Annotated in this window: 58 protein-coding genes (2 of these 58 running past the window's edge); 25 read left to right on the top strand and 33 right to left on the bottom strand. The window is 57.7% G+C overall.

Features of this window, described 5'->3' with window-relative positions; genetic code table 11:
* Positions 1 to 362, bottom strand: partial view of a TetR/AcrR family transcriptional regulator gene (locus tag GOW56_RS08025; protein ID WP_171205537.1) — the 5' portion only. The gene continues 241 nt to the left of window position 1, outside the view; only the first 362 of its 603 coding nucleotides appear in the window; its start codon is at positions 360 to 362; its stop codon lies off the left edge, out of view.
* A gap of 141 nt (positions 363 to 503) precedes the next feature.
* On the opposite strand from GOW56_RS08025, the gene GOW56_RS08020 reads away from it, so the two are divergent.
* The 7 genes from GOW56_RS08020 (at position 504) to GOW56_RS07990 (ending at position 9349) form a co-directional block, all read left to right on the top strand.
* Entirely contained in the window at positions 504 to 968 is a 465-nt protein-coding gene (locus GOW56_RS08020) for a (2Fe-2S)-binding protein (RefSeq protein WP_152458467.1), read from the top strand.
* A gap of 3 nt (positions 969 to 971) precedes the next feature.
* Positions 972 to 3158 carry a xanthine dehydrogenase family protein molybdopterin-binding subunit gene (locus GOW56_RS08015; RefSeq protein ID WP_171205536.1) on the top strand — a complete coding sequence of 729 codons (2187 nt, stop codon included), beginning with the start codon at positions 972 to 974 and terminating at the stop codon, positions 3156 to 3158.
* A gap of 133 nt (positions 3159 to 3291) precedes the next feature.
* On the top strand, positions 3292 to 4611 hold the full coding sequence (locus tag GOW56_RS08010; RefSeq protein ID WP_171205535.1) for a glutamine synthetase family protein: 1320 nt from the start codon (positions 3292 to 3294) through the stop codon (positions 4609 to 4611).
* Between the two features lie 58 nt (positions 4612 to 4669).
* A complete protein-coding gene (locus GOW56_RS08005) occupies positions 4670 to 5350 on the top strand; it encodes a type 1 glutamine amidotransferase (RefSeq protein WP_171205534.1) in 681 nt (226 codons plus the stop codon).
* Positions 5350 to 6708, top strand: coding sequence for a glutamine synthetase family protein (locus tag GOW56_RS08000; RefSeq protein ID WP_152458471.1), 1359 nt, complete (start codon positions 5350 to 5352; stop codon positions 6706 to 6708). The genes GOW56_RS08005 and GOW56_RS08000 overlap by 1 nt, the downstream gene beginning before the upstream one ends.
* A gap of 8 nt (positions 6709 to 6716) precedes the next feature.
* Positions 6717 to 8021, top strand: coding sequence for an FAD-binding oxidoreductase (locus tag GOW56_RS07995; RefSeq protein WP_171205533.1), 1305 nt, complete (start codon positions 6717 to 6719; stop codon positions 8019 to 8021).
* Positions 8022 to 8134: 113 nt separating this feature from the next.
* A complete protein-coding gene (locus GOW56_RS07990) occupies positions 8135 to 9349 on the top strand; it encodes a DegT/DnrJ/EryC1/StrS aminotransferase family protein (protein WP_171205532.1) in 1215 nt (404 codons plus the stop codon).
* Between the two features lie 64 nt (positions 9350 to 9413).
* Here the strand turns inward: GOW56_RS07990 and phaR are convergent, their stop codons facing one another.
* From phaR to GOW56_RS07975, 3 genes are all read right to left on the bottom strand, one after another.
* The gene (phaR, locus tag GOW56_RS07985; protein ID WP_171115229.1) at positions 9414 to 9965 is read right to left on the bottom strand and encodes a polyhydroxyalkanoate synthesis repressor PhaR; all 552 of its coding nucleotides are present in this window, start codon (positions 9963 to 9965) and stop codon (positions 9414 to 9416) included.
* A 135-nt stretch (positions 9966 to 10100) separates the two neighbouring features.
* On the bottom strand, positions 10101 to 10547 hold the full coding sequence (locus GOW56_RS07980) for a phasin family protein (RefSeq protein WP_152458475.1): 447 nt from the start codon (positions 10545 to 10547) through the stop codon (positions 10101 to 10103).
* 130 nt (positions 10548 to 10677) lie between these two features.
* A complete protein-coding gene (locus GOW56_RS07975; protein ID WP_171205531.1) occupies positions 10678 to 12480 on the bottom strand; it encodes an alpha/beta hydrolase in 1803 nt (600 codons plus the stop codon).
* A 111-nt stretch (positions 12481 to 12591) separates the two neighbouring features.
* On the opposite strand from GOW56_RS07975, the gene phaZ reads away from it, so the two are divergent.
* Together phaZ and GOW56_RS07965 are read left to right on the top strand one after the other, a co-directional pair.
* Positions 12592 to 13863: a polyhydroxyalkanoate depolymerase gene (phaZ, locus tag GOW56_RS07970; RefSeq protein WP_171115225.1), complete on the top strand. Its 1272-nt coding sequence runs from the start codon at positions 12592 to 12594 to the stop codon at positions 13861 to 13863.
* Complete coding sequence (locus GOW56_RS07965) at positions 13863 to 14456, top strand: DUF6151 family protein (RefSeq protein ID WP_253283427.1); 594 nt, start codon at positions 13863 to 13865, stop codon at positions 14454 to 14456. Before phaZ ends, GOW56_RS07965 begins: the two co-directional genes overlap by 1 nt.
* On the opposite strand, the gene GOW56_RS07960 is transcribed toward GOW56_RS07965, so the two are convergent.
* The 4 genes from GOW56_RS07960 to GOW56_RS07945 form a co-directional block, all read right to left on the bottom strand.
* On the bottom strand, positions 14453 to 15163 hold the full coding sequence (locus GOW56_RS07960; protein WP_171205530.1) for an alpha/beta fold hydrolase: 711 nt from the start codon (positions 15161 to 15163) through the stop codon (positions 14453 to 14455). The genes GOW56_RS07965 and GOW56_RS07960 overlap by 4 nt on opposite strands.
* An 84-nt stretch (positions 15164 to 15247) precedes the next feature.
* Entirely contained in the window at positions 15248 to 15862 is a 615-nt protein-coding gene (locus GOW56_RS07955; protein ID WP_171116493.1) for a hypothetical protein, read from the bottom strand.
* 49 nt (positions 15863 to 15911) lie between these two features.
* A complete protein-coding gene (locus tag GOW56_RS07950; RefSeq protein WP_171205529.1) occupies positions 15912 to 16904 on the bottom strand; it encodes a carboxylesterase in 993 nt (330 codons plus the stop codon).
* Entirely contained in the window at positions 16904 to 17653 is a 750-nt protein-coding gene (locus GOW56_RS07945) for an alpha/beta fold hydrolase (protein WP_171205556.1), read from the bottom strand. Before GOW56_RS07945 ends, GOW56_RS07950 begins: the two co-directional genes overlap by 1 nt.
* A gap of 193 nt (positions 17654 to 17846) precedes the next feature.
* Between GOW56_RS07945 and thrS the strand changes: the two genes are divergently transcribed.
* The 5 genes from thrS to GOW56_RS07920 all read left to right on the top strand — a co-directional run bounded on the left by thrS (position 17847) and on the right by GOW56_RS07920 (position 22544).
* Positions 17847 to 19805 (top strand): threonine--tRNA ligase, encoded by a 1959-nt coding sequence (gene thrS / locus GOW56_RS07940; RefSeq protein WP_171205528.1) that lies wholly within the window; start codon positions 17847 to 17849, stop codon positions 19803 to 19805.
* Between the two features lie 221 nt (positions 19806 to 20026).
* Positions 20027 to 20329, top strand: coding sequence for a DUF2282 domain-containing protein (locus GOW56_RS07935; protein WP_170343841.1), 303 nt, complete (start codon positions 20027 to 20029; stop codon positions 20327 to 20329).
* Positions 20330 to 20401: 72 nt separating this feature from the next.
* Positions 20402 to 21259: a DUF692 family multinuclear iron-containing protein gene (locus GOW56_RS07930; RefSeq protein WP_171205527.1), complete on the top strand. Its 858-nt coding sequence runs from the start codon at positions 20402 to 20404 to the stop codon at positions 21257 to 21259.
* The gene (locus tag GOW56_RS07925) at positions 21256 to 22017 is read left to right on the top strand and encodes a DNA-binding domain-containing protein (RefSeq protein ID WP_171205526.1); all 762 of its coding nucleotides are present in this window, start codon (positions 21256 to 21258) and stop codon (positions 22015 to 22017) included. The genes GOW56_RS07930 and GOW56_RS07925 overlap by 4 nt, the downstream gene beginning before the upstream one ends.
* Positions 22014 to 22544: a DoxX family protein gene (locus GOW56_RS07920; protein ID WP_171205525.1), complete on the top strand. Its 531-nt coding sequence runs from the start codon at positions 22014 to 22016 to the stop codon at positions 22542 to 22544. The genes GOW56_RS07925 and GOW56_RS07920 overlap by 4 nt, the downstream gene beginning before the upstream one ends.
* Position 22545: 1 nt before the next feature.
* On the opposite strand, the gene GOW56_RS07915 is transcribed toward GOW56_RS07920, so the two are convergent.
* Both GOW56_RS07915 and GOW56_RS07910 read right to left on the bottom strand, forming a co-directional pair.
* On the bottom strand, positions 22546 to 22914 hold the full coding sequence (locus tag GOW56_RS07915; RefSeq protein ID WP_171205524.1) for a hypothetical protein: 369 nt from the start codon (positions 22912 to 22914) through the stop codon (positions 22546 to 22548).
* Between the two features lie 40 nt (positions 22915 to 22954).
* A complete protein-coding gene (locus GOW56_RS07910) occupies positions 22955 to 23272 on the bottom strand; it encodes an ArsC/Spx/MgsR family protein (protein WP_171205523.1) in 318 nt (105 codons plus the stop codon).
* Between the two features lie 214 nt (positions 23273 to 23486).
* Between GOW56_RS07910 and GOW56_RS07905 the strand changes: the two genes are divergently transcribed.
* Positions 23487 to 23693 carry a cold-shock protein gene (locus tag GOW56_RS07905; RefSeq protein ID WP_152458488.1) on the top strand — a complete coding sequence of 69 codons (207 nt, stop codon included), beginning with the start codon at positions 23487 to 23489 and terminating at the stop codon, positions 23691 to 23693.
* A 363-nt stretch (positions 23694 to 24056) separates the two neighbouring features.
* On the opposite strand, the gene thyX is transcribed toward GOW56_RS07905, so the two are convergent.
* Positions 24057 to 24965, bottom strand: a complete 909-nt coding sequence (thyX, locus tag GOW56_RS07900; RefSeq protein WP_171205522.1) for an FAD-dependent thymidylate synthase — start codon at positions 24963 to 24965, stop codon at positions 24057 to 24059.
* Between the two features lie 175 nt (positions 24966 to 25140).
* On the opposite strand from thyX, the gene GOW56_RS07895 reads away from it, so the two are divergent.
* Positions 25141 to 25569 carry a VOC family protein gene (locus GOW56_RS07895; RefSeq protein WP_171167477.1) on the top strand — a complete coding sequence of 143 codons (429 nt, stop codon included), beginning with the start codon at positions 25141 to 25143 and terminating at the stop codon, positions 25567 to 25569.
* Positions 25566 to 26267: a DUF1194 domain-containing protein gene (locus GOW56_RS07890; protein WP_171205521.1), complete on the top strand. Its 702-nt coding sequence runs from the start codon at positions 25566 to 25568 to the stop codon at positions 26265 to 26267. Before GOW56_RS07895 ends, GOW56_RS07890 begins: the two co-directional genes overlap by 4 nt.
* 117 nt (positions 26268 to 26384) lie before the next feature.
* On the opposite strand, the gene GOW56_RS07885 is transcribed toward GOW56_RS07890, so the two are convergent.
* The 3 genes from GOW56_RS07885 to GOW56_RS07875 form a co-directional block, all read right to left on the bottom strand.
* Entirely contained in the window at positions 26385 to 26882 is a 498-nt protein-coding gene (locus tag GOW56_RS07885) for a MarR family winged helix-turn-helix transcriptional regulator (RefSeq protein ID WP_371807722.1), read from the bottom strand.
* A 77-nt stretch (positions 26883 to 26959) separates the two neighbouring features.
* On the bottom strand, positions 26960 to 27184 hold the full coding sequence (locus GOW56_RS07880) for a succinate dehydrogenase assembly factor 2 (RefSeq protein WP_170344713.1): 225 nt from the start codon (positions 27182 to 27184) through the stop codon (positions 26960 to 26962).
* A gap of 29 nt (positions 27185 to 27213) precedes the next feature.
* The gene (locus tag GOW56_RS07875; protein ID WP_171115209.1) at positions 27214 to 27606 is read right to left on the bottom strand and encodes a helix-turn-helix domain-containing protein; all 393 of its coding nucleotides are present in this window, start codon (positions 27604 to 27606) and stop codon (positions 27214 to 27216) included.
* Between the two features lie 92 nt (positions 27607 to 27698).
* Here GOW56_RS07875 and GOW56_RS07870 point away from each other — a divergent pair, with 92 nt between their 5' ends.
* Positions 27699 to 28901, top strand: coding sequence for a pyridoxal phosphate-dependent aminotransferase (locus tag GOW56_RS07870; protein ID WP_171205520.1), 1203 nt, complete (start codon positions 27699 to 27701; stop codon positions 28899 to 28901).
* 2 nt (positions 28902 to 28903) lie between these two features.
* Positions 28904 to 29305, top strand: a complete 402-nt coding sequence (locus tag GOW56_RS07865; protein ID WP_170343830.1) for a hypothetical protein — start codon at positions 28904 to 28906, stop codon at positions 29303 to 29305.
* Here the strand turns inward: GOW56_RS07865 and GOW56_RS07860 are convergent.
* From GOW56_RS07860 to GOW56_RS07840, 5 genes are all read right to left on the bottom strand, one after another.
* Positions 29302 to 30660 carry an MATE family efflux transporter gene (locus GOW56_RS07860; protein WP_371807885.1) on the bottom strand — a complete coding sequence of 453 codons (1359 nt, stop codon included), beginning with the start codon at positions 30658 to 30660 and terminating at the stop codon, positions 29302 to 29304. The two genes, GOW56_RS07865 and GOW56_RS07860, sit on opposite strands and share 4 nt — an antisense overlap.
* Before the next feature lie 119 nt (positions 30661 to 30779).
* The gene (gene ppk2 / locus GOW56_RS07855) at positions 30780 to 31703 is read right to left on the bottom strand and encodes a polyphosphate kinase 2 (RefSeq protein WP_171205518.1); all 924 of its coding nucleotides are present in this window, start codon (positions 31701 to 31703) and stop codon (positions 30780 to 30782) included.
* 263 nt (positions 31704 to 31966) lie between these two features.
* Positions 31967 to 32575 (bottom strand): carboxymuconolactone decarboxylase family protein, encoded by a 609-nt coding sequence (locus GOW56_RS07850; RefSeq protein WP_171205517.1) that lies wholly within the window; start codon positions 32573 to 32575, stop codon positions 31967 to 31969.
* A gap of 222 nt (positions 32576 to 32797) precedes the next feature.
* Positions 32798 to 33769, bottom strand: coding sequence for a LysR family transcriptional regulator (locus GOW56_RS07845; protein WP_152458498.1), 972 nt, complete (start codon positions 33767 to 33769; stop codon positions 32798 to 32800).
* 90 nt (positions 33770 to 33859) lie between these two features.
* On the bottom strand, positions 33860 to 36295 hold the full coding sequence (locus GOW56_RS07840; protein WP_171205516.1) for an FAD-dependent oxidoreductase: 2436 nt from the start codon (positions 36293 to 36295) through the stop codon (positions 33860 to 33862).
* Positions 36296 to 36476: 181 nt separating this feature from the next.
* On the opposite strand from GOW56_RS07840, the gene GOW56_RS07835 reads away from it, so the two are divergent.
* Positions 36477 to 37997, top strand: a complete 1521-nt coding sequence (locus GOW56_RS07835; RefSeq protein WP_171205515.1) for a trimethylamine methyltransferase family protein — start codon at positions 36477 to 36479, stop codon at positions 37995 to 37997.
* A gap of 73 nt (positions 37998 to 38070) precedes the next feature.
* Positions 38071 to 39039, top strand: coding sequence for an agmatinase (locus tag GOW56_RS07830; protein ID WP_171205514.1), 969 nt, complete (start codon positions 38071 to 38073; stop codon positions 39037 to 39039).
* Here the strand turns inward: GOW56_RS07830 and GOW56_RS07825 are convergent.
* The 4 genes from GOW56_RS07825 to GOW56_RS07810 all read right to left on the bottom strand — a co-directional run bounded on the left by GOW56_RS07825 (position 39036) and on the right by GOW56_RS07810 (position 43719).
* Complete coding sequence (locus tag GOW56_RS07825; protein ID WP_171115190.1) at positions 39036 to 40016, bottom strand: arginase family protein; 981 nt, start codon at positions 40014 to 40016, stop codon at positions 39036 to 39038. The genes GOW56_RS07830 and GOW56_RS07825 overlap by 4 nt on opposite strands.
* Positions 40017 to 40070: 54 nt before the next feature.
* Complete coding sequence (locus GOW56_RS07820; protein WP_152458503.1) at positions 40071 to 41660, bottom strand: proline/glycine betaine ABC transporter permease; 1590 nt, start codon at positions 41658 to 41660, stop codon at positions 40071 to 40073.
* Positions 41653 to 42690, bottom strand: coding sequence for a glycine betaine/L-proline ABC transporter ATP-binding protein (locus GOW56_RS07815; protein ID WP_171167455.1), 1038 nt, complete (start codon positions 42688 to 42690; stop codon positions 41653 to 41655). Before GOW56_RS07815 ends, GOW56_RS07820 begins: the two co-directional genes overlap by 8 nt.
* 78 nt (positions 42691 to 42768) lie before the next feature.
* The gene (locus GOW56_RS07810; protein WP_152458505.1) at positions 42769 to 43719 is read right to left on the bottom strand and encodes a glycine betaine ABC transporter substrate-binding protein; all 951 of its coding nucleotides are present in this window, start codon (positions 43717 to 43719) and stop codon (positions 42769 to 42771) included.
* A gap of 602 nt (positions 43720 to 44321) precedes the next feature.
* On the opposite strand from GOW56_RS07810, the gene GOW56_RS07805 reads away from it, so the two are divergent.
* The 4 genes from GOW56_RS07805 to GOW56_RS07790 are packed head-to-tail and all read left to right on the top strand — an operon-like array spanning position 44322 to position 47314.
* Positions 44322 to 44990, top strand: coding sequence for a cupin domain-containing protein (locus GOW56_RS07805; protein ID WP_171115184.1), 669 nt, complete (start codon positions 44322 to 44324; stop codon positions 44988 to 44990).
* A 3-nt stretch (positions 44991 to 44993) separates the two neighbouring features.
* Entirely contained in the window at positions 44994 to 45677 is a 684-nt protein-coding gene (locus tag GOW56_RS07800; RefSeq protein ID WP_171205513.1) for an SDR family NAD(P)-dependent oxidoreductase, read from the top strand.
* A gap of 3 nt (positions 45678 to 45680) precedes the next feature.
* Positions 45681 to 46757 (top strand): NAD(P)/FAD-dependent oxidoreductase, encoded by a 1077-nt coding sequence (locus tag GOW56_RS07795; RefSeq protein ID WP_171205512.1) that lies wholly within the window; start codon positions 45681 to 45683, stop codon positions 46755 to 46757.
* Positions 46748 to 47314 carry a TetR/AcrR family transcriptional regulator gene (locus tag GOW56_RS07790; protein WP_152458509.1) on the top strand — a complete coding sequence of 189 codons (567 nt, stop codon included), beginning with the start codon at positions 46748 to 46750 and terminating at the stop codon, positions 47312 to 47314. Before GOW56_RS07795 ends, GOW56_RS07790 begins: the two co-directional genes overlap by 10 nt.
* Positions 47315 to 47426: 112 nt before the next feature.
* On the opposite strand, the gene GOW56_RS07785 is transcribed toward GOW56_RS07790, so the two are convergent.
* The 10 genes from GOW56_RS07785 to GOW56_RS07740 form a co-directional block, all read right to left on the bottom strand.
* Positions 47427 to 48581, bottom strand: a complete 1155-nt coding sequence (locus tag GOW56_RS07785) for a Gfo/Idh/MocA family protein (protein WP_171115177.1) — start codon at positions 48579 to 48581, stop codon at positions 47427 to 47429.
* Positions 48581 to 49636: a sugar phosphate isomerase/epimerase gene (locus GOW56_RS07780; protein WP_171205511.1), complete on the bottom strand. Its 1056-nt coding sequence runs from the start codon at positions 49634 to 49636 to the stop codon at positions 48581 to 48583. The genes GOW56_RS07785 and GOW56_RS07780 overlap by 1 nt, the downstream gene beginning before the upstream one ends.
* Positions 49637 to 49663: 27 nt before the next feature.
* Positions 49664 to 50692 (bottom strand): LacI family DNA-binding transcriptional regulator, encoded by a 1029-nt coding sequence (locus tag GOW56_RS07775; protein WP_371807884.1) that lies wholly within the window; start codon positions 50690 to 50692, stop codon positions 49664 to 49666.
* Between the two features lie 37 nt (positions 50693 to 50729).
* Positions 50730 to 52352: a dihydroxyacetone kinase subunit DhaK gene (locus tag GOW56_RS07770; protein WP_171205509.1), complete on the bottom strand. Its 1623-nt coding sequence runs from the start codon at positions 52350 to 52352 to the stop codon at positions 50730 to 50732.
* Positions 52353 to 52363: 11 nt separating this feature from the next.
* A complete protein-coding gene (locus GOW56_RS07765) occupies positions 52364 to 53356 on the bottom strand; it encodes an ABC transporter ATP-binding protein (RefSeq protein WP_171205508.1) in 993 nt (330 codons plus the stop codon).
* On the bottom strand, positions 53349 to 54446 hold the full coding sequence (locus GOW56_RS07760) for an ABC transporter ATP-binding protein (RefSeq protein WP_152458515.1): 1098 nt from the start codon (positions 54444 to 54446) through the stop codon (positions 53349 to 53351). Before GOW56_RS07760 ends, GOW56_RS07765 begins: the two co-directional genes overlap by 8 nt.
* A gap of 2 nt (positions 54447 to 54448) precedes the next feature.
* The gene (locus GOW56_RS07755; RefSeq protein ID WP_058274732.1) at positions 54449 to 54637 is read right to left on the bottom strand and encodes a hypothetical protein; all 189 of its coding nucleotides are present in this window, start codon (positions 54635 to 54637) and stop codon (positions 54449 to 54451) included.
* Positions 54634 to 55572 (bottom strand): carbohydrate ABC transporter permease, encoded by a 939-nt coding sequence (locus GOW56_RS07750; protein WP_171115165.1) that lies wholly within the window; start codon positions 55570 to 55572, stop codon positions 54634 to 54636. The genes GOW56_RS07755 and GOW56_RS07750 overlap by 4 nt, the downstream gene beginning before the upstream one ends.
* On the bottom strand, positions 55569 to 56516 hold the full coding sequence (locus GOW56_RS07745; RefSeq protein ID WP_171115163.1) for a carbohydrate ABC transporter permease: 948 nt from the start codon (positions 56514 to 56516) through the stop codon (positions 55569 to 55571). The genes GOW56_RS07750 and GOW56_RS07745 overlap by 4 nt, the downstream gene beginning before the upstream one ends.
* Before the next feature lie 80 nt (positions 56517 to 56596).
* Positions 56597 to 56929, bottom strand: partial view of an ABC transporter substrate-binding protein gene (locus GOW56_RS07740; RefSeq protein WP_171205555.1) — the 3' end only. 987 nt of this gene lie beyond the right edge of the window; 333 of the gene's 1320 nt are visible here — the last part of the coding sequence; its start codon lies beyond the right edge, outside the window — the gene reads right to left on this strand; it ends in the stop codon at positions 56597 to 56599.

Here is a 56929-nt window from a genome sequence, read left to right as displayed (position 1 = left end):
GCAAGCGTCGGGTTGCGCAAGGTTTCGCTGATCACCATCCGGGCCATTGCGATAACATCGGGCCGCATCAGAATGCGCCCTTCGGCCCAGGCCAGTTCAGTCAGTTGCGTACGAATATCGCGACCTTTTTCATACCGAATTTCCAACACTTCAGCAAAGCGGCCGGACAATTCGACCACGATGGAGCGGAACAGGTTTTCTTTACTTTCAAAGTACTTGTACAACGTACGCTTGGACACTTCGGCCCTTGCTGAAATGCGATCCATACTGGCCGCGGCAAAGCCCTTTTCCTGGAACTCGGCCACGGCAGCTTCGATGATCTGTGCGCGCTTGGACGCATTCTGTGCGCTGCATTCGTTCATGTCAGAGCTATAGACCTATTGACGTGCCCCGGTCAAATACTAGGTAAACGCAGGAGTTTACAAGGGCGAAATTATATGCCATGAGTAAACCCGCGAGTTTACCAATTGCGGAAACCAGCACCAACAGGAGACCCCCTCATCATGGCTCTTAAATTGAACCTGAACGGCACGACCCACGAGGTTGATGCCGAACCCGGAACGCCTCTTCTCTGGGTGATCCGAGACGAACTGAAACTGACCGGCACAAAATTCGGCTGCGGCGTGGCATCCTGCGGGGCCTGCACCGTGCACGTGAATGGTGAGCCCGTCCGTTCCTGTCAGACATTCATTGAAGACGTCGAAGACGCCGAAGTCACGACCATCGAAGCTGTCGGTGACGACAAGATCGGCGCCGCCGTACAACAGGCCTGGGTCGAACTGGATGTCGTCCAGTGCGGCTATTGCCAGTCGGGTCAGGTGATGTCGGCTGTCGGGCTGTTGTCCGAGAACCCGAAACCGTCAGTCCAGGAGATTGACGAGTACATGTCCGGCAATGCCTGCCGCTGCGCCACCTATCAACGCATTCGCGCCGGCATCCAGCGCGCGTCTGAAATTCTGGAGGCCTGATCCATGACCATCAACACTTCTCGCCGTGGGTTTCTGAAAAACGCCGCCGCTGCCGGTGCCGTCCTTCTGGTCGGCACCCGTCCGGACGGTGCGCTGGCCGCGGCCTCATCCGAGACCGCGCAGTTCAATCCATTTGTGAAGATCGATGCCGATGGCACCGTGACCGCCATCGTCAAACATTTTGAGAAAGGTCAGGGCCCGGCGACCGGACTGCCGACGCTGATTGCCGAAGAAATCGGCCTGACCATGGACCAGATCGAATACGAGTTCGCCCCCTCGGATCCGAATGTCTACAACAACCTGCTGTTCGGCCCATTCCAGGGCACCGGCGGTTCGACCGCGATGGCGAATTCGTGGCTGCAATACCGTCAGGCCGGTGCTGCCGCGCGCGAAATGCTGATCAACGCCGCCGCGCAAAGCTGGGGCGTGGATGCATCCGGCATCACCATCGAAGACGGCATCGTGAAGGCAGGCGACAAGTCGGCTCCGATCGCTGAATTCGTGTCCGCTGCGTCGCAACTGGACGCTCCGGCAGAGCCACGCCTGAAGGACCCATCCGAATTCCGTCTGATCGGAAATGAAACGGTGCGCCGCAAGGATACGGCCATCAAAAGCAACGGCCAGGCGATGTTTGCCATGGACGTTCACCTACCCAACCAGATGATCGCCATGATCAAACGCCCCGAAGCAAAGGGCGGCATCGCGCTGGGCTTTGATGACAGCGCATCGAAAGAGGTCAAAGGCTATATCAGCGCCGCGGTTCTGCCCAATCAGGCGGGCGTCGCGGTGTACGCCGAGAACACCTGGGCCGCGATTCAGGCACGCGATGCGCTTGAGGTCGAGTGGGACATGTCCGGCGCGGAAACCCGCAACTCGGACCAGATCAAGGCCGAGATCATGGCCGCGCTGGAGGCGGAGCCCACGTATAACGTCAACAAGGCGGATTTTGCCGCTGTGGCAGCCGCCATCGACGGCGCGGACAAGGTCGTTGAAAAAACGTTCTACTTCCCACTGCTGGCCCATGCCCCGATGGAACCGTTGAACTGCACCATCGAGCAGACCGCAGACGGAGACATCGTTCTGCATGACGGGGCACAAATGCCGACGGGTCCTCATATGGCCTACCAGCAGATCTTTGGCCTGCCGGCCGAGAAGATCCACATCAAAACCATGCTAGCAGGCGGGTCGTTCGGGCGCCGCGCCACCCCGGATGCGGATTATCAGGTCGAGGCCGCCCTGGCCTTTGTCGTCACTGACCGCTCGCGCCCGGTGAAACTGGTCTGGACGCGCGAAGACGACATTCGCAGCGGATATTACCGACCGGCCTTTGGCCACAAGGTCCGCGTGGGTCTGGACGCCGAAGGCAACATCGTCGGGTGGCAGCACCAGATTGCCGGCCAATCCGTGATCAAGGGCACCCCGTTCGAGGCTGTTCTGGTTCATGACGGCATCGACCACAGCTCGGTCGAAGGCGTTTCGGACAGCCCCTACAGCATCCCCGGCATGGCGGTGGGTCTGACCGACACGCCAAAGGCGACGACGGTTCTGTGGTGGCGCTCGGTCGGGCACACCCACACCGCCTATACGATGGAAACCATGATGGATCTGGTGGCCGAGGCCGCCGGTCGTGATCCGGTGGAGTTCCGTCTGGCCCATCTGTCCGACAGCGGCAACCCGGACCAGCAACGCAAGGCAGCTGTTTTGAAGCTGGCGGCCGAAAAGGCAAACTGGGGCAATGCGCCAGAAGGCCGGTCGCAGGGGATTGCCGTTCACAAGTCCTTTGGGTCTTACGCGGCTGAAGTGGTCGAAATCTCGGGCGATCCGGAAAGTGGCATCAGGATTGAAAAGGTCACCTGTGCCGTGGATTGCGGTATCGCCGTGAACCCCGATATCGTGCGGGCCCAGATGGAAGGCGGCATCGGCTATGGCATTGGCCATGTGATGCGTGACCAGATCACCCTGACAAGCGGGGCTGTGGATCAATACAACTTCCCGGATTACGAACCGCTGCGTATCGGGGATATTGCCGCAATCGACGTGCACATCATGCCATCGGCCGAAGCGCCGACCGGCGTCGGAGAACCCGGCACGCCACCGTCGGCACCGGCTTTGGCCAATGCGATCAAGGCCCTGTCAGGTTTGCATGTGGCGCAATTGCCCATGGAAGAACATGGCGTAAGCTTTGCCTGAAAACAGCTCTCCGCGCCGGTCAATACCGGCGCGGGGCGTCCCATGAAGCCCTAAGTCAGAATTTGATCAAATTTGGTGACAAAGCACATCCATTGAAGTAAATCACTGGGGAGTTTCACCGACGGAGCCCCCAATGGATCTGAGAGCCCTGCACAATTTTCGCGTTGCCGCATGTGACCTGAACGGTCAGATGCGAGGCAAACGCGTGCCCCCCGGCTATGCTGACAAACTGGGAAAAGGCGCCGTGCGAATGCCGTTTTCGGCACTGAACGTAGACCTGTGGGGCGCTGACATCGAAGGAAGCCCGCTGGTCTTTGAAACCGGCGACGCAGATGGGGTGCTGCGCCCGACCGAACGCGGCCCGGTCCCCGTGCCTTGGCTGGATACGGAAACAGCGCTGGTGCCGATGTGTCTGTATGATGATGACGGCGTACCTTTCCCAGGCGACCCGCGGCATGCCCTGTCCGCCATACTCGACCGCTATGCGCAACGCGGCTGGTCCGTTGTTGCCGCGACGGAGTTGGAGTTCACACTCGTTGACGCTTCTGCCGCGCAGCCGCAACCACCGGTGAATCCGATCACAGGGCGGCGCCTTGCGGATGAGGCCGTTCTGTCGGTTGCCGAAATGGACGCGTTCGAGGCGTTCTTTACCGATCTGTACGATGGCTGCGCCGCAATGGGCATCCCCGCGCAGACGGCCATTTCCGAAAGCGGCATCGGCCAGTTCGAAATCAACCTGAACCATCAGGACGCCATGCGCTGTGCCGATGATACGTGGCTTTTCAAGGCATTGACGCGTGGATTGGCGCGCAGGCACGGATTTGCGGCCACCTTCATGTCCAAGCCTTATGCCGATGACGCGGGCAACGGAATGCATGTGCATTTCTCGGTGTTGGACCAGAACGGACACAATGTGTTCGACAACAACGGGCCGGAAGGCACCGAGATATTGCGGTCTGCCGTAGCGGGCTGTGTCGCGGCCATGCCGGGCAGTACGCTGATATTTGCACCCAACGGCAACTCCTACACACGGCTCGTACCGGGTGCACATGCGCCCACGGGCGCCTGCTGGGCCTATGAAAACCGAACGGCCGCCGTTCGCATCCCGGGGGGGGCGCCCGCCGCACGGCGCATCGAACACCGCGTCGCCGGCGGGGACATAAACCCGTATCTGATGCTGACCGCGGTTCTGGGCGCGGCACTTGTCGGCATCGAGGACAGCTTGACCCCACCTGCCCCGATCACGGGGAACGCCTATGACATCGCGGACCTGCCTCAACTGATGCCGGATTGGTCGAGCGCGATTGACACGTTCGCCACGGATCCCCTGGTGGCCCGGCTGTTCCCCGCTGACCTGATCCGCTATCTGACCATGACCAAGCGACAAGAGATCACCCGATTTGCGAACATCCCGCCCGAGGATCACTGGCTGTGCTATCTCGAGACGGTTTGACCCCCTTGCCGCGTCAACCAGTCTCGGTTAGGGTTAATTTGATCAAATTTGGTGACATATGAAAATCGGTATTCTACAAACCGGCCACACCCCCGAAGTGCTACAGGAAGAATTCGGGGATTATGACGAACTTTTCCCCGCGTTGCTGCGTGACAACGGGTTCGAGTTCGTGACCTTCGCCGTCGTGGACGGCACTTTCCCCGATGGTGCGGATGATGCGGATGGATGGATCATTACCGGATCGCGCCACGGGGTTTACGAGGACCTTCCCTGGATCGCCCCGCTGGAAGCGTTGGTGCGCGAGATCCGGGAAAGTGGAAAACCCCTGATCGGCGTTTGCTTTGGCCACCAGATCATTGCTCAGGCACTGGGTGGCAAGGTCGAGAAATTCTCGAAAGGATGGGCCGTAGGTCGTACGGAATACGAATATGACGGCAGCAGATTATGGCTGAATGCCTGGCATCAGGATCAAGTTGTCAAATTGCCGAAGGAAGCGCGGGTTCTGGGCCGGAATGCCTTCTGCGAAAACGCGATGCTGGCTTATGGGGACACAATCTGGACAGTTCAGGCCCACCCGGAATTCACCAACGGATTCGTGGCAGGCCTGATGCGGACACGGGGCAAGGGCGTCGTCCCGGAGGATCTGATGCGCGAAGCCGCAAATCGCGAGACGGCCCCGGACGACAACGCCAAAATCGCGCGCCACATGGCCGAGTTTCTAAAGAAAGAGAGAGCCTGATGGCTGATTGGACCGATAAACTGCCGGAAGCCGCAAAGGCATATTTCCACGGGCAACGACTGGACGAAGTTGAATGCATCATTTCGGACCTGCCGGGCATTGCGCGCGGCAAGGCGGTGCCTGCATCAAAATTCGCAAAGCAATCCTATTTCCACCTGCCCGACAGCATCTTTTACCAGACCATCACAGGGGGCTGGGGCGAAGCGGCCGGCGATGACGGGTTCATCGAAAAGGATATGATCCTGAAGCCCGATTTCTCGACCACTTCCGCTGCGCCGTGGACGGGGGATTGGACATTGCAGGTGATCCACGACGCCTACGACCGGGATGACAATCCGATCCCCTACAGCCCGCGTAACGTGCTCAAGCGTGTTGTGCAGCTTTATCATGATAAGGGATGGAAGCCGGTTGTTGCACCAGAGATGGAGTTCTTTCTGGTTGCCCCCAACGTGGACCCGGCGCAGGGCATCAAACCCATGATGGGGCGTTCCGGCCGCCCGGCCGCGGCGCGGCAGGCCTATTCCATGACGGCCGTGGACGAGTTTGGCCCGGTGATCGACGACATCTATGATTTCGCCGAGCATCAGGGGTTTGAGATCGACGGCATCACGCAGGAAGGCGGCGCCGGGCAGTTGGAAATCAACCTGCGCCATGGCAATCCGGTAAAACTCGCCGATGAAGTCTTCTATTTCAAACGCCTGATCCGCGAGGCCGCGCTGCGCCACAATTGTTTTGCCACCTTCATGGCAAAACCGATCGAGGAAGAGCCGGGTTCGGCCATGCATATCCATCACTCGATCATCGATATGGAAACCGGTCAGAACATCTTCTCTGGTCCTCAAGGGGGTGAGACGGACGCGTTTTATCACTTCATCGCCGGTTTGCAGAACCACCTGCCCGCCGGTCTGGCAGTCATGGCGCCCTATGTGAATTCCTACCGGCGCTATGTGAAAGATCACGCGGCACCGATCAACCTGGAATGGGCCCGTGACAACCGCACCACCGGTATTCGCGTGCCCCTGTCCGGCCCGGAATCGCGACGCGTCGAGAACCGCATCGCCGGGATGGACTGCAACCCGTATCTGGGCATCGCGCTGTCGCTGGCCTGCGGCTATCTTGGCCTGGTCGAGCAGGAACGCCCACGTCGTCAGTTCTATGGCGACGCTTATGAAGGCGAGGGCGATATCCCGCAGGTCATGGGCGAAGCGCTGGACCTGTTCGACGAGGCCACTGCCCTGCACGAAGTTCTGGGCCCCGAATTCGCCCGCGTTTACGGCATCGTCAAACGGGCCGAGTACGAGGAGTTCCTACAGGTCATCTCTCCGTGGGAACGTGAACATCTGCTGATCAACGTCTGAGACCTTCCGTGAACCTGCTTTATTCCAATGACCGCAGGGGCCAGTACCCTGACAGTTGGTATGCCGCGACGGCACATCCGATGGATCGCTTTCCCGCGTTGTCAGAAGACACCAAGGCGGATGTATGCGTTGTCGGTGGCGGTTATACGGGGCTGTCCGCGGCCCTTCATCTGGCCGAAGCCGGGTTCAACGTCGTGCTGCTTGAAGCGCACCGCGTCGGCTTTGGCGCGTCGGGCCGAAACGGCGGCCAGTTGGGCAGCGCACAGCGGATGGATCAGGAAGACCTCGAGCGTCTTGTAGGCGATGCCGACGCCGCCAAGCTGTGGGAACTGGCTGAAGACGCCAAGGATCTGGTCAAATCCCTGATTGCAAAACACAAGATCGCCTGTGACCTGAAACCCGGTGTCGCCGTTCTGGGCCTGAGCAAATCCGAGCAGAAAGAACTGCATGACCATGCCGGCCATCTTTCCGAGCGGTACGGATACGACCAGATCGAGCTGTTGGATGAAAACGCGGGTCATTCGCTGTGCCCGTCGCCCGCCTATCACGGGGGGTATCTGGATATGGGTGCGGCGCATCTGCACCCTCTGAACTTGGCGTTGGGACTGGCGCAAGCCGCGGCCAAAGCGGGCGTTCGCATCCATGAAAGCACCGAAGTGACCGGGATCGACGAGGGCCAGACGGCAGTGATCCGAACTGCACACCGCAATGTTCGGGCCGAGCACGTCATTCTGGCCTGCAACGGGTATCTGGGCGACCTCAATCGTTCCGTCGCCGCCAGGGTCATGCCCATCAACAATTTCATTGCGGCCACCGAACCCCTTGGAGAGGACACCGCCCGGGTTTTGGCCCGGGATGTGGCGGTTGCGGATACGAAATTCGTGGTGAACTACTTTCGCCTCAGCGCCGATGGCCGCCTCTTGTTCGGAGGCGGCGAAAGCTATGGCTATCGCTTTCCATCAAATGTCGCCGCCAAGGTCCGCAAACCGATGACCGAGATTTTCCCGCATTTGCGGGATGTGAAGATCGACTATGCCTGGGGCGGAACGCTGGCCATCACAATGCGGCGGATGCCGTATCTGGCCCGTGTCGCACCCAATATTCTTTCGGCTTCGGGATATTCCGGTCACGGTGTCGGCACCGCGACCCATGCCGGACAACTCATGGCGATGGCGATTCGGGGTCAGGCCGAAGGGTTTGACACGATGGCACGCGTGCCCGCGCTGTCTTTTCCAGGCGGCCCTGCCCTGCGCAGCCCGCTTTTGGTGCTGGCCATGACATGGTTCGCACTGCGCGACCGGCTTGGGGTCTGATCCACGTAAATTGCGACAGATTGGTGAATTTTCGCCTGCCCGGCGATTGAGGGCTTGGATTGCCTTCCGAATATCTTTATCTTTCCCAAAGATAGAATTCGGGAAATCCAAATATGACGCTGCCCCCCAACGTTCACGACGCCGAACCCATCCCTGCCGCCGCCAAGGACGCGATCGAGGCCCTGATGCAGTCAGGTGACCTGTTCCGCTATACTGCACCGCAGGATGCCCCGGTGGCCCTGCTGGAAGCCGAGTTCGCGGAACTGTTGGGCACGAAATACGCTTTGGCGGTGTCGTCCTGTTCGGCCGCGTTGTTTCTGTCGCTCAAAGCACTGGGCCTGCCCCGCGATGCGCGTGTTCTGATCCCCGGCTTCACCTTCGCGGCCGTGCCGTCGTCGGTCGTCCATGCCGACTGCATTCCGGTTCTGTGCGAAGTGAGTGAAAACTATCGCATCGACATGGCCGATTTCGAGGCCAAGCTGGACAACGTTCAGGCAGTCATCATCAGCCACATGCGCGGGCATACATCCGACATGGATGCGATCATGGCCTTGTGCGACGCACGAAACATTCCGGTGATCGAGGATGCCGCGCATTCGCTGGGCACCACATGGCATGGCCGCAATATCGGTACGATCGGAAAGGTCGGATGTTTCTCGTTCCAGTCCTACAAGATGATCAATGCCGGCGAAGGTGGCATCCTGATCACGAATGATGCAGATCTTGTCGCGCGGGCCGTCATCATGTCAGGCGCGTATGAGCACAATTGGAAGAAGCACAAAGGTCCTCAGGGTGACAACTCACCCGAACTGCAAGAGGCCTTCGCCCGCTGGCAAAACAAGCTGCCGCTGTACAATCTTCGTCTGAGCAACCTCAGCGCGGCGGTGATCCGTCCGCAACTTCCGGAACTGGCGCGCCGCGTCCGCGATGGCCTGGCGAACCACGATTACGTGGCCGGTCGCCTGAACACCTCGTCTCATATCGAGGTTCCCGCCCCCCTGCCCCCCGAGCAGCGTGCGCCGGATTCGATCCAGTTCAATCTTGTCGGAATGCAGGAACATGAGATCCGCGCCTTTGCTGCAGCGTCCGAGGCACGCGGCGTCAAGGTTCAGGTTTTTGGTCTGAGCGAAGACAACGCCCGCGCCTTCTGGAACTGGCAATTCCTGCCAGATACTTTCGACCTGCCCAAGACGCGCGACATGCTGATGAAGGCCTGTGACGTGCGCCTGCCCGTCCGCCTGACCCGCGAAGAGCTGGACGTGATTGCAGACATCCTGCTGGCATCGGTTGGCGAAGTGACCGGCCCGATGCCGGTTTATGGCACGTAGGACGAAGGCATTTTGAACAAGAAAGGCCCGCACAATGCGGACCTGTTTCTTGGTTCGGAACGGATCAGTTCAGCTTGGACAGTTTTTGCTGCAACTCGGCCAGCTGTTTCTTGATGTCGTCCAGATCCTCTTTTGGTTCGGACTTTTCCTCTTCCTTTTCCGGGCTGGACCATCCGCTGGACAGCCCACTGGTCATCGCCTTCAGGAAAGCCTGTTGCTGCGCCTGCAATGCGTCAAAACCCGGCATCTGAGACATCGGATTCATCGCGCTCATGTTCTCCATCATCTTGTTTTGGCTTTCGCGCAGCATCTCGAACGAGCTTTGCAGAAACTGGGGCATCATTCCCCCGCCCGGCAGCATGTAACTACGCACCAGATCATTCAGCACATTCACCGGCAGCACGTTTTCACCCCGGCTTTCATGTTCGGCAATGATTTGCAGAAGATACTGGCGTGTCAGGTCATCACCTGTTTTCAGATCAATGATCTGCACTTCGCGCCCGTCGCGGATGAACCCCGCGATATCTTCGAGCGTCACGTAATCGCTGGTCTCGGTATTATACAGCCGACGGCTGGCATAGCGCTTAATAAGCAGCGGTTTTTCTTGGTCCGACACCGGGTTCCCTCCCCAAGGATGATGCGTTGCAGCACAGGTTATGCGAGTGCAGCACAAAAAGAAAGGGCAGGTCAATGGACCTGCCCAACGCGATTGCACCTAATGGGAGGGTTGGGTGCGCTTCGCGGACGTTTCTTACTTTGCAGCTGCAGCTTTCTTGGCTGCGGTAGTGACCTCGTTGGTCGCCTTTTTGACGGCAGCGGTTGCTTCTTCCGCGGCGTCTTTGCCGGCAGCCATCAGCAGCTCGACGGTTTCGGTCTGAACTTTTTTCGCGATTTCAGCGAAAGCGGCCAGGTTTTCAGCTGCAACTTCTGCCGACGCGCTTGCGAAGTCGGTTGCGGCTTTTGCGTAGTCAGCAGGCTCTGCCTTGGCTTTCGACATCTCGCTCAGCTTGGCCAGGGTGTCTTTGGTCCATTTGTTCGAGATCTCGGCCGATTTCTCGGCAGCGTCCAGAGCAACGCCCGACAGCTTCTCGTTCAGCGAAGCGGTCGATTTGAATGCGCCTTCCATTGCGGTGGTGTCCACCGGAAATGCACCCATCATGTCTTTCATGATCGCGGTAAAGTCTTGGGTCTTTGCCATTGTCCTAATCCTTTTAGCCGGTCCGGGCCCACCCCGGGTTTCATCAGCTTGAGGACAATATGATTGCTGCACCGCAGCATTGCAAGTTTTTTCTTGCTGCGGTGCAGAATTTTTAAGTTTCAAAATGAAATCAGGCGTTTGGTTTCGCCACAACATAAGTCCCGGGTGCGGATGCAAGGCTCGGGTGCTTCGAATCACCCGACTCACGGGCTGGAACCTGCTTGCCGGAGCGCTTCTTCAACCACGCATCCCACATGGGCCACCAGGACCCCTCGTGAAAATCAGCTTCTTTCAGCCAGGTGCTGGCATCCGACTTCATATCCGGGTTGGTGTAGTGGCCATATTTCTTCTTGCTGGGCGGGTTCACGATACCCGCAATATGACCCGATTCTGAAACCACGAAGGTTTTGGACCGCGAGCCCATTTTCTGCACGCCGCGGTAACAGTCTTTCCATGCCGCGATGTGGTCCGTTTCGCAGGTTATGGCCATCAGCGGCACATCCACGTCTTCGAGTTTCAGCTTGTGCCCCATCAACTCGAAACCGTCGGTCGCGAACTCGTTGCGCTGGCAGAGGCCTCGCAGATATTCCACGGCCATTTTTGCTGGCAGGTTTGCACCATCGCCGTTCCAGTAAAGCAGATCAAAGGCCGGAGGCACTTCCCCCATCATATAGCTGCGAATAGCCGGACCATAAATCAGGTCGCGTGATCGCAGGAACGACATGGTGCGCGCCATGATCCACGACCGCAGAACGCCCTCCTTTTTTACTTCCTCTTCGATTCCGTCGATGAAGTCGTTTTGCAGGAATGGCGTAAACTCACCCTGATCGGAAAAATCCGTCAGTGCCGTGAACAGCGTTGCGGATTTGACCGACTTGTCGCCACGCTGTTTCAGCAAGGACAAGGTCAGGCTCAGCGTCGTGCCCGCGATGCAATAACCCACAGCGTTGACCTGTTTGACCTTGCAGATCTTCTTGGCCGTTTCGATTGCGGTAAGGAAACCGTCCTGAATATAGTCTTCCATGCCGGTTTCGGCATAGCTTTCATCCGGGTTCACCCAGCTTACGACAAACAGGGTATAGCCCTGTTCGGTGATCCATTTGATCATGCTGTTCTGGGCTTTTAGATCCAGAATATAGAACTTGTTGATCCAGGGCGGGAAAAGAACGATGGGCGTCTCATAAACCGTTTCAGTCACCGGCTTGTATTGGATCAGCTCCATCATCCGGTTGCGATATATGACCTCGCCCGGCGTTGTCGCCAGGTTTCCACCAACCTCGAACGCGCTTTCATCCGCCAGTTTGACGACCAACTCGCCATCATTGGCTTCGAGGTCTGAAACAAGGTTCTCCAACCCTTTTATCAGCGACTGACCTTCGGTCTCGACCGCCTTTTGCAAAGCATCCGGGTTAGTCGCCAGAAAATTCGTGGGCGCCATCATATCGATGATCTGCTGCGAGAAATACTGTAGGCGTCGTTTGTCCTTGGCATCCAGATCATCGACCGACGAGACAGCCTGCGCAATCGCTTCCGCGTTCGTCAGGTATTGCTGCCGGATCAGTCGGAAATAAGGGTTTGTCTCCCAAAGGGGATTGGAGAACCGTTTGTCACCGGGCTTGGTTTCCTCGGTTTCCACCTCACCCGTTGTCAGCGCTTTCTGCGCTTCGGCAAAGTTGAGAACCGACTTGCCCCAGAATTCTATCTGTTGCTCCAACAGTTTGGCGGGATTTTGCCATGCATCGGCCCAATACGCCGTTGCTGCTCGTGCGAAAAGCTCTTGATTCGGGCCGTCCAGCGCTGGGGTGTGCGACTTTTTTGACGCCATAATTTCAATCAGGCGCTTCGAGAGCTGCTCGACCTTTTCCATATTTTCTTTAATTCGTTCAATATGTTCTTCGGACACGTCCGGCATTTGGTCTTCACTTGTTGTCATTTTAACAATTCCACCCTAACCTCGCTGCCATGCAGAATAACGTCGTGGGTGCTGGGGGGCAAAGCGACGAATGGTCCGAACTCTCAGGATGACACTCAGGAGGCCCCATTTATGCGCTATATGATGACCTACGACCTTATGGAGTCCATGCGTAACACCAACCAATGGCTTGGTGCAACCGCAAGCGCGATGGCGTCCTACCCGCTGTTTTCCATGACACCCAACCCGGCGTTCAGCTGGATGGCTGCCTGGGGCGAAGTTACCGAACGAACCTTCCAGCGAATGATCGTCAAACCTGACTGGGGCATTCGTACTTTCACCTGCGAGGATGGAAAGGACCATCTGGTCGAGATCACGACAGTTCTGGAACGCCCCTTTGGCGATCTGGTTCACTTCCGTGTCAACGGCCGGGAAGAACAACCGCGCAAGGTCCTGCTGGTTGCGCCCATGTCCGGCCACTACGCCACGCTGCTGCGCTCGACCGTCAAAAGCCTGCTGGTCAATTGCGAAGTTTACATCACCGATTGGCATAATGCGCGCGATATTCCTGTGTCTGCCGGCAAGTTCGATGTCGAAGACTACACGCTCTACCTTGTAGATTTCATGAAGGAACTGGGGCCGGACACGCATGTCGTCGCGGTTTGTCAACCCGCCCCGCTGACACTGGCGGCCACCGCCTATCTGGCCGAGGTCGAACCCAAGGCTCAACCCAGCACTCTGACACTGATTGGCGGGCCGGTGGACCCGGACGCGACCCCGACCGACGTCACCGACTTTGGACGCCGTGTGACGATGGGTCAGCTGGAAGAAACCATGATTCAACGGGTCGGATTCAAGTACAAAGGTGTCGGGCGTATGGTCTATCCCGGCCTGCTGCAACTGGCCTCGTTCATGTCGATGAACGCCGATCGCCACTCCAAGGCGTTTTCCGATCAGATTCAGCGTGTTATCCGCAACGAAGCCTCGGACCTGGATGCCCATAACCGTTTCTATGACGAATATCTTGCGGTGATGGACATGACGGCCGAGTTCTATCTGTCGACGGTCGAACGCGTCTTCAAAAACCGCGAGATCGCACGCAACGAATTTGTTGTCGCCGGCCACAAGGTGGATATCGGCAAAATCACCGATGTTGCCGTGAAATCGGTCGAAGGTGCGAATGACGATATCTCGGCGCCCGGGCAATGTATTGCTGCACTGGACCTGTGCACCGGTTTGCCAGACAGCAAAAAGGCCAGTCACGTAGAACCCGGCGCGGGTCATTACGGCATTTTCGCGGGCCGCAGCTGGCGCGACAACATTCGCCCGCTTGTGATTGATTTCATGAACGAAAACAGCCGCAAGAAACGTCGCCGCGCAGCGAACACCAACAAGGTCGCCTGATGAACATGGGCGGGCCGGCACATGGTGGCCTTGCCTTTTCCTGCAGTTGCGGCCAGTTGAAGGGTCAAATCTCGGACCGGGGTGTTCGGCTTGGAACCCATGTCGAGTGTTTCTGTCATGACTGCCGCGCGGCGCAGCTGTATTTCGGGCAGCCCGACCCGGCGCCCGGCCCGGTCGACATCTTCCAGATGGCACCGGATGAAATCGAAATCACCGCCGGAGGCCAATTCCTTTCCGCCATGAAGCTCAGCCCAAATGGTATGCTGCGATGGTATGCCAGCTGCTGCAACGCCCCGCTGGCGACGACGCCCCAGACTGCACGTTTGCCCTTTGCAGGGTTTATCGTCGGCAGGATTACTGGTGATGTTTCCGCATTGGGGCCGGTCACAACCCGTGGGTTTGTCCCTAGACCCGATGGAAAACAAAAACATGAAAAGGTCAGGTTTGCGGCGTTTGGCCTTTTGCGCCGCGCCCTGCAATCGCGCCTGTCAGGACGGTGGAAGAAAACGCCGTTTTTCGACCCCGAGACCGGCGATCCTGCGGTCGTACCGAATGTCATTTCGAAAGACGAGCGGGTGGCGCTTTACCCTTAGACAAACCTTTGCGGGATATTCAGCCAGGTTTCCAAGGCTTTGTTCACGGCATCGGGCGCTTCCAGCGGCAGCAGATGTCCGGCATTTTCGACGATCTCCAACGCGGCCTCCGGTATCAGGTCAGACATGAAAGAATGCCGTCTGACCGGGGTAAGCGTGTCATGGGCACCGCACATGATCAAAGTGGGGACTTTGATCCGGCGCAACGATCCCTGTTGGTCGGGTCGGCGCTGCAAGGCACGCATTTGGCTCGCAAAAGTTTCGGCGCCCAGATCATTCGCCATTGTCAAAAGATCATTCAGAATGGGGATTCGCCTGGGCCCCGGCGCCAAAGTATCGGTGCCGACCAGTTGGCGCATGACTTCTTCCAGCCGCCCACCCAGGGCCCCGATGATCAGATCCTCGCGGCTGGCCGCGATCTGAGGTGTGTCCGCCTGTGCGTCCGTCGACATCAGGCACAAGCGCGTCACCCGTTCCGGTGCCCGCCGGATCAGTTCCAGCCCCACCACACCACCCATGCTCTGCCCGGCCAATGCAAACTGATGTGGAAGCTGATCCAACAGCCCCGAGGCGATCTCTTCAATTCGCTCGCCTCCGGAAACAGGTGCAACAGTGACGGGCCGCGACCGTGACAACACCTCGATCTGAGGTCGAAACAGCCGGGCATCACACATCAACCCAGGCAACAACACCAGCGGTTCGTTCACGCGGGGGCTCCATCTGCTCGGTTTTCCGAGTCCTTCCAGTTGTTGTCAGGATGAGAGTTTTGCCGCAGCCGGGCAAGGAAAACTTCACGGGTAGGCGATGGCGCGAAATGCCGGAAAATCGGCGTAACGGGCTTGCCGCGTCGCAAGGTCTTCACCGGGTTCAGCGCCGGGCCTCAACAGACACCCACGCGGAGCAATATAGCTGTCGATCCGGCGATGCGGCCTGGGCCGCCACACAAGATTGAACGCACAGAGCTTGGGGAAAAACCAGATCTCGGAATACTCCAGATGATCGTGCATCCACCACGCCAGATCCCGCCAGTCCCTGCCTTGCGCGTATTGATCCGCGAACCACGGAATAACGATGGACGCCCCGGCGATCCGCGCATCTCCTTCCCCGCGATCCCAGATATGGCATTCCAGCGGGTGATCGTTTCGGGCGCAGTTCAGCTTGTTTTCATTGCCAAACCGGTTCAAGGACGATGAACGATAACCCGACCTGACCGCGACCCGGCCAAATGTCTCTTCCAAAGGGTCAAGAAGGGTTTCGCAAAACGCGCGGCCTGTTTCGATCGCCAGATCCGGGTTGTCCGGAATATTCTGCTTTTGGTGGAAGTTGCCGATTTCCGAATACAGAAAATCGCGCATGAAGAAGTGCCGGGACAAGCGGACACGACCCAGGGTCTCAAGGCTCCACATGCTACCCGGCTTACGCATCTTGCATCCTTTTTGTCCGATCAATCAGGGTTTATTCCACCCCCAAGCCCTTCAGCCACTCCAGAATACCAGCAACGGCGGCATCGGTTTGACCCGGCGACATCAACCGCCCCGCGATAACATGTGAAGACGGATCGTCACCCGGCCCCATCGTTACCAGCCTGACCGTTGCCGGAGTGCCCCAGGCCTCGGCAACCTTGTGCGTCCGGTCCGGCCGCACAACCTGATCATCATCAGAAAACCAGAACAAGGCGGGTATCAGGGCGTCAGAGAAATCCAGCGCATAGACCGTATCCACCAGTACGGACATCGGCACGACGGCTTCCCACGGGTAGACCGACGTCCAGTACCTGTTCTTCTCTGGGTCCGGCCCTGACACATCGCGTTCTTGCCCCATGAGAACGGGCAACCAACTTCTTGCCCAAGGCAACGAAGGCACCCACGCCGCGACGGTATTCACACCAAAGTTCGGCGAGACAAAAACCATGCCGACCACATCCTGGCTGAGGTCGGCATCCAACGCAGCGGCCGCTGCCAGCGTTCCTCCGGTCGAGGTGGAAATGACGATCACCTTTTCCCCGACCGCGCGCGCCGCTGCCAGCCCTTCTGCGGTATCCTGCATCCAGCCCGAGGCCGTACCCTCGGCCATCGCCGGCCCATCCCGACCGTGACCTTGCAACCGCGTGTAGACCAGATTGGCGCCCAAAGCGTCAGCCACCAGATCAGGAACAGGGCGGATTTCCTCGGAACTTGCTGAAAAACCGTGGATGTAAAGAACAGAATACGGCGTGCGCTGTTCCTTGAACCCGTCCTGCCAGATCACGCGCTTTTCGACACCCGGAACGATGTCATCATAGGCAGACTCGGTGCTTTCAAAATAAACCTGAACACCTTCACCAAATTTTCGAGAGTCAAAGGTCGGGTGCAGGTTCACTTCCTCGCGCGGGCCGAACCAGAAGACCAGGCCGCCAAGAACAACCAGCGCCAGAAGAGCGCGCCCCAGAAACCAACCAAAGCGCCGCATCAGGCTTCTCCCAACACGTCAAGAACCGCGGTCTCGATCAGACGCAGGCACTTCTCGTCCGAAAAGCGATGATCGGCCCCCTTGACCAACAGCAGCCGCATGTCAGGGCCCGCAGCATGTTCCAGCAGCCGCACGGCTGTTTCGGTCGAAACGGCCGTGTCTGCGGCGCCTTGCAGGAAACGAACCGGGAACGGCAGATCCAGAGCGCCCCGCAGAACCAAATTCTGGCGTCCGTCTTCGATCATACGCTTAGTGATGACATAGGGTTCCATATAGTCGGACGGCAGCTCGACATGGCCGACAGTGTCCAGCGCAGCTTTTTGTTCGTCGCTGAACGAAGCCCAATACCCGTCCTCGGTGAAATCCGGCGCGGCGGCGATTGTGACCATGCCAGCAATTCGCTCGGGCATGACTTTGGCCAGCAGCAATGCCTGCCATCCCCCCATTGATGAGCCAACCACGATCAAAGGTCCGTCCGTCAATGCCTTTACCGCAGCCAATGTGTCCTGATGCCAGTCACCGATACAGCCCTCGGTGAACACGCCCGAGCTTTCGCCGTGGCCGGAATAATCGAACCGCAAGAACGATTGCCCCCGCGCCTGTGCCCAGGCTTCCAGATGCACGGCCTTGGTGCCTTCCATGTCCGATTTGAGCCCGCCCAGAAAAACGATGGTCGGTCCTGCCCCTTCGGTCTTGTGATAAGCCAGTCGCCGCCCCTGCGGCGTCTCCAGAAAATCCGTCGCTGCCATGAAATCCTCTTTCTCTTTAGGCAACATCATGCACGGCAGCACGATGGTCGCAATTCCGGAATTCGATTTCCCGTTGCGTCAGCTACGCACCTTGCGACACTTGACAGTAATTGTTGCACCTGCCACATGGGCCGAACACACATAACCCGCAACCGGGCGTTCAGTGGGCGCCAAACCGACGAGGAGAGCCGATATGGCCCTGGATTCTCAATCCGTCTCTCTCACCTTTCCCGATGGCAATGCACGCACCTACGCCGCAGGCGTCACGCCCGCGCAGGTGGCTGCCGACATCTCAACCTCGCTGGCCAAAAAGGCCATCTCGGCCACCGTTGACGGCCAGCACTGGGACCTGCAATGGCCCATCGAATCCGACGCGCAGATCGCCATCCACACCATGAAGGATGAGGCCCAGGCCAATGAGCTGATCCGCCACGATCTGGCCCATATCATGGCGCGCGCGGTTCAGGAGATCTGGCCCGCCACCAAGGTCACCATCGGCCCTGTCATCGAAAACGGCTGGTATTATGACTTCGACCGCGAAGAGCCGTTCACGCCGGAAGATCTCGGCCTCATCGAGAAAAAGATGAAAGAGATCATCAACAAGCGTGATCCCGTCACCACCGAGGTCTGGGACCGCGAGCGGGCGATCGAGTTCTACAAGGCCAACAACGAGCCCTACAAGGTCGAGCTGATCGAGGCTATTCCCGGCAACGAGCCGCTGCGCATGTACTGGCACGGGCACTGGCAGGATCTGTGCCGAGGTCCGCACCTGCAACATACCGGGCAGGTTCCGGGGGATGCGTTCAAGCTGATGTCCATCGCCGGCGCCTATTGGCGTGGCGACAGCGACCGTGCGATGTTGCAGCGTATCTATGGTGTGGCCTTCACCGGAAAGGAAAAGCTGAAAGCGCACCTGCATATGCTGGAAGAGGCCGCCAAGCGCGACCACCGCAAGCTGGGCCGCGAGATGGACCTGTTCCACATGCAGGAAGAGGCCCCCGGCCAGATTTTCTGGCACCCCAACGGCTGGACGATCTACACCCAGTTGCAGGACTACATGCGCCGTCAGCAGCGCAACGGCGGCTATGTCGAGGTCAACACGCCGCAGGTTGTGGACCGCAAACTGTGGGAAGCGTCGGGCCATTGGGACAAGTATCAGGAAAACATGTTCATCGTCGAAGTGGACGAGGAACATGCCCGCGAAAAAGCGATCAACGCGCTCAAGCCGATGAACTGCCCCTGCCATGTGCAGATTTTCAATCAGGGCCTGAAATCCTATCGCGACCTGCCGCTGCGCATGGCCGAGTTCGGGTCTTGCAACCGCTATGAGCCGTCAGGTGCGCTGCACGGTATCATGCGTGTGCGTGGCTTTACCCAGGATGATGGGCACATCTTCTGCACCGAAGACCAGATCGAGTCTGAAACCGCAGAGTTCATCCGGTTCCTGTCCCGGATCTACAAGGATCTCGGATTCGAGAACTTCTCGGTCAAATTCTCGGATCGCCCCGAGAAACGGTCGGGGTCGGATGAAGTCTGGGACAAGGCCGAAGCCGCGTTGCTCAGCGCGACTCGTGCTGCCGGGATCGAGCCGGAGCTCAACCCCGGTGAAGGCGCCTTTTATGGTCCCAAGCTGGAATTTGTTCTTACGGATGCGATCGGTCGCGATTGGCAATGCGGCACGCACCAGGTTGACTTCGTGCTGCCCGAACGCCTTGATGCCACCTATATTGGCGCTGACGGCGGCAAGCACCGCCCCGTCATGCTGCATCGCGCGACGCTGGGCTCGTTCGAGCGTTTCATCGGTATCCTGATCGAAGAACACGCCGGCAAGCTGCCCTTCTGGCTTGCGCCGCGTCAGGTCGTGGTTGCGTCCATCACCTCCGACGCGGATGGCTATGTCGCCGAAGTGGTCGAAACGCTGCGCGGCGCCGGTGTGCGGGCCGAAGCCGACATTCGCAACGAAAAGATCAACTACAAGGTTCGTGAACACTCGGTCGGCAAAGTTCCGGTCATTCTGGCCGTCGGCCATCGCGAAGTTGAAGACCGCACCGTCAGTGTCCGGCGTCTGGGCGAAAAACAGACGCAGGTCCAACCGCTTGACGTTGTAACAAACGAGCTGTCGCAGGCAGCCACCCCGCCGGATTTGCTGTAACAATCGGCAGCATATTGCTGGGAATCTGGCCCCCGAATTGGGGCCAGATTGAAACAATTCACTCTTTCTTCATCAAAAACAATGCATTACGCTGCAAGAGGGCACGCCGCCCTTTGACGTGCTTGTGAGACACGGGCTCGTGAATTCAACTCTGTCTACCAAGCTACTACCTTTGTCATTGTCACAAGCAGACATACCCAGTCATCAAGAGGATTACCGAGATGTCGAACACAGCCAAGTCCCTGGTTATCGCAACCGCAGTCGCAGCCGCCGTATCGGGCGCCGCAACCACTGCATCCGCTCAGGCAAAGGAAAAATGCTATGGCGTATCGCTGGCCGGTCAGAACGACTGCGCCGCGGGCCCCGGCACCACCTGCGCGGGCACCTCGACCGTTGATTATCAGGGCAACGCATGGACCCTGGTTGATGCAGGCACCTGCGCGGATATCGAACTGCCCGCACAGGCAGACGGCACCCCGCGCAAAGGCTCACTGGAAGCTCAGGATCGCGACCTGCCGGCATAAGAACGGCCTGACGAATTCAGGGGGCGGGCACCATCGCCCGCCCCTTCCCTTTCGTGATCAAGGAACTGGCCCATGTTGGATGATGCCCACAGGTCGAACCGCCTGCCCGCAGCTCCGGGCGTAGGTTACAAGCCGCAACACTTCGCTCAGATACTTGAACACGCGCAACCCGTCGCATGGCTGGAAATTCATGCGGAGAACTATATGGGCGATGGCGGGCGGCCTCTGGCGCAGCTGCGCCATCTTTCCGAACAATTCCCGATCTCGGTCCATGGCGTTGGCCTGTCCATCGGCGGCGAAGGCGCGCTGGACCCTGATCACCTGGCCCGGCTGAAACATCTGGTAGGCTGGCTGAACCCCGCCAGCTTTTCCGAACACTTGGCCTGGTCCACCCATGACACCCATTTCTACAACGACCTGCTGCCCCTGCCCTATACCGACGCAACACTGACACGCGTTTGCGATCATATCGATCAGGTTCAGGACACCGTCGGACGGCAGATGCTGTTGGAAAACCCCTCAAGCTATTTGGCTTTTGAGGAAAGCACCTGGTCCGAGCCCGACTTTCTGCGCGAAATTGCACGTCGTACCGGATGTGGCTTGTTGCTGGATGTCAACAACGTCTTTGTCTCTGCCACCAATCTGGATTTCTCTCCTCAGGGTTACATCGATGCCTACCCACTTGAAAAAGTGGGGGAAATTCACCTTGGCGGCCATGACGAAGATGAAGACGATCACGGCCATCCGCTGCTGATCGACAGCCACGGGCGTGAAGTGGTCGACCCGGTTTGGGCGCTGTTGGATTACGTGCTGGAACGCACGGGGCCGAAACCCGTCCTGGTCGAATGGGACACCGACGTCCCCGACTGGCCCGTTTTGCGAGAAGAGGCCGTTCGCGCGCAGACCGCCCTGGAACGGATCCCGGCATGAGCGTTTCGCAATCCGAATTTCGCGCAGCCATGATGGATGCGTCAGCCTCTGTCCCCGAAGGTTTGCTGGACGCCGAGGCGCAGCCAGCCGGTCGTCGGTTCAGCGTCTATCGCAACAATATCGCCGCGTCCTTGACCGAGGCGATGCATCAGGCGTTTCCAGTCATCACCAAGTTGCTGGGGCCGCAGAACATGGATGGGCTGGCCGGGATATTTCTGCGCCAGCACCCGCCATCATCACCTCTGATGATGTTCTATGGTGAAGCCTTTCCCGATTTTCTGGCTGGAATGCAGCAGCTTTCGCATCTTGGGTACCTGCCGGATGTGGCGCGGCTGGAACTTGCGTTGCGCAAGTCGTACCACGCCGCCGACAGCCAACCCGCCCCGGAAGACGCACTGGCCGCAGACCCCGAACAGGTCATGCGGGCCCGGTTGCGTTTTGCCCCGGCCATGCGGGTGGTGCGCTCGGACTGGCCCATTCACGCGATCTGGCGCTTCAACACCGAATCCGACGCGCCGAAACCGGTTGCCCAAGCCGAGGATGTATTGATCACACGCCCGGAATTCGACCCGGTTGCCCAATTGCTGCCCGCCGGCGGCGCCGATTGGATCGCCTATATGCAAGGTGGCGACATGATCGGCGAAGCGTTTGAGAAAACCGCGACGGCGCAACCTGAATTTGACCTTGGAACCACTCTGGCACTGCTTTTGCAGGGCGGTGCAATAACTTCTGTGACTATCGAAAGGCTGGAGACATGACTGCCCTGATCTCACTTCACAACAACGTTCTGGGAAAGGTGGACCTTGCGTCCAACTGGCTTACACCCACGCTGGCGCGGCTGGTCTTTGTCGCTGTCCTTCTGGTCTATTACTGGAACTCGGCGATGTTGAAGATCGACGGTTCGATCTTTTCACCTTCGGCGGGTGCCTTCGGTCAGATTTTCCCCAAAGCCGCCGAAGCCGTCCTTTACGACGTATCCCAAATGACGTTCTTCCAACGTATCGTCATTTTCTTGGGCACGGTTGCAGAATTCGTCCTTCCTGCGCTGCTGCTTGTCGGTCTGTTCACCCGCCTGGCGGCCTTGGGTATGATTGGTTTTGTTTGGGTGCAAACATTAGTAGATATCACAGGCCACGGAGCAAAACTTGGCTCCTTCTTTACAAGCACAGTGAACAACGCTGACGTTCTTCTTGGCGACAGAACGATGTGGACTTTCTTGTTCCTTGTGATCGTGATCAACGGTGCGGGGCCCATCTCACTTGATCGGATTCTGCGTCTGAAATGACCTAGAAATGCGCTTTGGGCTGGTCCGGTTTACCCGCCGCCAGCCCAAGCACCCCGGCAAACCCGGCAAATGCAATCGGGAACATGGTGAAGACACCAAATCCGAATGCATAATACATCGCCCCCGCTGAAATCAGCAGCAGGATCCCGGCAACAAGGGCGCGCGCGGGCGCCATCGCCCCCCCGACAATAGCCAACAAAGGCGCGATGATCGACACGGCCTGAATCAGATCAGGGTTGTCTACCTGCCTCAGAACGCCGTCTATCTCGCCGACGTGATCGATCACGACCACTTTCGCATATCCGAAAAACCCGACGATCATCCCGATCAGCCCGGCAATCACGCCCAGGATCATGGCGGCATTACGCATTGAAGGTCCTCACTGTTGCTTGCAGGCACATAAGCATTTCTTAAGAAATACCAAGCTGCATGCGTGTTTCCGCGGTCCAGCCAAGAAACAGCTCTCCATCTTTCTCGATCAACGGGCGCTTCATCAGGGTGGGATGCTGTTTCAAAAGCTCCAAAGGTGCTTTCGCGCGCTGGTTGTCATCCAATCCGCGCCATGTCGCTGACCTGGTGTTGAGCAAAGCGTCGCCGAAGTCAGCAAGAGCCTGCGACAGCACAGCATCCGGCACGCCGTCGCTGCGGACATCCACGAACTCTGCGTCTGGCAATGTTTTCAATGCTTTGCGACAGGTGTCACAGGTTTTCAATCCATAAAGGCGCATGTTTTTACTGCTCCTGCATTTGATTGCATTTTAGGCAAACTTGCCAGTTTCCGGCGGTTATTCTTGATTTTTTACTTCACCGTGCAATGTTGAAAAAGGCGAAACACACGAAACGGACTGTTCAGAAAGTGCCAAACAGTCTTTTTTGTGGTGACGCTGACCACAGCCCCCACCAATTTGTGGGACAATGCGCAAGTAGAAGGAGACACGGGACATGCCAACCGGCACCGTGAAATGGTTCAATACCACTAAAGGTTATGGTTTTATTGCCCCTGATGAAGGGGGCAAAGATGTGTTTGTACATATCTCGGCCGTAGAACGGTCCGGCCTCACCGGACTCGCAGACAATCAGAAAGTCTCGTACGAGTTGCAGGACGGACGCGACGGCCGACAAATGGCTGCGGAATTGAAGCCGTTGTAACGACATCCCCGCTGATCGCGGGATGGATCCATTAAGGATGGCGGCCAATTTCCGGCCGTCAACCACCCCCTACCGGGCCTGTTCCATTACCCGCGCGCGGATTGTTCATTTGTGCGGCGTCGATGGTGTATATCCGTTGCAGTGGTGTCGGATACCCCGGGTTCCTGCGAACAGATCCCAGCCCCGCCCGCAAACCGGATTTCCCAGGCTTCATTGTGTGCTCGGGGCGACGCTGGCACGTTGCGACGCCCTTCGTTCCGGTTTCAGGTCATCGTGCATGCGTCGCAAAAGCCCACACTCTGCTTAGGCGATGGATCGCTTGGCATGACAATCCGAAAAAATTGGCGCCCGACAATTCGAATTCTATTTGCGAATGATCTCTTCGAACTCGCGCCACTCCCGAGCCGTCATGCCCGAGCTTTCCTGCGTGACGTTCTCACCCGCCAGCATACGGCGCAGGCTTTCAACCATCTGAGCCGACAGGTTGACGGCCCCAAGACGGTAATCCTCGAATGCTTTATACGCAAAGGGCACCCAGTCGGCGACAATCTTGCACATCGTATCAGCGTAAACTCGGATCTCATATTGAGCATGAGGGTCAGCGCGCAGTCGCAAAAAATGGAACAGGTTGTGCAGGTCGACCTTCCAGTACCACTGCGTATAGATGTTTGCGGGCAGGTTCATCCGCGCCAATTCGCGAGCCAGACCCTGCTGCCCGTCCTGGCTGATCATCGACTCGTAATTGTCATAGCACCGGGCGCTGTCGGCCTTGAGGATGTCCAGAACACGCGCGGCCTCTTCACCTTCCAGAGCAGAGCCACGGCCCTGATTGTTCACCTCTGATTGGGCGGCCACATGTTCGGGTGCGGGAATATAGAACTCACGATCCAGAATCGAATACCGCGCCGAGTATTCATTTACATTGGCCGTACGGTGCCGAATCCATTGCCGCGCCACGAAGACCGGCAGCTTCACATGCAGTTTGACCTCGCACATTTCGAAAGGGGTCGAATGCCAGTGCCGCATCAGATACCGGATCAGACCTTCGTCATTCTGAACCGATTTGGTTCCTTTGCCGTAAGACACGCGCGCGGCCTGACAGATGGCCGCATCATCGCCCATATAATCAATCACGCGGACAAAGCCGTGATCCAGAACCTGATGCGCGGTGTACAGGTGATCTTCCATTCCCGCTGAAACGACGCGACGAGTGGGATGCGATTGGGCACGTTGCGCTTCGATCTCGGCCTGTTGGTCAGCGGACAGCGGCATCAAGTTTTCCTTTCTGGCAATGAGTCGCCCCCTACTATATCTCGCCAACCGCAACATCGAAACCGCGATATATGCCGCAACCCACGCAAAATTCAGTTCGCCAGACCCAGCGGTCTCGACACGCTAGGTCGGCGCGCTAAGCTCTTTGAAAACTGAGTCGAAAAGGATGACCAAAATGGCGCTGACATATCTTCACACCATGGTCCGCGTGAAGGATCTGGAAAAATCCATGGCGTTTTACAAGCTTCTGGGCCTGAAGGAAACACGCCGCTATGACAGCGAAGCCGGGCGGTTTTCACTGATTTTCATGGCGCCTCCGGGGCAGGAGGATGCGCCGATCGAGCTGACCTACAACTGGGACGGTGATGACCGCCTTCCCAGCGACAGCCGCCATTTCGGTCACCTCGCATACGGCGTCGACAATATCTACGAGGTTTGCCAGCACCTTCAGGACAATGGCGTCACGATCAATCGCCCTCCGCGTGACGGTCGCATGGCCTTTGTACGCTCACCCGACAATATCTCGATCGAGCTTTTGCAAAACGGGGATGCGTTGGAGCCGAAGGAACCCTGGGCCAGCATGGAAAGCGTTGGCCACTGGTGATCCGGTGGGTCATAACGCTTGGGTTGGCCGCGCTGGCCAGCCCGATCAAGGCCGAGACGTGTCGTCTAGCCCTTGCATTGGCCATGGACATTTCAGTGTCGGTCGATGAGGCCGAGGACGTACTGCAACGGCAGGGTTTGGCCGCTGCCCTGATCGCACCCGAAGTGCAGGAGGCTTTTTTCTCCTCTCCCATGCCGGTTGCTTTGGCTGTTTATGAATGGAGCGGTCGTTCCACCCAGCACGTCATTTTGAATTGGTTGCTGATAGAAGATGTTGCCGACCTGCTTTTCGCCTCCGGTCAGATAAGTGCCTCTGTGAGATCAGATTCCGGATCAGCGACCGCCATGGGCTATGCCCTGGCTTACGGGTCTACCTTGATGAACCAGGCACCCGACTGCTTGTTTCAAACGATTGACCTGTCCGGAGATGGTTCAAACAACGATGGCTATGGGCCGCAAATAGCCTATCGTCACTTCGCGTTCCAGAATGTGGTGGTCAATGGCCTCGTGATCAACGCGGCGGATTTTGAAGGCGAACTTTTTCTGATCCCGTTTTTTGAAAACAATGTTCTGCATGGTCCCGGTGCCTTTTTGGAGGTCGCTCAGGGGTTCGAAGATTTCGAACGGGCCATGCGGAAAAAGCTGAAACGGGAATTGAGCGGTTTGCAGATTGGTGCGCTTGATGAAGACCCGCAATAAATCCGCGCCTGAGTGCTGCTTTTGCGGGCCTGTTCTCTGGACCGGCATTTGAACAAGGCCGCCAGGCCTGTGCATCAGTGCAGGACGGTTTTGGTTCTGCGCGACACACAACCCCGGTCAGTAGATGTATCGGATCTGGTCGGTCCAATATCGCTCCACCCGGCGCAGTGACGTGGTGATGTCTTCGATACCTTCCAACTCCAACACGCCCCTGCTTTGCAATCCTTCGGCGTGACGCGCAAACAGGTCGGACACGATATTGCGGATTTCCCTGCCTCGTGGTGTCAGACGTACGCGGACAGAGCGGCGGTCAATCTCGCATCTCTGGTGGTGCATATACCCCATCTCAACCAGCTTCTTGAGGTTGTAGCTGACATTGCTGCCCTGATAGTAGCCGCGGCTTTTCAGCTCGCCCGCCGTCACTTCGTGATCGCCGATATTGAACAGCAGCAGCGCCTGAACCGCGTTGATTTCCAGCACGCCGACGCGCTCGAATTCATCCTTGATGACATCCAGCAGCAACCGATGCAGCCGCTCCACCAGGGCCAGTGCCTCAAGATAGCTGGTCATGAACCCCTTGGCTTCAAGCCCGGAGACCTGCATTTCCATACTCATCCGACCCTCCGATTCAGTCGTGCTGTTTGAGACACGATGACCTGAAAGTCCGAAAAATCGGTTAAGCCGGTATTTTCTTATTTCTGAAAGGTCTGCGCGATGTTTGAAATCAGACTGGCAAACTGCGCCGGCGGCTGCACCTGACCTGTGACCCATTGATAAAGGTCCTGATCGTTTTCGTGCAGCAGCGCGTCAAAGACATCCAGCCCGGCGGCATCCATATCTGCCAGGTTGCGATCGGCATAAGCGGACAGGATAATGTCCATCTCTTTGATCCCGCGCCGCATGGATCGCATTTTCATTCGCTTGATGCGTACGTCCCGGGGTTCACTCAATTCTTCTGCTCCAGCATCAGACGCATTTTCTTTTCCAGACGCGCCGCACGTTCAGCGCAAACCCGCATCTCTCCTCGGATGGCGCGCAGTTCGGCCACCGCGGTCGACAGTTCCATTCCACCTTCGCCCTCTTCCACCGGGGCATCCATGCCATCGCCCTCACCGGTCAGCAGCCACATGATCGAGACATTGACCAGCCCCGCCATCATCGACAACCGGTTCGCACGCGGCTCGGACAGATCGTTTTCCCAATCGACAATCGTCGTCTTCTTGACCCCAAGGCGGCGCGCCAGCTCTGCCTGGGTCATTCCGGCCGCTTCGCGCGCGCCTGCCAGACGGTCCCCGAATGTCGCAGACTCAGGTCCATACCAGTCTTTTTCATCATTCATCGGGGTCTCCAATTCACATTGTCCATTCGGCTTGATCGTCATTCCGGCGCACCCTATGACAGTCGGGTTGAACATACAAACCGAGGCCATCCATGAGTTTCCTGTCTGCGACACTGTCACGCGTTAAACCATCGCCCACGATCGCCATGACAGCCAAGGCCGCCGAGTTGAAAGCCGCCGGGCGCGACGTGATCGGCCTGAGCGCGGGTGAGCCGGATTTCGACACCCCGCAAAACATCAAGGACGCCGCCGTTGCAGCGATTGCAGCCGGAAAAACCAAGTACACCGCACCGGACGGCATTCCGGAACTGAAGCAGGCGGTTTGCGCCAAGATGAAGCGCGATCACGGGCTTGACTACACGCCCGCGCAGATCTCGGTTGGAACGGGCGGAAAGCAGACGCTGTACAACGCCTTGATGGCAACAATGAATGACGGTGACGAGGTCATCATCCCCGCGCCATATTGGGTAAGCTACCCCGACATGGTTTTGCTGGCAGGTGGAACGCCGGTTGTTGTTGAAACGACGCTGGCCAACAGCTTCAAGCTGACGGCAGAACAACTGGAAGCCGCCATCACCCCAAGGACAAAGTGGTTCATCTTCAACTCGCCCTCGAACCCGACAGGCGCAGGGTACAGCCGGGATGAGCTCAAGGCCCTCACCGATGTTCTGATGCGCCATCCGCATGTTTGGATCATGTCGGACGACATGTATGAACACCTGGCCTATGACGGGTTTGAATTCTGCACGCCTGCCGAGGTGGAGCCCGGCCTGTATGACAGGACGCTCACCTGCAACGGTGTTTCGAAAGCCTACGCCATGACCGGCTGGCGCATCGGTTATGCGGCCGGTCCGGTCGAACTCATCTCGGCGATGCGCAAGATCCAGTCGCAATCCACCTCGAACCCCTGCTCGATCAGCCAGTGGGCGGCGGTGGAAGCGCTGAACGGAACACAGGATTTTCTGACGCCGAACAATGAAACGTTCAAACGCCGCCGTGATCTGGTGGTGCGCATGTTGGACGAGATTGACGGCATAACCTGCCCGACACCCGAGGGCGCGTTTTATGTCTACCCCTCGATCGCCGGGCTGATTGGCAAAACGACACCCGCGGGAACCGTCATCGAAAACGATGAAGCCTTTGCCACGGCCCTGCTGGAAGAGGCGGATGTCGCCGTCGTGTTTGGCGCGGCCTTCGGCCTGTCACCCAACTTCCGGGTCAGCTATGCGACGTCCGATGCAGCCCTGACCGAAGCTTGCGCTCGTATACAGCGCTTTTGTGCATCTCTGAGGTAAACATGTCTGCCGACCTGCCCGAATATTATTTTCGTATCCGTGAAAACGGGGCCGCGGTGTTTCGGATCGATACGGAAAACCGCCAGCGCCGGATCGAGATGGACCAGATCGCCGTCATCAACATCCGCAACGGTGAGGTCAAGCCGCACGGCCAACGGGTTTTGTCCGAACGGGATCAGGCAGAGATCGCCCAATGGATGGACGAGCGCCGGGCCGTACTGGCCCAGCGCGACATCGACGACATTCACCGCGCTGTCGACTATCTGAATCTGACAACGCAATGGGCGCAGTCCAAGGCAAGCGACGAACAGCTTGAGGATGTAACCGACAGGTTGCTGATGGCGATGCACGATCTGCGCACGGTTCTGGTTCGGAAAAAGGCCGACCGGTTGAGCAAAGACTAGGCAGGTTCCGCTGGCGCCTGCATCTGCCGCACCGAATGCATCCAGAACCGGGCCATCAGCAGCACCGCCGCGAAGGCCAGGCCAAGCACCAGTCCCAGCCAGACACCGATGCCATCCATCTGACGGACGAAGCCGAAATAGTAGGACGCCGGAATTCCCACCACCCAATAGCTGAGCGCCGCCATAACCATCGGTATCTTGGCATCCTGCAAACCACGCAGCAGTCCCAGCGCAATCACCTGCGCCCCGTCGACCAGTTGGAACAGGGCAGCCATGGCCAGCAATCCTGTCCCGATTGCCAGAATTTGTCCGCGCTGCGGATCATCGGCCTCCATGAACAGGGAAATCAGCGGCTCGGCATATGTCAGGAACAGGATGACGGTCACGACGGACATGACCAGCGACATGCCCGTCACGGCAATCGCACCTTTCTCCAGATGCGCCTTGTCCCGGCGGCCCAACGCGTTGCCGGCCCGGATGGTGGCCGCATTTGACAGCCCCAGGTGCACCATGAATGTGGCCGACGCCAGATTCAGGGCGATCCCGTGCGCGGCCAGCGGGACCTGACCCAGCCAGCCCATCATCACGGCGGATGTTGCAAACAGCGACACCTCGGCCAGGGTGGTCAGGCCAATGGGCACGCCCAGTTTCCACACGCTGATGAACATTTCCCAATCCGGACGCCAGAAGCGCTGGAACAGGCTGTGTTCCGGCAAGGTCCGGACCACATAGACGACAACCGCGACCAGAGAAACGACCTGCGTCGCGATCGAAGCGATCGCAGCGCCCATCACGCCCAGTTCCGGCGCGCCCCAATTGCCAAAGATCAGCGCATAGTTGGTAAACCCGTTCACAACCGCCGCCGTAACCGTGATCCACAGCACGATCTGAGTTCGCTCCAGAGCCGCAAGGTAGGATTTCAACACCATCACGATGAGCGCCGGAAACAACCCCCAACCGGCAACACGCAAATATTCCGACGCGGTTTCAGCGATATGCGGCTCTTGTTTCATGGCGATCAGGATCGGATAGGACCACCACAACAACGGCATGACCACCGCAGCGTATAGCAGTGACAACCACAGCCCCATGCGCGTCGAGCGGCGAATGCTGGTTTCGTCCCCTTCTGCCGCGGCGGTGGCAACCATCGGCATGACGGCCCAGCCAAAGCCTGCACCAAACAAAAACAGAACGAAATAATAGCTGCTGGCTAGGGTAACCGCTGCCAGCGCCTCGACCCCGTACCAGCCCAGCATGACGGTGTCGGTCAGGCCGATGGCAAACTGCGCCAGATGGCCACCGATCAACGGCAGGCCAAGCACGGCAATTGCCCGAAAGTGGGCCGGATATGTCATCACTTTTGTCATCGCACCAGCCATATGCGCGGGCTTGGCGCGAGACAAGGGATGATCGCCAAAATGTCAGCATGATACTTCGATGCCCGCTGGCGCAGTCCAGGCGGGCACCGGCGTGATTAACGAGCGTCCGGATGCAGTGCTGTACCCAGAATATGCTCGGAGCGGTGAATCACGTGATGCGCCTGCCCCACGATCAACGGATCGGGCTCACCCACAATGTCGTGATCCTTGCCCGGATAGTCCAGCGTCGACAGGAAATGGCGCATACAATTCAGCCGCGCGCGTTTCTTGTCATTCGACTTGATGATCGTCCACGGCGCGTCCGCGGTATCGGTGTAAAAGAACATGGCCTCTTTTGCTTCGGTATAATCGTCCCACTTGCTGAGGCTGGCCTTGTCAATCGGTGACAATTTCCACTGTTTCAGAGGATCCGTCTCGCGACTTTTGAAACGACGCTGCTGTTCTTCCTGCGTGACCGAGAACCAGTATTTGTAAAGCTGGATGCCCGAACGCACCAGCATCCGCTCCAACTCCGGCGTCTGCCGCATGAATTCCAGATATTCATTGGGAGAGCAGAAGCCCATCACCCGCTCGACACCCGCGCGGTTGTACCAGGACCGGTCGTAGAACACCATTTCGCCAACTGTTGGCAGTTCCTGAATATAGCGCTGGTAATACCACTGCCCCTTTTCTTCCCAAGTGGGTTTATTCAAGGCCACGACCCGGGCCTGACGCGGATTGAGGTGCTCCATAAACCGCTTTATTGTACCGCCCTTGCCGGCAGCATCGCGCCCTTCGAACAGCAGAACGAAACGCTGCCCGGTTTCCTGCGCCCACAACTGAACCTTCAGCAACTCTGCCTGAAGCTTGGCCTTCTGTTCTTCGTACACCGACCGCGCCATCTTGCGGCCATAGGGGTACTTGCCGCTTTCAAACGCCTGCCGGATCTTTTCAGGGCTGGGCTCTGCGACCTCTGCAACCGGCGTCGGCCTGGTCTTGACCTGAGTTGAATTTGTTTCGACCCGAGCAATGGCTTCCATGAAATCTTTCCTTTTCTGTTGTCCCGGAAAGGAGCTAGCAGAAAGGCCACGGATGCGCTTTGATTGGGGTCAAATTGATGCCTCAAAAACCCATATATTCCGCACTGGATACAAGGTTCCGATACAAACGCCGTTTTTCAAGCTGTGCCCGAGCGGCCCTTGCCTGAATCCTCAAGAGGATCTTCTAATCGACCTCGGCCAACATGGCCGAGGCTGGCGCCCGTTTGGCGCACCGGATCTGCCGATACCCCTTGCTTCAGGCTTTATCGATGCCCCCAATCGTCAGGGTTGTCAGAGTTGTTGGGCGACAGACCCAATTCGTCGCCTTCCGTCGAACATCCCAGCCCCAGAACCATGCGGTTCGCATAAGAGAAGTAGGAACAGACCTGATTGATCTCGAGGATTTCTCCATCATCCCACCCTGCCGTGCGCAGCGCGATCACATCCACTTCGACCAGATCGCCCGGATCCTCGGTCAGCTTGCGCGCATAGGCCATGGCCGCCACCTGCGCTGCATCCAATGGCGCGGCGGCCGGATCGCGGGCTTCGATCGCGGCCCGGATCGCGTTTCCCCGTTCTTCGTTGGCCAGCAACCGCTGCAACCCTGCGAAATGGTGTTCGACGCAATATCCGCATCGGTTCAGAGAGCTGACCCACACGCCCAGCACCTCGAGAAACCATTTCGGTATCTTGTTGCCCGAGTGATGCAGCACCGCCTTGTAGATCGCCATGTGCCCTTCCATCGAATGCGGACGCAACGAATGCGCCATCATGATATTGTCCACATTGTTGCCCGGGCCCGTGACGCGGTCATAGAGTTTCTTCAGCCTGCCTGTGGCCTGCTCGAATGGGATGGTTCTGATCCAGCTCATTTGGCTTCCTGTTGACGTGATTGCCTGTCCTTCAGAGACTAGAAGCGCTTTGAGCCCGAGGCGAGACGAATTCGACACCCCGTTAGAAAGAACCCGGACCAGCACAAACCGCAATTCGAACGTCGGCCCGGTTTCCCCAAGCACCAACACGGCATGTCCAATTTAAGCCCTGCGAGCATCCGCCCTAAACCATCAGCCGTTCGGCACCCCGGTCAGATTGGGCTAGACGCCCTCTATCTCCATGGTGCGGAACTCATTCTTCAGCCAATTGTGCCGGGCACACATCGGTCTTGTGAAATGCTGACGTATCAATTTGCTCATGGCCTTCTGGATCAGCACCGACGTCGTTGCTGGGTATACTTCAGTTGTAAACAGCGACACTGTGCGAACGAAGTTGCTACCGGGAAATGGCATAGCCTTTACGCTGTTGTGAAACCTCTGCGTTCGGTGGAAACACGCGGCGGTCGTGATTGCCCACCCGCTGCCCTGCGCAACCAAGCCGATGATGGATTGATTACACTCCAGCTCAAACCGGTTGGGCAGGCTGTATTTGCTCCGGGCCAACTGCGTTTCAATCTGCTTGCCGATCACATAGTCACGCGAATACCTCAACAATGGCAGGTCGGCATCCGGGTTGAACAGCTCGTCCGGGGACCCTTCGAACTTGTTGGGAACCACGACGATGAAGGGATCTCTCATCAACGGGTATTCGATCAGCCCCTCGGTACGGCCCAGCGGTCGTGTGGCGACGCCCACGTCAAGCTTGTGTTCCTGAAGTTTGGCAAGAATTTCGTGGCTCGGGCGCGTGAAATGGCGGAAATTGCACCGCGGCAGAGCCTGCGCCAGAAAACGAACAAGGTCGGGCGCGATCTGGTTGTCGAAATCATCGATCAAAGCCAGCCGCAGATCCGTCGCATGCTGCCAGTTTCCCGTTCGTATCTCGGCCTCACCGCGTTTCAGCACAGTCAGACCCTCACGCACATAGCGGGCAAACACCTCGCCCGCCGGCGTCAGGCCCATCGGGCGGCGCCCATGGTCGACCAATTCAATACCCAACGCGCGTTCGAGGCTGCGCAGGTGGTTCGAAACCGTGCTGATCGACAAGTCTGTTTCTGATGCGACTTGCTGAATCGATCCGGATTTGGCGATCAACTGAAACACTTCCAGCCATCGAAGACTCAGAGATTTGGACACGGCAACCGACCATTGTTTCGATTTGTTCGAAACTAGCGAAGCAAAGTTTTGCCCATGCGGCAATGAAGAAGTTGATCGAAACGGTCGATTCTAGGCTTTCATCCGCACAAAATCCGGGTCGTACGGGCTTGGGCTGATAACCGTCGCACCAATCCGTTTCCCGCAGCTGTCCAGTTCCATTTCGCGGCCAAGCTGCGCCAGGGACGGATGAATGAAAGCGTGCGCCAGATTTAGCTCCGTGCGATACCCCCATTCGCCCGACGTGATGGTGCCAACGACAGTATCATCCTGCATCAGTGATGCGCCGGGATGCGCGGGGCCAAGGGATGAATCGATGCGCAAGGGGACCAGCTTGCGTCGTGGTCCATCCGATTTCCGTTTCAACAAGGCATCACGCCCCACGAAGGCGCCCTTGTCCAGTCGGACGAACCGATCCAAGCCGGTTTCAAAAGGATCAAATTCGGTGATCAGATCGGCTTTCCAGTGCAAAAAGCTCTTCTCCATGCGCATGGATTCAACGGCCCTGGCACCGAACAGTTTCAGCCCATGCGTTTCGCCGGCCTCGCGCAAGGCAAGATAGGCCGCATAGAGCGAGGCGTTGGGAACATGGATTTCATAGGCCAACTCGCCCGAGAAACTGAGGTTCATAACCGTCGCCGGAGCAATACCGACAAAGCACTCGCGCACGCTGAGCCACGGGAACGCATCTGCCGACCAATCTCCTCTGGCGCAGGCTGACAAGACAGAACGCGACTTCGGGCCAGCCAGAACCAGAATGGTCTGATCATTTGTCAGGCTGCGCAACTGAACGTCCTCATCGATGCGCAGATGCAAGCGCAACCAATCCATGTCGTGAAACTCGCTCGCCGCGGCGGAACCATACCAAACGCGGGCCGGCCCCCTGTCGCAGGCGGGCAGATTGGCAATCGTCGCTTCTGCCTTGATCATACCGTGGTCGTTCAACAGGTATCCCAACCCGACACGCCCGTCACGCCGAGAGACCAATCCACAAAACAACCGGTCCAGAAATGCGTGCCTGTCGGATCCTGTGATCTCGATGCGGTTGAACCCGTTGACCTCTGCAAGCCCGACGCCGGTTCGAATGCTTTCGACTTCGGCAGCTACCAAGTCGAAGGTTTCGTCAAAATCGAAACCAAGCGTCGGCGAAAATCCGGGATCGGGTTTGATATAGTCCACCCTCTCCCACCCGTTGACCACAGTGAACTCGGCCCCTTCGGATGCCAGAACAGGCGTCAGAGGGGTCGTCTTGGCGGGTCGGCCCGCAGGGCGATGTTCATGCGGAAAGTGGAACCTGAATTCGTTCTGGTAATCTTCAATCGCCTTTAGTGCCGTGAGTTCCACATTTGCATGTCCGGCGAACCTTCGGGGATCGAGGCACCACGTGTCATAGCATGCCTCGCCATGCACGATCTGCTGTGCCAGCAACCATCCGTGACCGCCACCTTCACCCAGCCCGGCCCGCAGGCCAATGATACAAAACGCGTTGCGTTTTCCCGGGATCGGACCGACCAGAGGCGCCCCGTCAATTGTGTAGGTGATTGGCCCGTTGACCACGGTGTGAATACCAACCTCCATCAAGGCAGGCATGCGCGCGAAGGCCCCTTCCAGCACATCGGTCACACGGTCCAGATCATCCGGGCACAAAGCGTTCACGAAGTTCGGATCGATCCCGTCCATACCCCAGGTCTTACATCCCTGCTCGTAGAACCCGAGTAGCAGCCCGTTCTTTTCCTGTCGGCAATAATAGTCGCTGATCGGGCAGCGCAGCAGCGGCATCCGATGCCCGGCATCCCGGATAGCCTCGATTTCTTCGGTCAGGAAATACTGATGTTCCATGGACGACACGGGATGATGAACACCCATCATGGCGCCGACTTCGTTGACCCTGTAACCACAGGCGTTGACGACGACATCACAGTCGATATCCCCGTGCTCGGTATGCACGGTCCAGGTGTCATCGTTGTGCTGTGTCAGCGCGGTCACCGGCGTACTTCGATACACCTCGGCGCCCGCCTTGCGTGCCCGGCGCGCAAGGGCCTGGCACAATTGCGCCGGATCGATGTCGCCGTCCAGCGGATCCCAAAGCCCACCGATGAGATTATCGGTCGAAATCAACGGGTGTCTCCGAGCACATTCATCCGCGTCTATCACCTCGAAATGCACGTCCATCCCCCGCGCCATGGACGCAAAGTGACGATAGCCCTGCATCTGCCCTTCGGTGTTGGCCAGACGGATCCCACCGTCTGCGTGGTGATAGTTGATAGGGTAATCCGGATCGTCGGCCAGTTCCTTGTACAGACGGATCGAATGAGATTTCAGGCCGACCATCGTCTGGTTCATGCCGAAATTGGTGACCTGCGCCGCCGAATGCCATGTCGTGCCCGAGGTCAGTTCATTCCGTTCGACCAAAACCACATCGGTCCACCCTTCCCGGGTCAGGTGGTAGAGCGTCGAACATCCGGCGATCCCGCCCCCTATCACAACGGCTCTGGTACGCGACTTCATGGCATTGCTCCTTCAACTTCGGCACCAGTCTTGCTGAATAACGGGATGGGCATACAACAGGGCAGATGCGGGTGCCGGAAAATCGAAACCGCGATTTCGAATTCTGAAAACGGCACTTCTTCTTTGATACCGGGACAAGTTGGGTCCTAGGGTGCAGGAAAACGCAAGGTAACGTAAACGAATGCCATCGGAGAGCGTCAAAAGAAGCGGTCGAAAGGCACGGCACGCACAGCGTGCGGCCAAGCCCGTTTTTGACCCTTGCCCGCCCGGTCAGAAAGGCGGGACATTCAGGCCCTTAAGCATTTCGGAAATCGAGAAAATTTACGACACCGCGCTGCGTCTGCTGGAAGAACTGGGGATGGGAGACGTGCCGGACAGGCTGGCCATCGACCTCAGGGCAGCGGGGGCTCAGGACCGGGAACAGAACCGGCTGGTTTTTCCCCGTTCAATGGTCGAACAGGCCATCGCCTCGGCCGCGAAGAGCTTCACCTTTCATGGCCGGGATGAAAACCGGTCCATCGAGGTGGGTGGCGACCGCGTGTATTTTGGCACCGGCGGTGCTGCGGTTCAGACACTTGATATCAACAGTGGGCTTTATCGCCCGTCTACCCTGGCGGATCTGCATGATTTCACCCGGCTACAGGATACGCTGGCCAATGTCAGTTGGTTCACCCGGTGCTGCGTGGCGACCGACGTCCCCGATGTGTTCGATCTGGACGTCAACACGGTTTATGCTTTGGTACGGAACACAACCAAACCAATAGCAACGTCTTTCACGTTGGCGGAACATGTCGGCCCGATTGTCGAGATGCTGGACATCGTCGCCGGAGGGGTCGGGGAATTCGCCAAACGCCCCTTCCTGAAAGCGCATATAAGTCCGATCATTTCACCAATGCGATACGGCGAGGATGCCGTGGATGTTGTCTATGAATGCATCGCCCATAACATACCGATGTCCTGCATCACGGCCGCGCAGGCGGGTGCGACCGCCCCGGCAACTCTGGCCGGATTTCTGGCGCAATCACTGGCCGAAACGCTGGCCAGCCTCGTGATGGTCAATGCGATCAAACCCGGCTTTCCGATGGTCTTTTCCAACTGGCCTTTCATCGTGGATCTCAGGACCGGCTCTTTCGCAGGTGGCAGCGGTGAGACCGCAATCCTGAATGCAGCGTCAGCGCAAATCACGAACTGGCTGGGTTTGCCATCGGGTGTGGCCGCTTCGATGGCCGATGCCAAGGCCATCGACGCCCAGCATGGGGCAGAAAAAGGCATCACGTCGCTGGCGGCAGCGCTGGCAGGAGGCAATCTGATCTATGAAAGTTCGGGGATGACGGCATCTCTGCTCGGGGTCAGCTTCGAGGCCTTTGTTCTGGACAACGAAATGCACTCGCACACGTATCGCATCCTGCGCGGGATCGAAGTCACCGAAGCGAACCTTGGCTTTGACGCCATCTGCCATTCGGTTCTGGGCGAGGGGCATTTTCTGGGCAGCGAGCAAACCTATGAAGCCATGGAACGAGATTACTTCTATCCGAAACTCGCCGATCGCCAGGAGCCTCGCACGTGGCAAACAGACGGTGCACTGGATGCATGGTCATCCGCACGGCAAGTCGCTCAAGAGGTGTTGAGCACGCATCACCCTGAATACCTCACCTCAGAACAAGACGCCGAAATTCGCCGACGTTTTCGTATCCTGCCCTGAATGACGGCGGGCATTCCCAGCACGTTGCCGAACCGTTAGGGTCACTGGAGAAACTTGTATAGGATGGGGCATCATGGCCGATTCATTTTTTCAACCGGTATCCGCCATGGAACTGGCCCGATTTGCCGGCATTCCCGCATTCATGCGCCTGCCTATTCTGGATCTGGCGCACGAACGGATCTCGGAGGTCGAACTGGGCCTCGTGGGGATCCCTTGGGACGGCGGAACCACAAATCGCCCCGGCGCCCGGCATGGTCCGCGGCAACTGAGGGACTATTCCACGATGATCCGGGCGATGAACCCGGTTACGGGAGTGGCACCGTTTGCAATGGTGAACTGCGCAGATCTAGGAGACGTTGCCCCCAATCCCGTCGACATAGAAGACACGCTGGATCGGGTCACGCGTTTCTACACGGATCTTCAAGCCCGCAACATCACACCATTGACCGCCGGAGGGGATCACCTGACCACCCTGCCCGTCCTGCGAGCCGTGGCCGCTTCGGGTCCGGTTGGCCTGATCCAGTTCGACAGTCACACGGACTTGTTCGACACTTATTTCGGAGGTCACAAATTCACCCACGGCACCCCGTTCCGCCGCGCGGTCGAGGAAGGGTTGGTGGACCCGAAGCGTTTTGTACAAGTCGGGATTCGCGGCACGGCCTACAACACTGAAGATATCGAATGGGGCGAGGCGCAGGGCATCCGCATCATCCGTATCGAAGAGCTGTTCGACAGGGGCATGGACGACGTTATGAACGAGGTACGCGATATCGTTGGCATGCAGCCGACCTATTGCACCTATGACATCGACTTTGTCGATCCAACTTACGCCCCCGGCACAGGAACACCTGAAATCGGCGGGCCCAACAGCTTTCAGGCCCAGCAGGTCATTCGCAGGATGTCCGGTCTGAACCTTGTTGGCGCCGATCTTGTCGAAGTGTCACCGCCATTCGACCCCCAAGGTGGAACGGCGTGGCTTGGCATCTCGCTGATGTTCGAGTTGCTGTGTGTTCTGGCACAGGCGATCGACGCGCGGCGCTAGGCCCGCGCGACGTTCTCGGCGATCATCGAAATCATCTCGAACACCACGGCCGCCGCCGTCAGCGCGGTGATGTTGTTGGGGCTGTCCTTGGTGGGCATCATGCAGACCACATCGCCGCCGATGATGTTCAATCCGCGCGCCGCGCGCAGGATGCCGACCGCCTCATCTATGTCAAACCCCTTCTCACCCGGTTCCAGATTGGACACGGCCGGCGCGACGGTTGGGTCCAGACAGTCCAGATCGAAGGTGATGTAAACCGGGCGGTCACCCAAAACCTCTTTGGTCTGCGCGACCACATCGGCCAACCCGCGCTGTCGGAACTCTCGCATTGTGACGATATTGTACCCGTAGTCATAAGACGGTTGCAGCCAGTCCAGGCTGCGTGGATGGCCCCGCAGACCGATCTGCATCGACCGGGTTGGATCCACCTGCCCCTGATCGGCCAGATAGGCCCCCCAGTGAGCCGCTGATTTCTTGGCACCAAGAAAGTGATCAACCTTGGTGAAGACATCCGTATGCGCGTCCAGATGCAGAAAGCTGACCGGCTGCCCGCCTGCAAGCTTGCCGCCACCCAGGGCCTGAACAATGCCACCGGTGATGGAATGGTCGCCTCCGACGGAAACGGGGCGCGCTCCGGCCGCGTCTATGGTCTTGTAGAATTCAGTGATGCGTTCGATGCAGTCTTCGTTGTCGTTGGCCTTTGGAAAAGGCACATCACCAACATCGGCGATCCGCGCACTCTGCCAAGGATCAATTTCAAAGACCGAATGCACCCTGCGTTGTACGGCCGAGACATGCCGCAACGCGCGTGGTCCCAGGTGCTGGTCCCTTTCGGTCGTGCCGTTGCCCGTCGAATGCGGCACGCCCGCCAGTGCGATATCCTGCCCTTCGGGCCCGACATTGGGACACCGGAACAGTGTGGGCACGCCCCACCAATACAGGTTGTCCATCATCGATTGTTCGTACGGGTCGGTCATGATTTCCTCGGATCAAAGAAAAGCGCCCCCGATCAGAACCGGGGGCGTTTGCGTTCAGAGTTTTTCGTCTTCTCGTCGGAACGCGCCCTGCACGATCCGGTCCATGACCATGGCAAGGAACAGGATCGCAAAGCCCCCCAGCAGGCCCGGCCCCTTGGCAGCGTATTGCAGCGCCTCGAGGATTTCCTTGCCCAAACCGCCCCCGCCAATCAGTGAGATGATCACGACCATGGACAGGCACATCAGGATCGTCTGGTTCACACCGGTCATGATCGATGGCAGCGCCAGCGGGATTTCAACATCCTTCAACAGTTGCCATTTCGACGCGCCAAAAGCGACGGCAGCTTCTTTGATGCTTTCCGGAACCCCGCGCATGCCCAGTGCCGTCAGGCGGATCACAGGCGGCATGCCAAAGATGATGGTGGCCAGAATCCCCGGCGGGTTGCCGGTGCCGAAGAAGGCGATGATCGGGATCAGGTAGACGAAGGCGGGAAGCGTCTGCATCAGGTCCAGAACCGGTTCCGCCGCGCGATAAGCGCGCTGCGATTTGCCGAACCAGATACCCAGCGGAATGCCGAAGACGACGCACAGCAACACCGCCGCACCGACCAGAGCAACCGTTTCCATCGCCACGTCCCAATACCCCAGCAACGCGATATAGGCCAGGGAAGACGCGGTGAAGATGGCAACCCTTGGTCCCGCCGCACGCCAGGCCGTCACACAAATGACCAGCATGACCACCGGCCAGGGCGACCCAATCAGTGCAATCGTCAGCGCATCAAGCACCGAGCGCACACCCGCCACGATCCCGTCAAAGATGTCGCCGCCCGCCGCAGCGGCCGCATCAATCCTGGCCTCCATCCAGTTTGCCAGGCTCGAGAACAGCGTGCCGTTGCCCTCGCCAAGAAACATCGCAGAGACTTGCTGTTCCGGGAACGCGTCCAACAATGGAAGGGATGCGTTCACGGTGAACTTGTACACGATCAATGGTCCGATTGCTGCGACAAGGATCGCACCCATGACGATGTTACGGGTCGAACGCCCGCTTTCAGTGCTGTCCGGATCGATACGCCAGTTCGAATACTGTTTTTCGTAGACGCGGTCGGCGTAGAACCCTTGAACCAACTTGAACACCAGCAACATCAACAACCCGGTAATCAGGATTCCTGCCGCCTCGGACTGGGCGGCGGCAGCCCTTTCCAGACTTGTGGCCGCTGCTTTCTGTATGTTCTCGGCCAGTTTGGTGAAACGGTCGATATCGGCCTGTTCCGTGGCATCCGCTGCGCGCGCCAACAGTTCGGCCGCACGTTCCTGCTGACGCGCAGCGCGCTCGGCGAAATCCGCGCCGGGATTGCCCCACGCGCCCCTGCCGATCTGGACCCACGCGATGATCTCAAGGATCAGAAAGGTCCAGAACATGCCCCAAATGGCGCGTGACGCAGACCAGAATGGCCCCAGCACCGCGGCCCACTTGTTGAACGTGTTGGGAATCGCGCTGGTCGCATCATGAATCTTGTGGAACGCATTGACATAGTAGTCACCGTTCGGACCCGCGAACTCTTTGATGGAAAGGTCCAGGGCCTCGCGATCGACCTCGATATCAGAGGCGGCCGTTACTTTCATCTCTGTTGCAGCATCAGTCATTTTTGCCCCCCTGGATACCGCGCAACAGGCGCGGCTTGGTCACGACACCCACATCGATACCCGCATCCGTGATGACGACCGGCAGATCAGAATTCACGGCCAGGTCGATCAATTGATCCAGATCCGCGCCCTCGTCGGCTCGGGGCGCACCGTCAAGTGGCCCTGAGTAACTGCCCACCGGCTCCATGATGGAATGCGCCTTGACCAGTTTGAGCTTTGAGATGCCCTGAACGAATTCGCGCACGTAATCGTCGGACGGGTTCATGACGATGTCTTCGGGGGTTCCGATCTGTACGATGACGCCATCTTTCATGATCGCAATCCGGTGGCCGATCCGAATGGCTTCGTCCAGATCGTGGGTGATGAACAGCGTGGTCTTTTTGAGCTGCGCCACAAGTGCTTTGAACTGGTCCTGCAATTGCAGGCGGATCAGCGGATCAAGGGCAGAGAACGGTTCATCCATCAACAGGATTTCCGGGTCCGAGGCCAGCGCCCGCGCGATCCCCACGCGTTGCTGCATCCCGCCCGAAAGCTCTTTGGGCAGGCGGTCCTCGTAACCTGTCAGATTCACCAGGCTCAGCGCGTGATCCGAGACGGCCCAGCGCTTTGACTTGGACACCTTTCGGATCTCCAACGGATAGGCCACATTATCGCGCACGGAACGATGCGGCATCAGCGCCATGTGCTGAAAGACCATCCCGATTTGCTGGGCGCGAATGCGGCGCAACTCGGATTCCGACAGTTTCGAAACGTCGTGACCCAGAATCTCGATCCGACCCGCCGTGGGTTCGATCAATCGATTCACATGTCGCACCAATGTGGACTTGCCCGAGCCGGACAGCCCCATGATACAGAAAATCTCACCCCTCGGCACTTCGAACGTGGCGCCCTGAACGCCGACAACACAGTTGAACCGCTCCAGAACCTCCGGCTTGCCTATGCCTTCGTTTCTGACGGCTTCCATTGCCTCTTCCGCACGCGAGCCGAAGATCTTCCAAACGTTTTCTAATTTTACGACAGGTTCGTCCATTTATCCCCCACAGGGCGATGCCCTGCCCGACAGAAAAAGGCCGCCGCGGTTTTGCGCGACGGCCCGAAGAGTGGTGATTTAGTTGGTCAGCCAGCCGATGACGGTGTCTTCATTTGCAGCCACCCATTCCTTGGCGAAATCCGCAGCTTCGATGTTGTCGACGGCCAGCGCCTTACCCATCGCGCTAAGATCGTCGCCTGTCATCTGGTAGTTGCTGAACAGGGCGGCCACTTCGGGATAGCTCTCTTCCAGTTCCTTGGCGTAGTGCAAGTGAAGCGTTGCTCCGTTCCAGGCCGAGGACGCCTCGGACTTGGACAACCAATCCGGATCATCCGTGGGCTGAACGATTGTCCAGGTGGCCGGATCATGAGGCGGTTCTTCCAGAACCGTCAGATCCTGTGTCACGAAGATATAGTGGGGGCTGTAGCAAAACCCGATCCACGGGTCGCCCGCTTTGGTTGCATTTGCCAGATTGGCATAGGCAATGGTTTCTTCGTATTCCGTCAGCTCGAAGATCTGGTCATAGCCATAGGACTTGGCCCGGATCTTCTCGACAACGGTCGACGCCCAACCCGGCGCACCGATCCATACCTCGGGTGTTCCGTTGCCATCAGTATCAAAGATCGCAACCTTGTCGGGGTCGCTCAGGTCATCGATCGATTTGATGTCATATTGTTCCGCGATATAGGTCGGCACGCACATGCCCTGTTCGGCCTGAACCGGGTTTTGGTTCATGACGACGGTGCCGTTTTCCTTGACATAGGTATCGTGCAGGTTCTGCTGATTGGGCATCCACACTTCCGGATGGACATGCATCGAACCGCTGTCCATCGCCTCGAAGACAATCGGGTTGGTGCCGTTTTGCAATTCCACGTCCAGGCCGAGGTTTTCTTCGATCACGACCTCAAGAATATGTGCCGTGGCGTTCACCGAGGCCCAGTTGGGCACACCGATCACGATATCCGCGGCCATGGCCGGCCCGGCAATCGCGAAAGACGCGCTTCCAAGTAGCGTTGCAATTTTTTTCATCTGATATCTCCGTGTTGGGTAGCTTCCGCGCTTGTTTTTCTCACCCTCTCGGGCAGCGGTGCGCTCAGGTTTTTGGTGTGGAAAGGTAGTGCCTTTCGGTTTTTTGGGGCCAGCAAAATCAAATGCTGACATAGCCCCGAAAGTGAAGCATGCGGATGCGTTGCCCATCAAGGGTTACGTCTTTCTACCTCATAAATGCGATATTATCACAAGTTTGTTTCGACTTCATGCAATTCAATGCGGTATTTCCGAAACCTCCGAAACCGAAGATACCCGCTGTTTTCATGAGCACTGAATTGCCTCGCGCGAAAACCACAGCCAGTTTCAAAACGGCTATTGAAGCTTTCCTTTTGCAGGAAGCAATTGATATCAAGCAGATATTGCTGCACCTGATATAGCGTGTCGCGCACGCCCCGCCCTCAAAACGAGGCGTGAAACCTCTCCGTGGCGGTTGCGCCACCTAACCGTACGACCAAGCCCCCTGACAAGAAACCGTTCAACACTCTGTGAAACGTGTCGAGTATTCTAGTTTTGCAGCTGGCGCTTACCTACCTACTAGTAGATAATATCATGCGTCGTAACCAAGGAAGAGACCTGACCCCATGGAAATCAATTCGGACTTCTCTGACCGCGTTGTCGTTCACTCAGACCAGCTGGAATGGCAGGCCTCTCCTATGAAGGGTGTGGATCGCAGGATGTTGGACCGGATCGGAGGCGAGGTCGCACGGGCCACCACTATCGTGCGTTATGCGCCGGGCAGTCATTTCTCTGCCCACACCCATACCGGCGGCGAGGAATTCATTGTCCTTGACGGTGTATTTCAGGATGAACACGGCGACTATCCGGTGGGGACCTATGTGCGCAATCCGCCAACCTCGCAACACACACCGGGGTCGGAACCGGGATGCACGATCTTCGTCAAGCTCTGGCAGTTCGACATGAACGACCGAACCCAGTTTCGCAAAAACATGGTGGATGAGCTGCGCGCGCCCGCGAACGGCATCGCCACCGCAGTCCTGCATGAGGATGCGCGCGAGATAGTGACCTACTCCCATCTGGACGCGGGCGCGACGCTGCGCTCGGACGCCCCTGGCGGGATCGAGGTTCTGATCATCGACGGGTCGGTCACCGAAGGCGGGGACGAACTGGTCAAAAACGATTGGCTGCGCCTGCCTGAAGGCCATAGCCTGACGGCCGTTGCTGGGGCGGACGGGGCCAAAATCTGGATGAAGACAGGCCACCTGCCTTACGCCCAACCGCCGGCGGTGTAACCGATGGCTGAACAAAAAACCTTGGCGCTTGTCGCCGGAGCGGGGGCTGGGCTTGGCCAGGCGTTGGTGTCGCGTTTCCAGGCCGAAGGCATGGTGACCGTGGGTCTGGGCCGAACCCAACCCGACAACCCAATCGGTTCCTTTCATCAGGTCGATCTGTCCGACCCCGGCGAAACGGCACCGGTCATAGCCGATTTGATTGCCACTTACGGGCCGCCCAAGATCGTGGTGCACAACACCGCAGAACTGGTGATCTCACCCTTCCTGAAAACAACGCTGAACGATTACCAGCGCAGCTGGACGTCGATGGTGCAAACGCTGATCGTGCTGGCGCAATCGGTGATGCAGCCGATGGTCCGTGGCGGTGGCGGAACCTTGATCGTGTCGGGTGCAACCGCCTCTCTGCGCGGTGGTGCACAGTTTTCAGCATTTGCTTCGGCCAAGTTTGCCCTGCGCGGGCTGACACAATCGCTTGCACGAGAGTTTCAACCGGTAGGCGTGCATATCACGCATGTCACTCTGGACGGCATAATCGACACGGCCCGGTCACGCGACCGGCACAGTCTGGACCCAGCCAAAATGATGAAGCCCGAAAATATTGCCGAGGTATATTGGCAACTGGCGCAACAACCCAGGTCGACTTGGACCCAAGAGCTGGACCTGCGTCCTTCAACTGAGGGGTTCTGATCCATGCGCACCGATACGCTCATCATCGGCGGTGGGCTTTCAGGGCTCAGCCTGGCGACACAGCTTGTGGATCAGGGTCAGGAAGTTCTGGTTGTTGAGGCGCGCAGCCGTCTGGGCGGACGCATTCTGACCGAGTTTCAGGGGAACGCCCATCTGGACATGGGTCCGGCTTGGTTCTGGCCCGGCCAGCCACGTATCGCAGCGCTGACAGACCGGCTGGGCCTGCACCGGTTTGACCAATTCAGTTCCGGCGCGCTGAGTTTCGAAGATGAACAGGGCCGTGTTGAGCGGGGCCGCGGGTTTTCATCCATGGAAGGGTCATATCGTCTGGTCGGGGGGCTCGCTGCTTTGACAGATGCGCTGTCGGCACGGTTGCCGGATGGGACAATTCACCTGTCCACGCAGATCACCGTCTTGGCCTGCACCGAAGGTGGGGTTCGGGTCACCACGCAATCTGGGCAGCATATTTTGGCAAACCGTGTGGTACTTGCCGTGCCCCCACGCATCGCGGCCGAGTTGATCTATGAGCCCGCCCTGCCCGATGGCACGTTGTCAGCCATGCGGCACATCGCGACCTGGATGGCCGGGCAGGCCAAAGCGGTTGCGGTCTATGACACTCCGTTCTGGCGCGAAGACGGACTGTCAGGGGATGCTATGAGCCGGCACGGTCCCATGGCGGAAATCCACGACGCGTCGCCTGCCAGCGGTGGTCCCTTCGCGCTGTTCGGTTTCATCGGCATCCCTGCGCAAGCGCGCCGGGATGAAGGGGATGTGCGGCAGCAGGTTCTGGCTCAGCTGGGGCGATTGTTCGGGCGCAAGGCGATCAGCCCCAGCGCGCTTTTGCTGAAAGACTGGGCGTTTGACCGCTTCACAGCGACCAACCTGGACCTTCAGCCCGTATATGCCCATCCGCAATACGGCATGCCGAAGGCCATGAGGCGGATCTGGGAAGACCGGATCATTTTCAGTGGCACCGAAACAGCCGCGCAATTTGGGGGATATCTGGAAGGTGCATTGGAAGCAGCAGAAAACACCGCGGCATTGTTGAGCGCAAATAGGATGAACGTGGTATGGAAATAGATACAAAAACCGCTTTGCTGAATTCTGCCGAATTTGCCGTACGCAGCAAAGGCTTCGACGGCTTCAGCTATGCCGACCTCGCCAATGATGTGGGCATCCGCAAGGCATCGATCCACTATCACTTCCCGACCAAAGCCGCGCTGTCAGCCGCTTTAATGACACGCTACCATACCGAGTCTACGGGACGCTGCGACGAGATCGAGGAAACTTGTGACACGGCGGGCGGGCGTATGCGTGCGCTGATCGCGCTGTATCGCGCGGCTTTGAACGACGGAAAAACCCTGTGCTTATGTGTGTCGCTGATCATCAGCCGGGAAAGCTTGTCGAATGAGGTCACCGACAAAATCCGCGAGTTCCGGCGCATGATGACCCGGTGGATCGAGAATGTCTTTGCGCTTGGCAAAACCGATCATTCGATCACTGGCGTTGAAGATCCGAAAGCAGAAGCACGCGCGGCATTGGCCTTGCTGGAAGGCGCTCATCTGACGGCGCGGGCCGAGAATAGCGCCCAAACCTTTGATGACGCCGTGGAAGTGCTAGCAGCACGTTGTTTGTGACACGGCCTAAGTTAGCTTATACAAAATGGCCGCGTCGATTGTTGAGGCGCCTGCCCGCCTCAACCCGGTTTTTCAAACAAGGCCGGCAATTCAACCCGCAAAACAGAAAGCCTCACTCCAGCTTTACCCAGGCCGAATTTCTGGCAGAGCTTTGCACGCATGCGGCCACAAACCTGACGCCTTCAAGCCCATCCCGGACCGTTGGATAGACAACGGATGCGTCAGGTGAACTTCCGTTTCTGAACGCCAGTATGGCTTCGGCTGCTTCGCCATAGATATTGGCGAACCCTTCCAGGTAACCTTCGGGGTGTCCCGGGGGCACTCTGCTGAGCCGATTGGCCGCATCCCCTGCCGCAGCCCCATTTCGGGTGATCAGACGCTTTGGCTCTCCGTAAGGAGTAAACCAAAGATAGTTCGGGTCTTCCTGAGCCCACTCGATGCCGCCCTTTTCGCCGTACACACGCAATCGCAGAGCGTTTTCGTTACCGGGCGCAACCTGCGAAGACCACAGCATGCCGCGGGCTCCGCCTTGGAACCTCAGCAACACATGCGCGTTATCGTCGACCTGACGCCCCGGCACAAAAGCCTGCAAATCCGCCGCAAGGCTTTCTGCCCTTAATCCGGTTACAAAGCAGGCAATATTATACGCATGAGTTCCAATATCACCGGTTGATCCTCCGGCACCGGAGCGTTCCGGATCAGTCCTCCACTCGGCCTGCTTGAAATCCTGCGGCTCTGTCAGCCAGTCTTGCGGATACTCAACCTGAACCACGCGGATCTTGCCGATATCCCCGTTGGCAACCATCTCACGCGCTTGCCGAACCATTGGATAGCCCGTGTAGTTGTGGGTAAGGATGAACAGCGCGTTTGAGTTTTCAGCGGTTTTGACCAGTTTCTTCGCATCACCAAGGGTCGACGTAAGCGGCTTATCGCAAATCACGTGAATGCCGCGTTTCAGAAACTCACGCGCGGCAGCATAGTGAACGTGATTTGGCGTGACGATCGAAACCGCTTCGATCCCGGATTTCAAACGCGCTTCTCGCATCGCCATTTGCTTGAAGTCATCGTAAACCCGCTCGAGGCCCAGCGCCTCGCCGCTTTCCCGGGATTTTTCGGGCGTCGAGGACAACGCGCCTGCAACCAGCTCGAACTTGTCATCCAGTCGCGCGGCTATGCGGTGGACACCGCCGATGAAAGCATCGTTTCCGCCGCCGACCATACCAAGGCGAATGCGCCCCGTTCTTTCTTCGTTGCGTCCTGTTACCATCAGCCTATCCCCAGCATTTTCCGATTGGCCGCTTCGTCGGTGCCGCCGTCGGCAAAGTCGTCAAAGGCCTTCTCGGTCACGCGAATAATGTGATCGGAAACGAACTGCGCACCTTCACGCGCGCCATCCTCGGGATGTTTCAGGCAGCATTCCCATTCGACCACGGCCCAGCCATCAAAGTCGTTTGCCGCCATCTTGGAAAAGACAGCCCCGAAATCCACCTGCCCATCACCGAGTGACCTGAACCGCCCTGCCCGATCGACCCAGCTTTGATAGCCGGAATAGACACCTTGCTTTCCGGTCGGATTGAACTCGGCATCCTTTACGTGAAACATCCGGATGCGGTCTTTGTAGATGTCGATATTGTCAAGGTAATCGAGGCATTGCAGGACATAATGCGACGGGTCGTACAGCATGCACGCCCGCGCATGGTTGCCTGTTCGTTCAAGGAACATTTCGTATGTCACCCCGTCATGAAGATCCTCGCCGGGGTGGATTTCATAGCAAACATCAACGCCACAGTCTTCGGCGTGGTCCAAAATCGGCACCCAACGACGGGCGAGCTCATCAAATGCGGTTTCAATCAGACCAGCAGGACGTTGAGGCCAGGGATACACGTAAGGCCAGGCCAGCGCGCCAGAGAATGTTGCATGAGCCGAGATTCCCAAATTCCGAGAGGCTGAAAGCGCTTTCTTGACCTGATCAACGGCCCATTCCTGCCGGGCTTTGGGATCTCCCCTGACGCTTTCGGCCGCAAAACCATCAAACGCCGTATCATAGGCCGGGTGAACAGCGACAAGTTGGCCTTGCAGGTGCGTCGATAATTCTGTGACTTCAACGCCGTTCTCTTGGGCTTTGCCCTTGAAGTCATCGCAATAGTCTTTGCTTGTCGCGGCCGTTTCAAGGTCGAACAACCGCCCGTCCCAACTGGGCACTTGAACGCCCCTGTATCCGCAATCCGCCGCCCATTTGGTTATGGCGTCCCATGAATTGAACGGCGCTTCGTCACCGGCAAATTGTGCAAGAAATAATGCAGGCCCTTTGATCGTCTTCATTCAGTTTCCTCCCCGAAACCAATGCCTCTATGGCGGCAAGTTTTCCTTCAGATAGATGTCGATGCGGATGCGTTCCTGTGATTTGTTGAAAGGGACTTTGTCCGATGTTGCACGCAACAGACGCACGGCGGACCGCACCAGATGCCCGGAGTCCTGCGAGATCAGCGCGTCAAAGGTGCCACGGCGAAGCGCATCACGACTAAGCGGCGTGAGTTCATGCGCGATAATGACCAGATCCTTGCTGATTCTGCTCTCTGACAGAAATTGAACCAAACCCGCATTGCCCGCGGCGGAAGAGTATATTCCGACCAGGTCAGGGTAGGTCTCAAATATCCCAGGCATCATCTTGTAGATCAGATCCGGGTCATCTCTGCCCTCGACAGACGCCACGACTTCCAGATGAGGGAACTCTTCAGCGACAACAAGATCAAATCCCTGGCGCCGCTCCAGATGATCACGTGCCAAACGTGAGCCCGTCAGAACCAAAACCTTACCCGGACGATGCACAAAGCGCCCCATCAACTGAGCTGCGGTTCGCCCGGCCGAAACGTTATCGATCCCGACAAAATGATCTCTGTCCGAGCTTGGCAAGTCCGACACCAATGCAACCACTGGAATGCCTTTATCCCTGACCCTCTTCACAGCGTCGCGGACCGAAGGCGTTTCCGGCCCGAATACGGCCACTCCGTCGACATTCAGGCGGTCGACCCCATCCAGAATGTTAACTATGTCCTGAGGCTCGAACGGAGCGACCTTTTTTATCGTGACCCGTGTTCTTTCGATGAACTGATCGCGCGATTGTTCAGCTATCTGATCGCATATCGCCTTGACAAATTCATTGCCGGCATCCGGCAGAATAAAGACGAAATTGTAGACACGGTTCCGCGCGAGGTTGGCAGCAGCGGTGTCGCGCACATACCCAAGCTCATCAATCGCCTTTTGTACTTTCTGCACGGTCACCGCCCGCACACCGGGACGCCTGTTCAAGACCCGGTCAACAGTCGCCAGACTGACACCCGCAACGCGCGCGATGTCGTTTACGGTTGGTTTTTTCACCAATTCTAGTTTTTGCTTTTGGTCTTCCACGTGTCTTTCAGCCCTCAATCTCCCGTGCCAAGCCTTCGAACAACAATGCAACAGCTTCTGCACCCGGGTCGTTATGTCCGATCAGGTTTTCTTCGGGAACATAGGCTGCGCGGCCTGCCTTGGCACGGTGAATATTTGCGGTTTTGTCAGCACCTTCGCGCGCGGCTTGCGCGGCTTGCACCAGCCCTGAAGGCAGCGCCTCAAGCGCAGGTGCCAGAGCATCAATCATTGTCCTGTCGCCAACTTTGGCCCCACCTACCTGGCTGACCCGGTTCAGGCCTTCGACCAAAGACTTTGATATGGAAGCGCCACTGGCACAGGCATCTCCGGCGGCATTGAAAAAGATCGCCAGGATCACACCGGAAGATCCCCCCATGGTCTGGCTCAGCTCATTGCCCAGCGCGGGAAACAATTGCGTCAGATCCGCAAGAGGCATTCGATCCAGGCTTCCCTGCAAAGATCTGGCTGCTGTCGCCAAGGTACTGCCTGTATCTCCATCTCCGGATTTCGCGTCCAATTCGTTCAGGTCTTTCTCGGCTTGGATCAGCAGTTCGGCCAAGCGATTTATTGTTTCCTTGGTCGTCGGGTTGTTCGACGGGATGGGGTCAATCGGGGTCAAACCATCAGGCAAAGGGGCAATTCGAACCGGCTTTATCGTTTTGACCCCTGGCCATGCCACCAACTCGACCGGTTCTTCCAACGCCAACAAGTCACTCGGATCAACCGGCAGAATCGAAACAGAAAATCCATGCATGTCCAGCGAAGTCATCAGCGGTGCCGGACCGATAATATGTCCCGCGATACCGGTTTCGGACAAGGCGTGCGTCAAAACAGACATCTCAAGCGGTGTTGTAGACCCCAAGTTGTTTACCAGCGCCACGCAGTCACCCGCCCCCACTCGCTGCTGCAACTTTTCCACGACGGTGGACATTGCGGTCACGGCATTTGCGAACTCCACCTGCTCAACACCCGGCTCGCCGTGAATACCCAGCCCGAGCTCTGCTTTGCCGGGGGCAATCCTGTCTTCTTTCGGGGAACCCGGAACGGTGCAGGTGTCCAAACTCATCCCGATACTGACTACTTTCTCGACTACGTTCTTAGCGGCCTTGGTTACAGTTTCCAGATCAGCCCCACGTTCTGCCAATGCTCCGGCAATCTTGTGCACGAACAAGGTCCCTGCTACGCCACGCGGTTGCGGCAGGTCAGGAAGCGCGATGTCATCATCGACCACTACCATTTCCACCTTGCGCCCCAATGCGCGGGCGCGCTCGGCCGCCAGTCCAAAATTCAGCCGGTCGCCAGTATAATTCTTGACGATCAGCAAACACCCCGCCTCACCGGTCACGGCCAGAATGCCCGCCAGGACAGCTTCTACCGATGGGGACGCAAAAACCTCTCCGCATACGGCCGCAGTTAACATTCCCGCGCCCACAAACCCGGCATGGGCAGGTTCGTGGCCGGAACCTCCGCCCGAAACCAGGGCGACTTTCGATTTGTCCCAATCTGATCTGTAGACAACTTTGATATGAGGGTACCCATCCAATCTGGTCAGTGCCCCACCTGAGGATGCAAGAAGACCATCTATCGCCTCGGTCACGAGGGTTTCTTTTGTGTTGAGGAACTGGGCCATGCTTTTGCTCCTTAATTCACGCGCGCGCCGGACGCGTCAAAATACAACGGGTTTCGTGGGCTAATTTTGATAGTCTTACCTGCGGGGTAATCTTGATGGACATCGATCAGCGTCACGACCGGATGGCCATTCAAGTCCAGATGAAGTCGGGTTTGGTCACCCAGGTGTTCGGCACGTATCACGCGCGCGTCACTGCCTTCGCCTTCAATGATGTTTTCCGGGCGAAGACCAATCTGCGGGCCCTTGTGATCTCCTCCGAACAACTCCGACGGAAGGATATTTATCCGCGGCAGACCCAATCGACTGGCAACATAAACACTGCACGGGTTTTCATAGATGTCCCTTGGCGTGCCGTACTGAACCAGCCTGCCCTCTTCCAGAACTCCGATATGCGTTGCCATTGTCATGGCCTCAACCTGATCATGAGTCACATACAAAAGCGTAGACCCAAGGTCGGCCTGAATTCTCTTGAGCTCGACGCGCAGATCCGCTCTCAGCTTGGCATCCAGTGAACTGAGCGGCTCGTCCATCAAGAAAATTTGGGGATCCCGCACCAAGGCGCGGCCAATCGAAACACGTTGCATCTCTCCGCCGGACAATTCCGTGGCCTTGTTGTCCAGCTTGTGCGGGATTTGCAGGATTTCCGCGACTTCGTTCACCTTTTGCTTGATCTGATCCTCAGGAGTTTTCAGGATCGGCGAACGCAGTGGAAACGACAGATTCTCGCGCACCGTCATATGCGGGTACAGCGAATATTGCTGAAAAACCATCGCCACATCGCGTTGGGCAGGCGTTTCCAGGCCAACATCTCGGCCGGCGATGCGTACCGATCCCGAATCCATCTTCTCGAGTCCGGAAATCAATCGAAGCGTTGTCGTTTTTCCCGCACCTGTCGGACCCAAAAGCACGACGAAGGCACCATCGGGAATTGTCATCGAGATACCGTCGACGGCTTGAACAGTTCCGAATGACTTCGAGATGTTCTGCAAAATGACTTCAGCCATTGCTCAGCACCTCTTCGTTCAGGGCGGATTTCAGCGCCCGGCCCGTGGAGCGCTCAAAAAGAGTCACCGTTGTCGAACGGAAATCCAATCCCACGGTTTCACCCGGCGCAACCTTTTCACCTGCGCCGATGCGGGCCTTCAACTCACCGTTCGGGCTTTGCAATGTCACGATCTGGGTTGTCCCCAGGTATTCAGCTGCCAGAACTTTGGCCCGATAGTCACTGTCGTCGGACAAAAAAACATGTTCCGGCCGGACACCGAAGACCAGTTCCCCTTCCGCCCCCTCCATCAGCTTCGGGACCGCTTCGTCATGGCCGTTCAGCCTGACCCTTTCAGAGCCGGGTGCCACTTTTCCCTGAAACGGCAAGAAGTTCATTGACGGAGATCCTATGAAATCCGCCACAAACATGGTCGCAGGTTTGTCGTAGATTTCTTGCGGCGTTCCGAATTGTTCGATCACTGCGTTATTCATGACAACAATCTTGTCGCCCATCTGCATGGCTTCTAGCTGATCGTGTGTGACGTAAACCGTTGTCGCTCCCATTCGATCGTGAAGCGCGCGCAACTCTTCGGCCATATGCTCGCGAAATTCGGCATCCAAAGCGCCAAGAGGTTCGTCCATCATGAACGCCTTGGGCTCGCGAACGATCGCCCGCCCAAGTGCAACGCGCTGCCTGTCGCCACCCGAAAGCCCCCCCACCGGGCTTTCCAGAATGTCAGTTATCCCCAGAATTCCGGCAACTTCTTCGACTTTGGCTTTGACGGCTGCACGTGACATGCCTTGTGAAATCAGTGGATAGCTGATGTTCTTGCGAACATTCATGTGCGGATACAGCGCGAACATCTGGAAAACGAACGCTATGTCACGTTCTGAAGGCGGCTTTTGGCTGATTTCCTCACCATCCAAATAGATTTCGCCGGAAGTCGGAAGTTCCAGCCCCGCAATCATCCTGAGCGTTGTCGTCTTTCCACATCCCGACGGCCCAAGCAGCATGAAAAACTCACCGTCCTCAATTGTAAAAGAGCTTTCGCGCACAGCAGTGAAATCGCCGAACATCTTCTTTACGTTTTTGACTATGATTTGGGCCATTTCTACTCCGGAAAATGGCTGACGATGATGAACATGACGGTTCCGATCAGCGTGACGATGAAGGAATAGGTGAACGCCCAAAGGACAAAGGGCTGCATCAGCATGAAGACACCCAGTGCGATCAGGATGGTGGCGACCATCTCCCACGGGCCGCGGCGGAGCCGCATCAATCCGGTAAGAAACTCGCTCATTTGCGTACGGCTCCGAATGTGATCCCGCGCAGCAGGTGTTTGCGCATCAGGATGGTGAAAATCATAACGGGGATCAGGAAGATCGTCGCACCGGCCGCAACCGCAGGCCAATCCAGACCGCCAATACCGATGATGGTGGGGATGAACGGGGGCGCTGTCTGCGCGTTGGCCGAAGTCAGCAGCACGGCGAAAGCATATTCATTCCATGCGAAGATCAGGCAGAAGATCGCAGTTGACGCAATGCCTGTGGCGGCTTGCGGCAGCACCACTTTGTAGAAGGCTTGAAACCTCGTGTAGCCATCTATGAGGGCGGCTTCCTCGTACTCTCTTGGAATTTCGTCGATGAACCCTTTCAGCAACCAGACCGCCAGAGAGATATTCACGCCCGTATACAGGAGGATCATTCCCAGATGCGTGTCGCTCAGCCCAAGGTTTCTGAACATCAGGAAGATCGGGATGGCGACAGCGACCGGAGGCATCATCCTTGTACTAAGAATGAAGAACAGAAGGTCGTCTTTGAGCGGTACCTTGAACCTGCTGAACGCATAGGCGGCCAGCGTGCCGAGGAAGATACTCAAGAACGTGGAGCCAAATCCGATGATGACCGAATTCATGAAACGCTCGCCGAACTTGGAGGGCCCAACGATCACCATGTCATATTGGCGGACGATCTCATCGGCCCAGTTCTGCGGCGGGTTGGCTTCCAGAAACTCCTGCGTCTGCCTGGTGCGCGTGGTGAAAAGATTGACGTAACCTTCGAGCGTTGGGTCAAAGACCACTTTGGGCGGGTAGCTGATCGCGTCGGCAGGGGACTTGAACCCAGTCAGCAAAATCCACACCAGCGGGATCATCGTGATCAGCGCATAAGTGATGACCAGGATTCCTGCGATCCATTTGGACCGGTTCGAAGGTTCAGTGACGGAAAAGCCGCTCATCTCTGCTTCACCTTGTTCAGGGCTTTGACGTAAATCGACGCAAGGCCGAACACAGTGACGAACAGGATGATTGCATAAGCCGATGCATACCCTGTACGCCACTTCTCAAACGCCTCTCGCTTGAGATTGATCGAAGTGAGTTCCGTAACGGACCCCGGCCCACCGCCGGTCAACTGCACCACCAGATCAAACATTTTGAAGTTCTCGATCCCTCGAAACAGCACCGCCAGCATCAGGAATGGCAGCACCATCGGGATCGTAATCGTAAAGAACTGCCGCAGCTTGCTGGCCCTGTCGATCTCGGCCGCCTCGTAGATGTAATCGGGAATACTGCGCAGCCCGGCCAGGCAGATCAGCATCACAAACGGCGTCCACATCCATGTGTCGACGATGACGATGGCCCAGGGCGCCAACGTCACCGAACCCAGCATCTCAAAACTTGACGGGTCTTTGCCGGTGAACCACGAAACGATATAGTTGAACAGGCCGATCTGAGGCTGATAGAGAAACTTCCAAAAGTTCCCGACGACAGCAGGGGACAGCATCATTGGCAAGACAATAATCGTGGTCCACAGGTCATTTCCCTTAAACTTCTTGTTGATTAGCCACGCCAAAGTGAACCCGATCAGAACCTGAAAAAAGATCGTCCAGAACAGAAAATGCGCCGTCGCCTGCATATTCAACCAGGTGTCGGAATCCGTCAGGATACGCTCGTAATTCCTGAACCCGACATCCTTGACCTCGCGCCCTATCCGATTGGCTTTGTAGTTGGTAAAGCTAAGCTGGATTGTCCAAATCAACGGAAAAATGTTGATTGCAAGCAGCAGGAAGATCGTCGGGGAAATGAATATCCAAGCAATTGCTCGATCGGATAAGCCTCTGATTTTGCGCGCAACTCGCGTGGGCGTTGCCTGCGCAACGCGATCTATGGTCCGGTCAGACATTTCTTTGCCAGTTCTTGTCGGTTTGGGACACACGGGTCATGGTGGAGCGGGCTTGAACCCGCTCCTGCCCTGCTTCCGGATTAAAGCTTGCCTTCGTCTTCGAAGACTTCGGTCCAATCCTCGATCAAAAGATCAAGCGCTTCCTGGGCGGTGCCTTGATCGGCGACAACGTAGTCATGGATACGTTTCTGCATGGCCAACAGCAGTTCCGCATAAGCAGGCTCCTGCCAGAAGTCCTGCACACCTGCCATGGCTTCCAGAAAGTCACCGGCAAAGGGTTGGCTGTCCACGAAGCCGGGGTCTTCCAGCACGGAATTATGTGCTGAATAACCACCCAGTTCCCACCATTTGGCCTGAACTTCGGGTTGCGCGAACCACTTGATGTACTCAAGCGCGGCATCCTGTTTGTCAGA

Source organism: Ruegeria sp. HKCCA0235A (assembly GCF_013033235.1).
In the GTDB taxonomy this organism is placed as follows: Bacteria; Pseudomonadota; Alphaproteobacteria; order Rhodobacterales; family Rhodobacteraceae; genus Ruegeria.
Note: the sequence above shows the minus strand (reverse complement) of the source record. Positions and strands in the feature narration are given on the sequence as shown.

Coding starts and splice junctions, on each gene's coding strand:
- GOW56_RS08020 (WP_152458467.1), top strand. CDS start 504: ATGGCTCTTAAATTGAACCTGAACGGCACGACCCACGAGGTTGATGCC.
- GOW56_RS08015 (WP_171205536.1), top strand. CDS start 972: ATGACCATCAACACTTCTCGCCGTGGGTTTCTGAAAAACGCCGCCGCT.
- GOW56_RS08010 (WP_171205535.1), top strand. CDS start 3,292: ATGGATCTGAGAGCCCTGCACAATTTTCGCGTTGCCGCATGTGACCTG.
- GOW56_RS08005 (WP_171205534.1), top strand. CDS start 4,670: ATGAAAATCGGTATTCTACAAACCGGCCACACCCCCGAAGTGCTACAG.
- GOW56_RS08000 (WP_152458471.1), top strand. CDS start 5,350: ATGGCTGATTGGACCGATAAACTGCCGGAAGCCGCAAAGGCATATTTC.
- GOW56_RS07990 (WP_171205532.1), top strand. CDS start 8,135: ATGACGCTGCCCCCCAACGTTCACGACGCCGAACCCATCCCTGCCGCC.
- GOW56_RS07980 (WP_152458475.1), bottom strand. CDS start 10,547: ATGGCAAAGACCCAAGACTTTACCGCGATCATGAAAGACATGATGGGT.
- GOW56_RS07975 (WP_171205531.1), bottom strand. CDS start 12,480: ATGACAACAAGTGAAGACCAAATGCCGGACGTGTCCGAAGAACATATT.
- phaZ (WP_171115225.1), top strand. CDS start 12,592: ATGCGCTATATGATGACCTACGACCTTATGGAGTCCATGCGTAACACC.
- GOW56_RS07965 (WP_253283427.1), top strand. CDS start 13,863: ATGAACATGGGCGGGCCGGCACATGGTGGCCTTGCCTTTTCCTGCAGT.
- GOW56_RS07955 (WP_171116493.1), bottom strand. CDS start 15,862: ATGTGGAGCCTTGAGACCCTGGGTCGTGTCCGCTTGTCCCGGCACTTC.
- GOW56_RS07950 (WP_171205529.1), bottom strand. CDS start 16,904: ATGCGGCGCTTTGGTTGGTTTCTGGGGCGCGCTCTTCTGGCGCTGGTT.
- GOW56_RS07945 (WP_171205556.1), bottom strand. CDS start 17,653: ATGGCAGCGACGGATTTTCTGGAGACGCCGCAGGGGCGGCGACTGGCT.
- thrS (WP_171205528.1), top strand. CDS start 17,847: ATGGCCCTGGATTCTCAATCCGTCTCTCTCACCTTTCCCGATGGCAAT.
- GOW56_RS07935 (WP_170343841.1), top strand. CDS start 20,027: ATGTCGAACACAGCCAAGTCCCTGGTTATCGCAACCGCAGTCGCAGCC.
- GOW56_RS07930 (WP_171205527.1), top strand. CDS start 20,402: ATGTTGGATGATGCCCACAGGTCGAACCGCCTGCCCGCAGCTCCGGGC.
- GOW56_RS07925 (WP_171205526.1), top strand. CDS start 21,256: ATGAGCGTTTCGCAATCCGAATTTCGCGCAGCCATGATGGATGCGTCA.
- GOW56_RS07920 (WP_171205525.1), top strand. CDS start 22,014: ATGACTGCCCTGATCTCACTTCACAACAACGTTCTGGGAAAGGTGGAC.
- GOW56_RS07915 (WP_171205524.1), bottom strand. CDS start 22,914: ATGCGTAATGCCGCCATGATCCTGGGCGTGATTGCCGGGCTGATCGGG.
- GOW56_RS07910 (WP_171205523.1), bottom strand. CDS start 23,272: ATGCGCCTTTATGGATTGAAAACCTGTGACACCTGTCGCAAAGCATTG.
- GOW56_RS07905 (WP_152458488.1), top strand. CDS start 23,487: ATGCCAACCGGCACCGTGAAATGGTTCAATACCACTAAAGGTTATGGT.
- thyX (WP_171205522.1), bottom strand. CDS start 24,965: ATGCCGCTGTCCGCTGACCAACAGGCCGAGATCGAAGCGCAACGTGCC.
- GOW56_RS07895 (WP_171167477.1), top strand. CDS start 25,141: ATGGCGCTGACATATCTTCACACCATGGTCCGCGTGAAGGATCTGGAA.
- GOW56_RS07885 (WP_371807722.1), bottom strand. CDS start 26,882: ATGAGTATGGAAATGCAGGTCTCCGGGCTTGAAGCCAAGGGGTTCATG.
- GOW56_RS07880 (WP_170344713.1), bottom strand. CDS start 27,184: ATGAAAATGCGATCCATGCGGCGCGGGATCAAAGAGATGGACATTATC.
- GOW56_RS07875 (WP_171115209.1), bottom strand. CDS start 27,606: ATGAATGATGAAAAAGACTGGTATGGACCTGAGTCTGCGACATTCGGG.
- GOW56_RS07870 (WP_171205520.1), top strand. CDS start 27,699: ATGAGTTTCCTGTCTGCGACACTGTCACGCGTTAAACCATCGCCCACG.
- GOW56_RS07865 (WP_170343830.1), top strand. CDS start 28,904: ATGTCTGCCGACCTGCCCGAATATTATTTTCGTATCCGTGAAAACGGG.
- GOW56_RS07860 (WP_371807885.1), bottom strand. CDS start 30,660: ATGACATATCCGGCCCACTTTCGGGCAATTGCCGTGCTTGGCCTGCCG.
- ppk2 (WP_171205518.1), bottom strand. CDS start 31,703: ATGGAAGCCATTGCTCGGGTCGAAACAAATTCAACTCAGGTCAAGACC.
- GOW56_RS07850 (WP_171205517.1), bottom strand. CDS start 32,575: ATGAGCTGGATCAGAACCATCCCATTCGAGCAGGCCACAGGCAGGCTG.
- GOW56_RS07840 (WP_171205516.1), bottom strand. CDS start 36,295: ATGAAGTCGCGTACCAGAGCCGTTGTGATAGGGGGCGGGATCGCCGGA.
- GOW56_RS07835 (WP_171205515.1), top strand. CDS start 36,477: ATGCCATCGGAGAGCGTCAAAAGAAGCGGTCGAAAGGCACGGCACGCA.
- GOW56_RS07830 (WP_171205514.1), top strand. CDS start 38,071: ATGGCCGATTCATTTTTTCAACCGGTATCCGCCATGGAACTGGCCCGA.
- GOW56_RS07825 (WP_171115190.1), bottom strand. CDS start 40,016: ATGACCGACCCGTACGAACAATCGATGATGGACAACCTGTATTGGTGG.
- GOW56_RS07820 (WP_152458503.1), bottom strand. CDS start 41,660: ATGACTGATGCTGCAACAGAGATGAAAGTAACGGCCGCCTCTGATATC.
- GOW56_RS07815 (WP_171167455.1), bottom strand. CDS start 42,690: ATGGACGAACCTGTCGTAAAATTAGAAAACGTTTGGAAGATCTTCGGC.
- GOW56_RS07810 (WP_152458505.1), bottom strand. CDS start 43,719: ATGAAAAAAATTGCAACGCTACTTGGAAGCGCGTCTTTCGCGATTGCC.
- GOW56_RS07805 (WP_171115184.1), top strand. CDS start 44,322: ATGGAAATCAATTCGGACTTCTCTGACCGCGTTGTCGTTCACTCAGAC.
- GOW56_RS07800 (WP_171205513.1), top strand. CDS start 44,994: ATGGCTGAACAAAAAACCTTGGCGCTTGTCGCCGGAGCGGGGGCTGGG.
- GOW56_RS07795 (WP_171205512.1), top strand. CDS start 45,681: ATGCGCACCGATACGCTCATCATCGGCGGTGGGCTTTCAGGGCTCAGC.
- GOW56_RS07790 (WP_152458509.1), top strand. CDS start 46,748: ATGGAAATAGATACAAAAACCGCTTTGCTGAATTCTGCCGAATTTGCC.
- GOW56_RS07785 (WP_171115177.1), bottom strand. CDS start 48,581: ATGGTAACAGGACGCAACGAAGAAAGAACGGGGCGCATTCGCCTTGGT.
- GOW56_RS07780 (WP_171205511.1), bottom strand. CDS start 49,636: ATGAAGACGATCAAAGGGCCTGCATTATTTCTTGCACAATTTGCCGGT.
- GOW56_RS07770 (WP_171205509.1), bottom strand. CDS start 52,352: ATGGCCCAGTTCCTCAACACAAAAGAAACCCTCGTGACCGAGGCGATA.
- GOW56_RS07765 (WP_171205508.1), bottom strand. CDS start 53,356: ATGGCTGAAGTCATTTTGCAGAACATCTCGAAGTCATTCGGAACTGTT.
- GOW56_RS07760 (WP_152458515.1), bottom strand. CDS start 54,446: ATGGCCCAAATCATAGTCAAAAACGTAAAGAAGATGTTCGGCGATTTC.
- GOW56_RS07755 (WP_058274732.1), bottom strand. CDS start 54,637: ATGAGCGAGTTTCTTACCGGATTGATGCGGCTCCGCCGCGGCCCGTGG.
- GOW56_RS07750 (WP_171115165.1), bottom strand. CDS start 55,572: ATGAGCGGCTTTTCCGTCACTGAACCTTCGAACCGGTCCAAATGGATC.
- GOW56_RS07745 (WP_171115163.1), bottom strand. CDS start 56,516: ATGTCTGACCGGACCATAGATCGCGTTGCGCAGGCAACGCCCACGCGA.